Here is a 57,671-nt window from a genome sequence, read left to right as displayed (position 1 = left end):
GAGGGATTGCTTCCCATTGTAACTTAAATTCTTTTTTGCCTGTCGCAACCACTTCTTCATTAACGACTTCTTCGTACGTTAATTCAACTTGCTCTGGCAAATTAGGATACACACCTGTTGCCGAACTAATTTCTAACACTTGATTTTGATAACGAATACTTTTTTCAATTGTGGATGCTTGTTGCGCACCAATATCTAAAACTTTATTTTTCAAGCTATTTCCAAAGAAGTCTTCGGCCGCACTGTTCACTTCCGACAAGCCTTTACCAATCGCTGGAGAGGTTTCTTTTAACTGGAACATTTGTGCTCGCTGACGTAAGCGTTCTTTAGAAGTAAATTCAACCACATTATCTTTTGTTGGTTTCAATGTCGTAAATTCTTGCTCTGCCAACTCTTTCACTTTTTCAGGGTTATCTGTGATTTCTAATTGTGGTTTTTCAAAAATGTTTCCACTTGATACTAATTTTTCAACAGTTGCACCACTTTTTTCTGTAGCAATTTCTTTTGGCCAAATAACATTATTTTTGAAATATTTTTCTGGATTATCGACCATTTTACGTTCAATTGGTTGTGTCCCATTTGTTGGATAATTAGATAAGAATTTTAATTGTCCGGTACCTTCTTTGTATAAAATATTATTGTAAAAATTGGCTACTGTACCACTGTTGTCAGAACTATTTCCTTCACCAAATAATGATGTTGAAATGCCGTCGCCAACATAAATCGTATTATTGTGGATAGTTGGCATTGCCGCTCCATCATTTTTCACCCAATAATGGAAAATACTTTGTTCTTTATAATTGTAGCCACCAGCTCCGCCTGGATTGTCTTTACCTGTTCCTCGGTTACCACCGCCGTCATTAGCTGAGATATTGTACCGAATAACCGAATTTTTTTGATCAGACATAAGCAATAAAAAGCCGCCAGTATTATGATGTGAATAGTTATATTGATAAATAACATTGTTTGACTGCATGTCCACATCATAAGCTTCGGCATCGTTAAATCCATATTTGATTCCGTATACTTCGTTATATTGGAACAGTCCGTCATCTACAGACATTGCCCAAACGCCCGCGTAATTTTGTGTACCATAATCGGCATTGCACATTCGGACAGCAACATTTCCTTCGACGACACCGCCACTTTTGGATTCTGACAAGACAATTCCGTCGCCAGCAATATCTTCTAAATAGTTATTACGAATCGTAATATTAGAAAACGTTTTGTAGAAAGTGTTGCCTCTTGAGGTATCTGAATCAGCTTTTGTTCGAATTCCTTCAAGTCCCACTCGTTGAATCACATTATTTTCAATCAAAATATCATTAAATCCAGTCGTTGTTCGATGATCATTGGCTGCTGTTACTACATTGCCATTCTCATCAAACCAACTTCCTAAAACAATAATTCCACCTACCGCTTTTAATCGTTTGGTTGCAGTATTCCCACTTAGATTCAAATAATATTCTGTTTGAACATCATGAACATAGTTATTCCTTATCGTGACACTATTGAACGTTCGATTTTGTTCATATCCTAGGACTAATATCCCCGCTCTTTGAGCATCTCCTGGTTTCTTATAGCCTTCGAGATTATCTAGCTCTGGTGTATTTGTCACTTCTAAGTTTGAAATATCCCAATATTCTTGGTTCACTAACTGCACAGCCCCTGAGATTGCACGTTTGAAAGTCCCTGTGCTGTAGGTGCCACCACCGTTAATAATCGGACGCCGTGTTGTTTCAAAAATGGTTTCTCCTTTGTCATTCGTATCATAAAAATCAATGACAATCTTTTGTGCCGCTGTCCCATTCCCTTTTGGATGCAACAATTGGTTATTCCAGGTACTTTGCGCATTCAGCAGAAGATGGTCGCCTGGCTGAAACTCCGTCTGATTCACTTTTTCAAAATCACGCCAAGCACTGGCTGGAGACTGCCCATCATTGGCATTATTTCCTCCTTCCCCATCCACATAGTAGGTCGTCCCATTTTGAGCGACACCTACTGAACGAAAAAGTAACGGTTGATCACTCACTGTTTCCCCATAAGCAGGAAGACTAAATAATTGAAGCTGGGAAAAAACAAGTAAAATAGAAAGGAAGATGGTTACACTTTTAAAATACGCTTTTTTTCTCATTTTCTGCTCCTTAACTGTTTTTATTTTGATAATTTTGAAAAAACTTTTCTCTGTCTTTCTCCAACAAGTCTACTTTGGTTGCTTGTTGATACGTAGCTAATTTCTCTTTGTAGCATGTGTTGATATAGGCATTTTTGCCAAATTGTGGTGCTTCTTCAAACTGTAAAAGTTGCCCTCCTTCCTTATTAAAAATATAAAAGTATTGGTTTTCGTGGTATCCTTTCACCACGGTACCAACAGCTTTTTCACTAAGAATCTCCCCAACAGACAACGAATAAATATCCTCTTTTTGGATTTCTGCACTCTTCAATTGATACGATTCAATAACAAGATTAGGTAATTTATTTTGCCACTCCAATAACGTCTCCTCATAAGATAGATTCGGAGAGATTGCTTCGGCTATTTTTTCTAATTCTGCTTGCTTACCTGAAAAAGTTGGAATTTCAATTGCTTCAACAAAGTAATCGGTCTTTTTATATTTATCATCCAATTGCTCAAAGGCCTGCCGCAATTCTTTTTGCGTTGGCTTTTCTTTCTCCATTAATTTCTCTTTTATTTGGTCCTGTAATTGTTGATCTTTTGCATCTAAAAATTGCCAGAGCGTTAAACTGCTCTTTTGGTCTTGCCATTCTTTTTTTTCTTGCCCAAATGTTTGTGAGTGGGCTATTTCTAACTCCGTTGCCAGCTGTTTAATCATTTTATGTTGTACTAAATCCTCCGTTGCAACCTTCAGTAGTTCCTGAGTGGGTGATTTTCCGTTATACGTTTTGCGCCAGAAATTTTTCCCAAACGAAGTTAAATTATTCTGATCAGAGAATTGCTTCGCTACACGATTCATATTTTTATCGCCATAAACAATTAATTCTTCGACTTGGATTGCTTCGTTATTAATCATACTTTGCTGGCTGGTAGTAAAAATAACGAGCACAAAAATAGCACCTATCAAAAAGCTACTTAAAATAATTATTTTTTTCTTCATTCGTTCGCTCCCTCCACTTTAATAAACAAGGCAAGAACAAAATAAGCAACCCCACCTTCATTCATTTTCCTGAAAATCGAGATTACTTATTATGTAAAAATTATTTATTCTTTTTTTGCTTTTCATGCAATTTCCCAGTATTTAAATAAATAATCCCTAGGAAAAGGACAGGGGTTACAACAAACCCAAACTGTGGCTTCAAAAACATCATTGCAAACATTGAGAATAGTAAAAAAACATTTAGACAGCTGACATACCATTTCCGCAGTCCATAGTAAATTGAAATCCGAAACACATCTTTAAAAGAAGCTTGCGGGTTTCGTACTTGAAAATACCAAGCATTCAGCATAATAGCTAACCCAAAAATTAGCAGAAGGACCATCAATGGAATAAACCATTTACCAATCGTTGTTTTGGCAAAAAAGAATATATCTGTCACACTGATGATGCTACTTCCTAAGCCTAGCAAGCTGATAAGAAAGCCTCTTAACCCAAACTGACGAAACTTTTGGAAAAAAGTTTTAAATGGATCCAGCTCCTTTTCTTCTTTAAAAGTATCGATTAAGCCTAAAAGTGCAATCATCCCTGCCCCTATCGGCAACAACGTTACTACAAAAAGTGGGAGGTTTCGTGGATCAATGTCTAAGCTAATCACCGCTATGAAAAAAGGAATGTTCACTAAGAGAAGCCCTAGATTACCGATAAATAAAATGTAAAGCCAGCGAAAAATTTTCATATAAATATTATTATCAAAGGTTTGCTTAGTAAACATTCAAACTTCCTCCTAATTCTTCATTCCAGATGTAGCAATACCTTCAACAAAGTATTTTTGCATTGCTAAAAAGACAATCCCTACTGGTAAAATAGAAACCACTGATGCGGCCATGATTAAGGCATATTCAGCATCAAATAAACCGACGAACATTTTCAAACCTAACTGAATCGTTTTATTCTCAGTAGAAGATAAATAAATGAAAGGTCCCATATAGTCATTCCATGTATTCACAAAAGTAATAATCGTGAGACTGGCTAAAGCTGGTTTGGTTAATGGTAAAATAATTTTCCAATAAATTCCCCACTCACTTAACCCATCAATCCGCGCACTTTCACATAGTGAATCTGGAATACTACTGTAATATTGTTTCAGTAAAAAGACTCCAAATGCATTAAATGCTTGTAATAAAACAAGTGACCATAACGTGTCAGTCAAACCTAATTGACGCATCATAATAAATTGTGGAATCATATACGATTGCCAAGGAATAGCAATTGTTGCGATGTACGTAATAAAAAGTGTATCTCTTCCTCTAAAATTCATTTTTGAAAAGCCATATGCTGCAAAACTTGAAGTAAATAGTTGAATAATCGTAATCACAATACTTAAAAATAACGTATTTTTAAAGAAAGTTAACAATGGAATGCGTTCCCAAATAACGGAATAGTTTTCTGGATGCCAACTTTTAGGAATCCATTGAATTGGAATGGTGAAAACTTCATTGTTTGTTTTAAATGATGCTGAAACCATCCAAATGAAAGGCACCAAAGTAATTAACGCAAGTAAAGTTAAGAGAATGATTACAAGGATCCCACCAGGTGTGACTTTTTCTGCTTTTTTCGTTTTTGCTTTTCGAGTATTTTCTTTTTTTGAAAAAGTTGCTTCCATCTTTTCTCCTCCTAAACTTTCTCTTGATGTTGATTCCATTTAAATTGAGCCACAGTAATCGCTAGAACGATGATGAATAAGACCATCGCAATGGCTGATGCATAACCAAAATTAAATTTGACAAAGGCTTCATTGTAAATTTCATAAACTAACACATTCGTTGCACGTCCTGGTCCACCACCAGTCATAACTTGAACTAAGTCAAAAACTTTGAAACAGTTAATTACAAGCATGATAGTCACGAAAAAGGTCGTTGGTCGTAATGAAGGTAAGGTAACATTTAAAAATTGATTCCATTTACCCGCGCCATCCATTGACGCTGCTTCATATAATTCTCTTGGCACACTTTGTAAACCAGCTAAATACAAAATCATATAATACCCCATAAAGCGCCACACACTAACGATGATAATTGCTGGTAAAGCCCAAGTAGAACTAGATGTCCAGCCAGGAGGATTTTCAATAAATAATTTCAAAAATTGATTAATTGGTCCCATCGTTGGATGAAATAGCATATTCCAAACGACCGCAATCGCAACTAATGACGTTACATAAGGAAAGAAAAAAGCCGTTCTAAAAAATTTCATCCCTCTAATTTTACGATTCAACAAAATCGCTAGTCCTAATGAGCAAATCAATGTTAACGGAACAACACCAATCGTATAGATAAATGTTTGTTTTAACGAAATCCAAAACGTATCATCATGAATCATTTTGGTGAAATTTTTCATTCCGACAAATTCAGGAGTTGAAAAAGAATCCCAACTCATAAAAGCTAAAATCAGTGAACAGATAACCGGGATTAAAGTGAAGAGGAAAAAGCCAATAAAGTTTGGTGCGATAAAAGATAACGCAGTCCACGTATTTTTTCGTCTCAATTTATTTGCTGTTTTTGTTTTTGAAGTAATTTCCATAATTGTATTCTGTTAAGTGAACTTAACAGGCCCTCCTTCCAAACTCAAGCTACATTCTTTATTTAAAAAAATAAGCTGAAATTCATTGTAGGTTACTCATTTCAGCTTATTTTTTTCATCAATCTTTTGTGTTTTTGCAGGAAATAATAGTTAGTCTATCTCTGCTTTGACACGTTTTTCCATGTTAGCAATACCATCTTTTGGTTTTTCGTCGCCGACCATAATTAAATCATGTTCTTCTTGTAATACTTTATCAATTGCGGCACCGTTTTTATCAGATGGGAATTCTAAATTAATTGTATCTGGGTTAAAGGCTTTTTGTGAGACTTCATCTGAAGGCATTCCTTTTCTTGCAAAGTAGATTTTATCAATTTCATCTGTTTTATAAGAAGGAACCACCCCTACTTCTGCTAAAAGTTTTGCACCTTCTTTACCTGAAGCAAAGTCTAAGAATTTTTGAGCAGCTTTTTGTTTTTTACTGTTTTTATTAATTGCAAAACTTGTCGGTGAGCCAAAGGTAGTTGCTTTACCTTTTTCTTGTTGTGGTATTTCGGCAATCCCCCATTCGACATTTGTTTTGCCATCATCAATGTTGGTTAATAAAGTCCCCATGTACCAGCTACCCATGTACATCATCGCCGCTTTTGAATTTTCAAATTGTGATTGATACGTTACTTTTGTTGATTTTGCTGTTCCAAAATCCATTTGTGATTGATCTTTTTGCATTCTCAATGCGCGATCATAATAAGTTTCCATATAATTGTATTTCGGTTCAATCAAATTGGCATTATTTTGAGCAGCAGCAATCGCTTGAACGGTTGAGCGCCAAGTATGTTGATAGGCACCATATACTTGTTCTTCTGGTTTAGATAATTTTTTCGCTAACGCTTCATATTCGTCCCAAGTTAAGTTATCGGGATAGGCAATTCCGGCTTCATCAAACATTTTTTTATTGTAATACAATACCCAGAAATCTGTACGGTAAGGCTGAGCATAGGTTTTACCATCGATTTCATACATCTCGTAACTTGCTTTGGCAGGTGCGATATCTAAATCTTTAACGTGATCGGTTAAATCCACCAATTGATTGCGTAGCGCGTAATTAGAATATGAAAGTAAGTTTTTCATAGTTAAAATATCTGTCGTATCTCCTGATGAAAGCATCGTTGTTACTTTTGTGTCATAATCATCTGAAGCAATGTCCACCGGTTCAATAGTGATATCAGGATTTTCCGCTTCAAAAGCTCTGAATAATTTCTCAAATTCTGGGGTCGTGTCATAATTCCAAGTAGTTACTGTTAATTTTGTTTTGCCATCTTCACTCTTTTCAGTTGCTTTCTTTTCACTTGAACCACCACATGCTGTTAAAGTTACTGCCGTCACCGCTAACAACGCTGCCGCTGTTAAGCCTTTTTTCCAAAATTTCATTTGTACTACCTCCGCTATTTATTATTTTTTAGGAGTTTTCCTCCATGAATTACCAAAAAGAATACCAGCTTTTCGCCAAACGAGTTAACGCTTCCAAATAAAAGTAGTCGCCCCAAATCATGCATTCATCGACTCCTGTATTTGTTTTTTTATCATAGACACCATGAAGCAATAGGCCGTTCGACTCTGGTCGTAAAACCGTTGTATACTTTTCCGCTAATGCTTGTAATAGTTCTAGCGCAACCTTTTCATAATAGCCATGTTTTTCATCATTTAATGGAAGCTGACGAGATAATTCTAGTAAGCCACATGCAGCAATTGCAGCAGATGAGCTATCACGTTCTTCTTCACTCCCTTCATTGAAAATTAAATCCCAGTAACAGATTTTGTCTTCTGGTAATTCTTGAATAAAGTAATCAGCAACATTTTTGGCTGTTTCCAGAAAACTACTATCTCCTGTATATAAATAACTTAACGTAAAGCCGTAAATTCCCCAGGCTTGGCCGCGAGCCCAACAAGAATCATCTGAATATCCTTGCTGTGTCTTTCCGTACAAGGCTTCGCCTGTTTCCGTATCAAAATAATACGTATGGAACGTGGTGTGATTTTCTCGCACAATATATTTTTGTGTTTGTTTCGCATGATTGTAGGCAGCTTCATAATACTCTTGCTTGCCAGTCATTTTTGCTGCAAAGTATAATAATGGTAAGTTCATTAAACAATCAATAATCATTCTACCTCGTTGCTCTGGATCGTCTAAATTCCCCCAAGCTTGAATAATCTTGGCTTTTGGTGAATAACGTTTCATTAATAAGTCCGCAGCTTGCAAGGCCATTTCTTTTGAGGCCTCATGACCATTGACTTGATAATCGGCAATGGCTGTTAAAATATACAAAAAGCCTATATCATGTGTTTCCAGCTCAATTTGTTCATCCAAGCGATGTTGAAAAGAAGCCATCTGTGTGGTAATCACTTCATCGAACTCTGTTGAATTTGTTAATTCCTTTGCTAAAAATAACATTCCTGGCCAAAAGCTGGCCGTCCAATCAATATTTTCTTCAGGATAATAAATTTGATTTAAACTTGCCGCGGGTGGAACTAATTCTTTAAATGTCTCTAAATTTCCTCGAACTTTGTTTAAAGCAAAACTGATTTGCTTCGGTAACCACTCAATCTGTCCATTTTCTGTCATTGTGTATTTTTCCCCCTAATTCCCCAAAATTACAACTTTTTCTTCAACTAAAAGCTGATTTTCTTTTAACCTAACTTTAACTGGCTCAATTTGCTCATTCGGTAGTACGCCTGTCACCAATGAAATTAAAAGATGTTTCCCTTTCGACAAGTTTGCTTTCAAATATGGCAACTCCGTTAACGGATAAAGTAAATTTGTATTCGGTTCTGTCCGAATAATCGCAGCTTCAGAAAAACCGTTGATATTTTCTACTTTTGACACACCTTTTGCATTTTTTACCTCAGCCATTTGATCAGAAACACAAGTGACCTTTTCATCGAAGAGCGGGATTGAGAAGCCACCTTCATAAGCCACTAATGCACGTTGTGTCTCAATTTCGTGGATCCGTAAATGTTGGCCTTCTAATGGTACAATTGTCGTTTTGATTGCTACATCGGACCAAGGATGCCATTGATGAATGATACGATCATCAAGAATTTCGTACTGATCATCTAATCCTTTCGTGCGGAAATAATGGTCGTCTTCAGCTAAAGCCAAGCAATTATCATAAGCACCTTCGTAATACCAATAATCACTCTTTATAGTACTGAAACCAAAATGGGAAGAATAAACAAATTTACTATATTTATCATGCGCATGAGCTTGATAATTAATAAATTGTCCCGCTGGAAACATTAAACCATGTGTCCCTGCATCATTTACTTGATAGTAGTTCCGACTTTCTGGTGAAGGTAAGTGTTTTTCTGGAAAACTAATAGGCTGTGTTTCTGCTTGCCAATAAGGATGATCTTTTGGAACCGCTAACAAAATAAATGTTTTAAAAGCCCAATAAGGCGAACCAGGACCATTATAGCCTTCGGCAAAGACCATATTTTGATAATCATAACCTACCGACAATAATCCATCTGTTGTAAAAATATCTTTGTTCATCCATTGATGAAGATGTCGGCTGATTAGACCTTTAATCTCACCCCACGGCAATGCTTCAACATCTGCAAAAACTAAGGCACTAAAAAATGACACTTGAGCAAAACGATACGTTAAGCTACGTCCAAAGGGAATCGCTTCTCCTGGCTGAGTAAACCAATACTTAAACTCTTGCGCGAACAAAGTTGCTCGTTCCTTCATAATAGCCACTCTTGCGGTATCTTCCGGGGCAAAACGACAATACAATAAACTATAATAATGAATAGCGAAAGAAACATAATAATCAACTTGTGTCTCGACTCCGTCATAATACCAACCATTACCGACATAAAAACGATCAATTACAGCCAAATCAACAGCGATCTGTTCTTTTGAATACGGCATTTCACAATGTTTCATCGCTAAATTCAGCAACACTCTAAAGAAATGCCAATTATTTGGCGGAATAATGTTTTCATTGGCTTGTATCAGCCAACTGTGTAAATTGTTTTGCTGTTCTTTTGTTAATTGGTCCCACGTTTTTTCTTTGTTTAACAAAAGAAATGTACTTAATGCTGCCATCTCAACAATCAATTGATCATAATCTTTTGTTTTTCCCCAATAAGATGAACTCTCAGGATCGGTTCCTTCGATAATTCCAGTTAGAAAGTCATTCAAATACTCACTTTCATTTTGTGTTACATAAGGACCTAGTCCCCATAATGGTCGTAAAAATGCCTCCGCATCACGTGTCCCTTTAGAATAAACCGTTCCGTGTGTCCCTAAATCCAGATGACCTTGATACTCTCGATCAAAAAACAATTCCAGTGGCGCTAATAAATCTTCAAATCCTTCTGCAACTTCTTCGTATGTTTCAAAAGGATTCTGTCTAATTCGTGGCTGAATCATGATTCTCCTCACTTTCAATTAATGTCCCTTTCAAAAAGCCGTAATATTCTCCGTAAACTGTCACTTCGTCACCAATCTTCAATTTTTTCTTTTGCTCATTAAAAACTTGATATTTACTAGAACCACTTTTCAAAATAAAACGATCACCTTTTTTTATTAAACTGGAACGACTGTCACTCTCAACAATCTCCCCTTTCAAAGAAATATATTCATTTAAACGAACGTCACCATTTTGTAATTCTGTTTCTGAATAAGACTGTGCCGTTTCCTTTAGATTTTGAAGAGATTCTTCATCAAATTCTTTTTCACCGGATTTACAACCTGTTAAAGCAAGTAAAATTAGTAAAAAAAGTGAAAATCTTTTCACTAAACCACCTTCTCCATTTAATTAAAGCGCTTTCTTTGACTTTATAGTATATTTTTTTAGTCAAAAAATCAATAGTTTTTGCTAAAAAAAAGTAAAAAAAAGCTTTTTCTTGCTTTTTTTTACTAAAAAGAAATATACTATATGCTATAATAGTACTTGAGAAGGAGGCATTTAGAATGGCAACTATCACAGATATCGCAAAAGTCGCGAATGTTTCAATTTCAACTGTATCGCGAGTTCTGAACTATGATCCAAACTTATCCGTTACAGAGGAAACCAAGCGAAAAATTTTTGAAGCAGCAGAAACCCTGAATTATACGAAATATAAAACTAAAAATAAAAACAAACAGCAGGAGCAACTGACACCTAACCTTTCCGTACAAACAGCTCCGCAAGAGCCTTCGATTGCCGTCGTTCAGTGGCGTTCAGATGACGAAGAACTAACGGATATTTACTATATGTCGATTCGTTTAGGCGCTGAAAAGCGGGCCGAAGAGTTAGGTTACAATATTCTAAAAGTTTCTCAATTGGAACAACATAACCTTCAAGGGATTGATGGCATTTTGGCAATTGGCAAATTCACCCAAAAGACGTTACAAGAGTTGCAGCAACTGCATCCAAACCTTTGTGTAATTGGCAGTAATTTCCCACTGGAAGAATTTGATTCTGTAAATACTGATTTTTATCAAGCAACCGAGATTGCCTTAACCCATCTTTTGGAATTGGGCCACGAAAAAATTGCCTTTATTGGTGCCGAAGAAAGCGAAAATATGTATGGTTTCCGTCGCTATAAAACACCGACAACCAACGCTTATCTTGACATTATGCAGCATTATCACTTGTTTAACGAAGATTATTTTATCTTAAAAGAAAATGGCATGTTGGATGTCAAAACGGGGGAACAATTGACAGAAGAAGCGTTAGAAAAATGGGGAAATGATTTACCTACTGCGATTCTTGCTTATAATGACGCCTTTGCAATCGGTGTGATACATACGTTAGCCGCACACGGTATAAAGGTTCCTGAAGAAATTAGTGTCATGGGGATCAATGATATCTCTATTTCTCAATATGTCTCACCGCCGCTATCCTCTGTCCATGCCTTTACTGAAGAAATGGGCGAGACAGGCATTAATTTATTGCACAAACGAATTCAAATGCCTAGCATTCCTCGTAGAGTCCTGTTAAACACAGAATTGGTTGTCCGCCAATCGACAACTAGCCCACGCCAGAAATAAAAAATAAGGACCGCTCCTATAAAGGAACCGTCCTTATTTTTTATTTGTTTTGACCAAATAATTCAATTTGTGTTAATGCTGGAAATGGTGATGGTTCATCTGCTTGAATTAACTCTGTTAGTATCACCCACTCCGCTGCCCGTTTCGCAAAGGTAAAGCTCTGGCGTTGCTCAGTCTTAACAGTTTTAAAAACTTCATGTGTACCGTCGGAAAATTTTAAAGTCACTTGTTGCCAATAATTATCATGAGGAAAGTCCGCTCGTAATGTTAAGATCACTTTATCCAACAAGACTTCACGCCCAAATTCAATTTTTAATGCGGCATCTAATTGCTGATTAATCCCCCATGATTGATAAGGATACGGCCCATGATAAAGATTAGCAAAGGTACCGTCAATCGCATTGCAAGCAAAAAAAGTGGCATCATTTCGCGTTTCCACGTTGGCAGATGCATGAGGATACGCACCAGTAAAATGTTGTAAATCATGTGGATTTAACGCCCAATTACGATAACTCTTAATTTCTTCTTTAGTGGCAATACGCACACTTATATAAGGTTTCTTGGTTTCAAAACGATACGCTGCTCGCGCTTCGATAACGTTTTCATTTTTTATGATTGGAAACGTCCATTTTTGTTCTGGAACATAAATTAAACTGCTATCAAGCGTAGCATCTAACTTCACCATTAAATAAGTATTGGGCGTATCTAAACAAACTTGAATCACATCGCCGTCTTGTAATTGACAATCCCGAGCAGCTAAACAAACAAAATCTTTTCCTGTAATAGTTAACTCTTTCAAAGAATCTGAATCATCTATCTTAGCTTTTCTAATTTCTTGTTCTTGATTTAAAATCGATAATGAAATACACGTCATATGCTTCCCTCCTAATTTTACCTTTATTATATATTATTTTAGTAAATTAATCTATTTTTTTACTAAAATAATAACTTTAGCTTTATTTCTATAAAAGTATTTGGTACTCACTATAAGACGTAAGATTTTGATTCTGCTCTTTTTGAACACAATAAATATTCACCTGTAAACCTGGCAGATTTTCAGTAACCTCAGAAAGACTCATTACTTGCACCTCCCTTAACGAGAACTTTTAAAATGCAGACTATCTTACATTCTTTTTTTGCTATCCTTACTCGATTTTCTGCTCCTTGCTTTCGTATATACTTAGCTACTTTCTCTTAGCCCTACAAGACTCACATAATAACCTCTTTTATCCAAAATGATCGATTAACATGATCCTATTTTAATTCGCATGATATTTATGAATGATTATTGTCATTGCACGGGCTTAAACGATGGTGACTTATTTTATCTCACATATTTTTTAATATCTTACTTCAACTGACCAAAGTCATAAAAGAATCCAGAGGATCTTTTCCTCTGGATTCAATGTTATTCTATATTTTTTACTAATAGTATCTGATAAAAAGAACAAATTAATTAAGATTTATTTTTGTAATTGTACTTTTCTACAACTATTTATGATAATTTTTTTTTAATTTTCGAAAACGTAAAACAGAAGTGATAAGAGCAACTCCTAAAAATACTATACCTATCCAAATACTTACCAATACAGATTTATCGTTTTCACCAGTTTCAGGTAAATTATGTTTTGCCGTTGAAGTTGTTTCTTTATCTCTAGTTTTATCTTTATTATCTGGTTTTATTTTGGGATTAATTTTGTCTTTCGTATACACATATGTGACTACTTGAGTTTTAACCGTAAATTGACCAATAGGATTACCTTGAACTTCTTTAAATTTATAACCAGAGATTTCTTTTTTCTCTGTTAAGTAGGAACCTCCAATTTTCCCTATTTTCACTACATCATGCGCTATTGCTTGTCCCCTTGTATCCACGTACTTTACTATGATATTGCCGCTGGGAATGGGGTCATGCGTATATACGTAAGTTACGGTTTGAGGTTGACCTGAGAAGTGACCGGATACATTACCTTGTACCTCTTTAAAGGTATAGTCCGAGATTGTTTTCTTCTCTGTTGAGTAGGGATTTCCAATATTTCCTGTTTTCACTACATCATGCGCTATTGTTTTTCCCTTTGTATCCACGTACTTCGCTGTGACATTGCCACCAGGAATTGAATTGTGCGTATATACGTAAGTCACGGTTTGCATTTTTTCTGTAAAATGACCGGATGCATCGCCTTGAACTTCTTTAAACGTATAACCTGAAATGATTTTCTTTTCTGTTGAGTAAGATTCTCCAACATTCCCCTTTTTTACTACATCATAAGAGATTTGTTTGCCCTCTGTGTCCACATACTTGACAGTAATGTTCCCTCCAGGAACTGGAATTTTTTTATAAAGATACGTAATATCAGAGGTATTATCCGTTAAAGTTCCAGAACTTGGCGCAGAATCTTTAGATAATCCTGAAAAGGTGTAACCCTTGATATCTTTTTTCTTAGATGTATAGCTCTCGTCTACAGAATCTTCACCATTTGTATCTTTACCTTTATTTTTTTCTTCAGAGGCAAGTATATTTCCATTAGATGTGGAATCATTAATAGTTTCTTCATAGTGAACTGTTATTTGTGGTATACCATAGATTTGGGCAGTCATTTCAACATTATTACTCAGATTCGCCCCTGAAACCGTTCCTTTTGCATAAGAATAGCTGTGTAGTTTAGCTGTTTCACCTATTTTTGCTTTTCCAATTTTCGCTACCTGAACGGGTATAAAACCTGAAATTGTTGTTTGTGTTTTAAGCTTATCTGCCTTAATTGCAACTGTTCGAATACTTGACCAATCGCTGACTTGCTTTTCGTCTACCCAGTCACTTGTCGTTAAATCAACCGAAGTATTAGATTCATTCTTAGGGAGAGAGTATATTTTTGTTGAATAAACAACGTGTGCACCAGCTCCTAAAAGATTTAAAACAGGACCTGTTAATACCATATCAAATGTATCACCATTCGTTTTTTGAGGGAGAACAGCAAGAGTCTGCGCATTAGTATACTCTTTATTAGAACCGTTAGTAATAGAGAGCATTATTTTACCCGAGTTATCATCATCATTTTTATCGACTCTCAGACCTCTATCAAATCCTGCTTTCCCTGTTGATTCTTTATAATAGTTAGAATCACCTGTTCTATTTCCTGATAATCCTACGGTAGATATAATTGATGATGGAGCCGTAATTGTCCATTTCATACCAGTAGAGCCATCATAAACTTTCCCACCATAAATCGGGTGTAGTTCATCCTTGTTGTTATCCGTTAATTGAGTTACCCAGTGTACTGTCGTTCCTGACATTGGTGCTGCAACATCACTTACTTTCCATGGGAGAGCATCTGGATAAAAGAATGCAGATGACGTACCCATATCCGCAGGGATTATTACACTATCCTTAGAAAAATCTAATTGTGTAAGGTGCTCTCCAGTCGTCGGATCAATCCCTAAATCTGTAATAACAGGATAATATTTATGCTCCTTGTACGTCCAGCCCCATTCCGTAATTTTACTTTGATCTATATCAATCATTCCCTTATCAATGCTACTGATCACTAAGGTTGGCAATTTTACTTTTGCGGTAACTCCAGTCGTTGCGCTTCCAGGAATGATTATTTTCCCATCTACACCGCCATCCATTGTAGTTTCTTTATTGAGTTCCGCCCACTTAGCACCTGTCGTAAAGGTTTGCCCTTGTGTATAGGTTCCGGAAATATCATAATTCACAGTCCCTTTTAAACTAAATTGGGAGGTCGAACTTACACTATCATCAAAGTATTTGAGGTGCCCCGTAACTGACATATCTTTATCTGTGGTTACACTGTGCACATCTAAAATAATAGGTACACTTTCTCCATTATTATAAGTTTTGTCCTCAATCACGGCATTAAGTAGTCTTACTTCAACATTATTCCCTGCCAAAATATTAGCTTGTCCTGCAACACTTACAATGTGTGCACCAGCATCTAATGCTGCAGTTACTTTTGCATCATTAGATGCTAATGTAGAAACAGTATAAGTGGACCCATTATCTAAGACGACTGTAAATGGACCGATAGCATTAAGATTTCCAGAAGTTGTCACAGAACCGTTAGGACCGGTTGCAAAAGAAATATCTGTCAAATTACCACACCATTTAGTAGGAAGAGTGAATTTGTAATCTTTTAACCTGTTCGTTTGGTTTACTGTATCATCTAGAAAATTTACGGATAGATTTGGGGTAGCTAAATTTTTATTGATCGTCGTATCCGATTCTTTTCCTGTAACAAATCCTGTTACCCCAGTACTATTACTGATTGTTTTAGAATAGAAACCTTCATGCTCTGGATCAATTGTAGATTTGTCATATCCTTCTAAGACACCCCCAAACATTGGAGTCATCGTTCCAGGGTTAGCTGCACCAATAACAACATCATCCAAATTACCTAGTAGTATTGGTTCATTACCAACTGAGCCGTCATAATATTGAGGTATCAAGGTCAAGTCTGGAGTAAAATGATAAGTTCCTGAAGCTGTTCCTGTCTTAAAGTAACCATAAAGGTACATAAATGCTTCATTATATGAAAAATACCCTCCCCCTGTAACATTAGATACAATAATATCCCCTCCTGCACCATTAGGCTGAGAAAGTCCATCAGGAATATTGGGAATTGCACTACCGTCGTCTGGGACATTTTCATTTGTATCTCGATAATCCGCTAAATGTCCTCCCACCAATACGAAGCCAGAAGGCACGTGAATGATACCCTTTACTTTGACATGTTGGGCTTGAGTAATTCCCGCACTCGAAGCTGTAAAATCTGGATCAGTTTTTACCCCCAAAACAAAATTATAAATAGAGTTTCCATCTGCCGTATAGACATTATTTGCGACCGCGGTATTATGAGTCCTTGCAGTAGCAATAGACGTTATAGGATTAGTAACTACTATAGAACTATTTAAAGTCTGTCCACCACCTTCTACTGTAATAGGTAATGTTGTACTGCCAGGAGAAAATTGATGATTGTCTCCCTGATCTGACATATAATATGAAATATTGAAAGATTGTACACCTGGCGTTGAAAAAGTATAGGTGAGGTTCGTCCCTCCATTAACCGAAGTTTTGGTTACTGTAGCCCCACTAGGTATATCGTAAGTTTCTATAGTTAAACCACTAGGGACAGTAATTTTAATTTCATCCCCAGTAATAACTGAAGCTGAAACTGAAAATTGCCTCGTACTTGAAGCATTATTTGGCCACCCTACACCATCAGAGGTCAATGTGTAAGCAATCGTATTCTCTACACTTTGAGTACTCGTATCCATATCTAAAGTTAGCCCAGACATTTTTACTGGTTGAATATCCTTCATACTGTTGATACTTTCAGAAGTTTGTTTTGTTGACGTCAAACCTTGGTCCTGTGCTATATCTTCTTTAGAATTTGCTTGAGTGGTATACTGGTCTGTTATATGTTGAGTTCCACTAGTTGTTGAATTTTCTGTTCTATCTGCTGGCGAGTTAGCAATCGCATCTGCAGTTACAACTAAATTAGGTGAACCAAAGAGTACCGTAATTGTCACTATGCTCGATACAAAACATTTTTTACTCGTCTTATACAATCTAAACCTGATATTATTTTTCATATTTATTCCTCTCTTTTTATTTCATTTATTTTTTCTTTGTTATACTCTAATAAAGAATCTCTCTCTTAGAGAATAATAACCGTTCTAATTAACTAGTCTATATCATTAAAACTCTCGAGAAAATTATTTTCATGTCAAAATATTCTCGTTTTATGTTCAAATTAAATTGTCTTATGTAAGGGGGAGGTGTCTTTTTATAAACGAAAAAAGATGTTGGTAAAAATACCAACATCAGACAATATAGAGTTGCTTTAATCCATTATATCGAAAGGATTTTTTACCGTTAAAGCTATCTCTCCCATACGTAGTACACATTCTTTTGTCAAAATCTTTTTTTAGATTCCAACTAACTAAAGTCAATAATCACCAGCGTTCACTTCAACTGATGTCCCACTCTCTAAAACTTACTTTTCGATACTTGCGAGTATCTTCTCTGTGTTCATATAACGAAAATCTTCTTGATCGATAAAAACAACCTGCCCCTGACAACCTTCTAAATATTTTTCCACTTTTTCTTTGACACGAGCGACTTGTGGGGTCAACATTAACACATCATACTCTTTATAACCAAGTTTTTCCTCAATCCGACAAACAGGTGCATAATCTAAATCATAAGATAACTCTTTTTCCCTAATTGCTTCAAGTAATTTTGAAACTAACAGCGATGCACTAATTCCCGTCTCACAAATAATCAATATGTTTTTGCTCATAAACTTCTCCTCATTCATGAAATATTTTTATCTAGCAAATCCGATTGGTGAAAATGCTACATAGGTTAGGATAACCACGACAACTAATATACTTGCGACAAGTTTTGTATGTTTCCAAGGTTCAATATTTACTTTCGTATCAAAAGAATTTAAAACAAATTCGCCATCTGGTTTTATTTTAGAAACTACTATTAAAATAAGAATGTCTAAGAAGAAGAGCAGGCTTAAGACATATAAAAAATGGATATCTTTCAAAAATACTTTTGATAGCGCATACAAAACAATATGGATAGCAATTGTCATTTTTGCTCCAAAAGCAGTTGCTTTTTTGGAATAAAATGCAAAAAGTATAATCACTAACAATGGCATATTGTATAATCCATTAAACTCTTGAACAAATTGATACAATCCAGCTGGTGCAAAAGAAATAAACGGTGCAACGATAATTGAAATAATCCCTACAATAACTGTAACTGTTTTTCCCGCACGAGCAATTTGTTTGTCATCTGCTTTCTTATTGATAATTGGTTTGTAAAAATCTAGCGAAAATAGAGTAGAGGTTGCATTTAAAGCCCCCGCAAAGGAAGATAAAATTGCCCCAAAAATAACTGCAGCAAAAATGCCGAAAAGCATTTTTGGTAAAACTTCAGTTACTAAATATGGATATGCGTTATCAGGATTGGACATCAACGCATCCCCAAAAAGATTTCTTGCAACAATTCCTGGAAATACTAAGAATAATGCGCCAAACACTTTGAAAATCCCCACTAAAAAAGCCCCTTTTTGTGCTTCTGCTAAATTTTTTCCTGAAAGTGCTTTTTGAACAATCATCTGATTGGTACACCAGAAATACAAATTATTAAACAACATCCCTGTAAATAATGTTGGCCATGGTACAACAGCAGAATCAATTGCACCTACAGAGTTCAGTAACCATGGTGTGTTTTCAACAACCTGTTCAATCCCACCAATAAAACTGCCATCACCCAGTTTCATTAAACCTAGTATTGGAACCAACAAACCACAAACCAATAAACCAACGCCATAAATCGAATCGCTATTGGCACTTAAAGATAGGCCGCCAATCAGCAGATAAAGAATCCCAACAATACCAATCACCATCGCCACAAGAATGATTGCGACAATAGGTTCGACACCCAACAGCTCATCAATATGAAAAATCTTATTGAATACTAGTGACCCAGAATAAAGAACTACTGGTAAAAAAGAAATCATATAGGTAACAATAAACAAGATTGAAATAATTCGTTTTGTAACTGTATCATAACGAATTTCAATGAAATCTGAAACCGTATTAATACCGTATTTAAAATATTTTGGTAAAAAAATGACTGCCAATGCGACAATTGCAATTGCAGCAGTTACTTCCCAAGCCATTACTTCCATTCCTGCATGATAGCTTTGACCGTTTTGTCCAACAATTTGCTCTGTGGATAGGTTGGTCATAATAATTGTCCCAGCAATCGGTAAGGCTGTTAAGCTTCGGCCACCCATGAAGAAACCTTCTGATCCAGAAGTATCTACACTTCTGGATCGAGAATAGGCAAAAATCCATACGCAGATGACAATTACTAGGAAACTGATTATTGAAAATAGATTCATTGTCTAGCTCCTTCTCGATTAGATTAAAGATCGGTGACCTTTCGGATATAGTTTCGCGCTTTGACGGCATATTCAAACGGATTGGCTTTGGCAGGATCTTGTTCCGCTTCAACTACAATCCAACCTTTATAGCCACTCTCTTCGATTGCTGACCAAATTGGTTTGAAATCAATCATACCATCCCCAGGGACTGTAAAGACGCCTTTTTTCACGGCCTTTAAGAAGCTATCTTCTTCTGTTCTGACTTCCTCTGCCATTTGTTGGCGAATATCTTTGAAGTGAATGTGTTTAATCCGGTCTTGATAGCGCTGATAGATTGCGATTGGATCTTCTCCTGAGAAGACAAGATGTCCAGTGTCAAACAATAATTTAACTTTTGTCGGATCCGTCATTTTCATTAATCGATCGATTTCTTCAGTCGTTTGGACTCCTGTCCCCATATGGTGATGGTAAACAATCTCCATACCTTTTTCATGTGCCAAGTCTCCTAGTTTTTCTAATCCTTCAGCTAGTTTTTGCCACTCTTCATCAGAAAAAATTGGTTTCTCATTAAAAACAGGAGCCGTCATAATTCCTTGTATGCTGTGTCCTTGTTCAGCCACAACAATAACCTTAGCATCCATTGCATGTAAGAAATCTCGATGTTTTTTGAAGTCTTCCGCGGTTTCTTCGAAAGGTTTTGTTGTTAAAAATGTACTAAACCAGGCACTCGCTACTTTTAGTCCACGAATATCTAAATATTGTTTTAAAACCTGTGGATCTTTTGGATACTTGTTGCCAATCTCCGTACCTTTGAATCCAGCTAGCGCCATCTCACTAACGCATTGTTCAAACGTATTTTCGCTTCCTAGCTCTGGCATATCATCATTTGTCCATGCAATCGGCGCAATAGCTAGTTGAATTTGTTTCGCCATTATGTCACTCTCCTACTTCATTTATAGTTGTACCAAACGATTCGTATCAAATGATTCTTGACAAGCTAATGCAATTTTTGTTGATTGTAGACCATCTTCTGCATTAACTGCTGGTTGACGTTTTTCTTGAATACAGGAAATAAATTCTTGTGCTTCTCGAATGAACGCTTCTCTAAATCTTTCTGGAAAGTTTTGAGAGCAAGGTCGCACAATCCCTTGATTATTCATAACAGTCACTAAATTTTTTTCAGGTACTTGCGCTACTCGTAATATCCCTTTGGTGCCCATGATTTCTGTTTCGACATGGTAACCATGTGTAGCATTTCTTCCAGCAACTAGTAAAGCCATTGTTTTATCTTTAAGACTCATCATAGCTGCTCCGGTTTCCAATTCACCGACTTGATCTAATTCTGGATATGCAGCATTTTTACCAATTGCCCAAACTTGTTCTACCTCTTGACCAGTAAACCAACGAACCAAATCAATATCGTGAATCGCCATATCTAGAAATAAACCGCCACTATCATTGTTCATTGCAAACTTAACGAAGCTTTCCAGTCCATCACTCGGATCAATTCCATAACAACGGATTAACGTGACTTCCCCAATTTCCCCATCTTCTACCATTTTTTTCGCATACTGATAAGATTCATCGTAACGGCGCATGAAACCTAACATAAATACTTGCTCGGGATATTTTTCAATAACCTCTTGTGTTTTTTTTATGTCCTCAATTTCAATTCCCAATGGTTTTTCAGTAAATACGTGTTTCCCATTTTCCATAGCTAAACGGACTTGTTCACAGTGGAATCCTGAAGGTGAAACAATAAAAACGGCATCAATTACAGCGCTTTGAACCATTTCTTCATAACTAGAAAACGTATACTTAACACCTAACTCCTTCTGTGCAAATGCTAATTCTGATTCAACTAAACTACAGGCGGCCGTAAGCTCACAGCCACTAACAGCAGAAGATAAATTTTTTGCATGTACCTTGCCTAATCTACCTAATCCTACGATTCCTACTCTAATATTTTCCACAAAACCCCTCCTTTTTTTAAGAATTATTTGGTATATAACGCTGGTTGTTCATCTATTTCAATCATTACTTTTTCCCCTGACTCACGAGACTCATGACAAGCCATCATTGTGATTGCTGCCACGTAGCCATCCCAAGCAGTTGGACCAACAAGTTTATCGTTTTTAATTGAATCAACCCATAACTTAAATTCGTAATCATACGCATCTAAAAAACGCGTTTGCCAGTCGGGCGAAATTGGTGTGTAATTTTTCTCCGCAGCTTTAATTTTGGTATAGGCTGGATCCGTCATTCCGACTTCTGCCGTTTCAAAAACTACGTCACACTTAATGTCGTAGCCAAAACGACAATTAACAAAAATTTCTAAATCAATTGTTACACCTGATTTCGTCTGGAAAATCAGTAATTGAGGATCATGTAAATCTGCATGTGTATGGCTGGTTTTCTTTGGTAAAATCATTTGCACTGAGGCATAATCTTCGGCTAATAGCCAACGAAGAACATCAATTTCATGGATTGCAGTATTACTGATTGCCATTGGCGTCTTATAATTTTCATCAGCGCTTGGATTTCTATGCGCACAATGGAGCATCAGAGCTTCACCATACTGTTTTGATTCAATTGCTTCTTTCAACTCAATGTAGCCACGATCGTATCGACGCATGAAGCCCACCTGTACCAATTTTTTACCATAAGCGACTTCTGCATCTACAATTCGGCGACATCCTGCGGCATCCATTGCTAATGGTTTTTCGCAGAATACGTATTTTCCATGCTTGATTGCTTCCAAGACATATTTTTCGTGTGTTGGGTCCCAGGAAGTAACAACAACAACTTCCACTTCTTCAGAAGCAATTAATTCTTCGCCTGTTTTGAAAAATTGAGCCCCAATCTCCTCAGCAATTTTGCTTGCCGCTTCAACATTAATATCTGATACTGCTGTTACAAAAGCGCCTTGTGTCTTGTGATTAATTCTGTTAATATGTTCGATTCCAATCGCCCCTGTACCAATTACGCCTACTTTTACTTTCAATTATTTGTCCTCCGATTTCTTTATTTTATGCGTATTATGTATACGCTTACAATTTTATTTAGTCAATCATTATTTTCAGAAAGTCATGTCTTATATTTGTACTAATAAAAGATACTTTCACCGCTTTAATCATAGAATCCTCGAAGCTCCTTTGACAGAGCTTCGAAGTAAAACTAGTTTATTTCGCTAGGAGCGTATCGAGCGGTCACAACTTTTCGATGTGTATAAAATTCTACACTGTCTTTTCCGTTGGCGTGTAAGTCACCATAGAAAGAGTGTTTCCAGCCGGAAAAAGCAAACCAAGCCATTGGTGCTGGTACACCTAAATTGATGCCTAACATTCCTGCATCAACATTCTCTCTAAAGTAACGGATAGCTGAAGCATTACTCGTATAGAGGCATGAACCGTTAGCAAATTCTGATTGATTGGTCAGTGTAACTGCTGCTTCTAGATTTTTCACTCGAACAATTGAGGCAACGGGTGCAAAAATTTCATCTTGCCAAATCTTCATGTCCATCGTGACACGATCAAAGATCGTAGGTCCCACGAAGTAGCCTTTTTCAGGAATATTTTCACGGCCATCTAACAATAAGTCCGCTCCTTCATCAATACCTTTTTGAATGTAATCAAATGTTCGTTGCTGCGCCTCTTTTCGAATCACGGGGCCTAAAAAGACTCCTTCTTCCAGACCATTTCCAATTTTTATCGTCTGTGCTGCAGCCTTAAATTTTTCAACGAATTGATCTGCAATAGTTTCTTCTACAACGATCACCGAAGCAGCCATACAGCGTTCACCGGCTGATCCAAAAGAGCCACCGATAATGTCTTTTACTGCACGATCAAGGTTGGCATCTTTTAAAACGATAACATGATTTTTTGCGCCAGTTAGTGCTTGGACTCGTTTCAGATTTTTTGTTCCTTCTTTATAGACATATTCACCAACATTTTTTGAGCCCACAAAGCTAATTCCTTTTACTAATGGATCACGCAATAAAGTATTAACAACATCGTGTGCCCCATAGACAACATTAAAGACGCCACTTGGAAATCCTGCTTCTTCTATTAATTCAACAATTTTTTCCATCAATAATGGCGTTTTTTCGGAAGGCTTCAGCACCACCGTATTCCCTGCTGCTAACGCCATTGGGAAAATCCAAAACGGTACCATCATCGGAAAATTGAAAGGAGTAATTCCCCCAACAACACCGATGGGATAACGGTAATTGGTAATTTCAATATCTGTAGCCGCTGTGGATAGAGAATCACCCATTATTAAATTCGTAATGCTCGCTGCGTGCTCGACATTTTCAATCCCTCGCTGAACCTCACCTAATGATTCTGACAAAGATTTTCCATTTTCAAGCGTAATTAATCGTGCTAGCTCTTCTTTATTCGTCATCAATAAATGATGCAATTTGAAAAGATAGCGGCCACGAACTGGAACACTTACTTTTTTCCATGTTTGAAAAGCCTCATCCGCTACTCTGATTGCTTCTGCAGTTTCTGCTTCACTAGATAATGGAACATTTACTAATGCTTCTTCTGTTGCCGGATTGACCACTTCTTCAAATTCAGTGGCTGCACTTGTTACCCAGCGGCCACCTATATAATTCTTTAAAAATCGAGTCATTTATTTTCCTCCTAAAAAAGTCTACTTATTTTTTTGTTTCTAATTGTTAGTCAATTCGTTCCGATTTAAAATCCACTCGTGTTTTTTCTCGTTATGAAACTTCCAAATTCGTTCAGGTCCTGCCATCACATTTAAATAATAAGAGGTGTAGCCATCTGGCACGCCGACAGGATGATATCCCTTAGGTACCTCCACAACATTTTGATGCTCTATAGTCATCGTTTCATCTATAGAACCATCCTCTGTATATACTCGTTGGAAAACAAATCCTTGCTCTGGATTCAGCTCATGATAATACGTCTCTTCTAAATAAGATTCGTCAGGTAAATTTTCTTGGTCATGTTTGTGTGGTGGATAGCTAGAAAAGTTACCACCTTCAGTGTAGACTTCAACCACCAACAAACTACTGGCAGTATCGACATTGTCTGGTAAAATGTTATGCACTAGTCGTTTATTCTGATATATCCCTCGTTTTTCAACCGTATTTTCCTCAGCGGTAATCACGTGCACTGGCAACTTTTTTTTAGCTGGCGAATAACAAAGGGCCAAACGAACAGTATCAGAAGTTGCTATTAGTTCAAACGACGTTTTTGCTGGAATATAGATACTATCTGTCGGAATTTTTTCAAAAACAGAGGTTCGTTTACCTAAATTCTCGTACCATTTATCGCCCACCTTAACATTGATTTTGCCAGTTAATACGACGATACAAACTTCCAGTTCATTACCAGCTTCTTGATACATTGCTCCATTATCTAATTCAAGAACTTGAAACTCAATATACTGTAAATCAGTGTTGTTTTTTCGAATATTTTGAACTTGTCGAACACCGGGAGCTAGTTCTTTTATCAACGGTTGATGTTTCAATGTTTTTTTCAATTCATTCGCTCCTAACTTTTTGGTTGTATAACGAATACCTAATATTTTCTAGCAGTTGCAAGTTTTTCTTTTTTAACTTGGTATGCTTCTTGAATCGCTGGTTTTTCTGATACTTCAGCAACACCGACATTCCACCAACTACCATCGTAACCAGCAGTCATTGTTTTAGGAAGAACATTTATTTCAATCAATGTCGATTGCATTTGGTTTTTCGCGTCGACAATCGCCTGTTTTAGTTCTTCAATCGAATGGACTTGATACGCTTTGGCACCATATCCTTCAGCGATTTTAGCATAATTGATATTCATAATTTCGCCTTTTGTATTTCTAAATTCCGTCCCTTGACTTATGCCGCCATTCTCCATTTGCAGATTATTAATGCATCCGAACCCAGAATTATTGAACAGAACAATATTGATTTTTTTGTCATATTGTAATGCAGAGACCAGTTCGCTATGCAACATCAAAAAACTACCGTCACCGACTAATGCGTAAACCTCTTGATTAGGATTAGCAAGCCGTACCCCCATTGCACCAGCAATTTCATAGCCCATACAAGAATAGCCATACTCTAAATGATAAGTATTTTCCTTTACAGGATTCCACAATCGTTGCATATCGCCTGGCAATGACCCTGCCGAACCAATCACAATCGCATCATCTTCGACAAAATCATTCAGATGAACGAAAACCTCTGTTTGTGTCAGAGTTGTATTCAAAGAATCAGCATAATCATTTAAAATATTCTGTGTAAAGTGGTTTTTGATTTCCGGATCAAAACCTTTCCGTTTAAAATGAGTTGTTTTTAATCGTTCCCGCTCTTTCACCCATTCGTTCTTCAGTTCAGTGATTTTTTCACCATAAGCCGTTCGATATCCTTCTATCATTGGCAGAATTCCTTCTAAGGTTGCTCGAGCATCTCCCACAATTTGAAACGCTTCCATTTTGTAAGTCTGTGGTCGACTTACGTTAATATTTATCATTTTTGATTGTTCAAAATTAAAAATACTTTTTGATGCAGTGGTAAAATCCGTATAACGCGTGCCAATTCCAATAATCAAATCCGCTTGCTGAACAGCTTTATTAGCAGCCGAGGTACCTAAAATTCCCAAGCCTCCAAGATTATTTTCAAATTCCCATGAAACAGTTGATTTACCAGCATGTGTTTCAACCAAAGGTATCTGATGAACTTGAGAAATTTTCTGAAGGCTCTCACCTGCTTCTGAATACTTGCAGCCGCCCCCCACAATAATTACTGGGTGTTTACTATCCTTTATCAAGTGACTAGCTGTTTCAAGCTCACGAATTGTCGGCATCCGTCGATCGATATAATGAACTCTTTTTCTAAAAAACTCTACTGGATAATCATAGGCTTCTGACTCAACATCTTGTGGCAAACAAATGGTGGCAGGTCCTGTAGTTGCAGGATTGGTCATAACTTCAAATGCCCGTAGCAATGCTGACATCAGCTGTTCTGGCCGATTAATACGATCCCAATAGCGAGAAACCGCTTGGAAAGCATCGTTGGTAGAAAAGGTTACACTTGATTCATGTTCCAACTGCTGTAATACGGGATCTGGTTGCCGAGTAGCAAACGTATCTGCTGGCAGAAACAATACAGGTATATTATTAGCGAAAGCCGTTCCAGCAGCAGTCAATAAATTAGCAGAACCTGGACCAGCAGACGCTGAAACTGCGAATATTTTCTTACGTAAACTTTGTCTAGCAAAAGCGATAGCAGCATGAGCCATCCCTTGTTCGTTTTTTCCACTGTAACTTTTTAAATGTCCCGGATCTTGTTCCAACGCTTGACCAATCCCTAAAACATTCCCATGACCATATACATGAAAGATTCCTTCCACATAAGGTGTTTCTTTTCCATCAATGCTGATATATTGTTGATTCAAAAATTTTAATAATGCTTGTGCTGTCGTTAAACGAATCGTCTTTTCCATTTTATCCACCTTAAATCCTAGCGATCATTTCGCCGTATATTTCCTTCTCCAGTTTAATGAACTCTTTTACTTCTTGCGTCGTTGGTAAAGAATCTGAGCAATTGTTACTTTTGACCATCATCGAAGCTTCCGCTGAGCCAAACTCCAAGCAATCGATAATTTCCCAACCTTCAAATAAACCATATAAAAATCCAGCTGCATAGCCATCACCGCCACCAAATCCCTTGCGTGCCTCCACTGGAAATGGTTTAATTGAAAACTGTTGTTGATCTGCTGTATAAGCTGTTGAGCCTTTCATCCCGTGTTTAATAACGACTATTTGAGCGCCACAATTATGCCAAAAAACAGCGCTTTCATTATCTGTCATATTTGGTTGAATCAATCTTTCAGTTAAATCAAATTCTTCTCTCGAGCCCATAATAATATCTGATTCTTTCGCAACTATTGAATAATAAATAGCGATTTCATCCACATTTTTCCAATTGTATTCTCGATAGTCGATATCAAAAATAATTTTGACGTTGTTTTTTTTCGCTAACATCACAGCTTTTAACACGGCTTCTCTTGAAGGGCTTTCCGCCAAAGCAGTTCCTGAAATTAATAAGGCTTTTGAACGTTTCAAATAATCTTCATCGATATCTTCGACACTTAGTTGTAAATCCGCAGCTTGGTTCCGATACATTAAAATGCTACTTTCTTTAGGTGATAGCATTTCTGTAAAAGTCAGACCCAACTTTTCGCCATGCTGTGCTTTACTTATCTGAGAAGTATCAATGCCTTGCTCATTAAAGTAATCAATAACATATTCTCCGAACTGGTCATCGGATACTTTCCCAATGAAGCCAGCTTTCATCCCATGTTTGGTGATACCCACGGAAATATTTGCAGGAGAACCTCCCACAAACTTTTCAAACATATGAACATTTTTTAAAGGCTTAAATTCTTCTTTAACTTGCTCATTATAGGCAGGGTTAAAATCGATAGCCACTCTACCTAAAAGAACTAGATCAAATTCTTTTGATTGATCAAAGCTAATATAACTCATAGATCCACCTCTTCTTCGTTCTTCTATTATTTACAAACGAATTATAGCACGCTTTCAAAACGCGTGCAACATTAAATTGGCACATTATTTTTGCGTGCATTTTAAAAGAACGCAAAAAAAGAAGCATGAATTGCTTTACAGCAAGATTCACACTTCTTTTAAAGATTATATTTTGTTTTAATAATGATATCTGTAAATAACATCTCTTCTGTTATAAATTTATTATTCTGTAGTTGATTCGCTAATAGTAGCAAAGACCGATAGCCCTGCGTAAAACCATCTTGATCAATTAGAAAATCAACTTGATTTTTTTTCAGCATCTCGATATTTTTCTCAGTTAAATCATAGATAATCACATACGGTCTGTCTTTCCCTGCCCTTTTTTTCAACACACGAGCAATTCCTGCTTGACCTCCTGAAAACACAACGACACCTTTTAAATTAGTATAGTTCTCTAATGTGTCACTTAAAATCTTTTCGACTTCATCGCTCGAATCAAAACTGCTTTGAACACCTGTTAATTTCAATTGTGGAAATGACTGTTTCAATTCTTCAACAAAACCAGCAACTCGTAAACTATTCACACTATTTCCAAAATATCCAGTAATAGCTAGGACATCTCCCTCTCCTTTTGTCAACATTCCTAATAATCCAGCAGCTGTCTTCCCGCTTTTAAAGTTATCCATTCCGACAAAGCACTGACGTTTACTACCAACAATGTCCGAATTGAATGTAATGACCTTAATGCCTTGTTCCGTAAGCTGATTGATTTTTTCCCTAATCGCCACACTATCAACTGGCATGATGGCAATTCCTTTTACACCAAGTTCTAACAAGCGTTCAAGTGCCTGTAACTGCGCCGCTTCATCGACCCCGTCTATTTCCTCTAAAAAGCAATCGATATTTCTTTTTTTTAGATCACCTATAACTGCTTGTAAACCTGATCGAATTGGAATCATAAAAGATGATTTTGCCAATTGTGTCACAACACCTAATTTGATTGCTTCTTCTTTGGCCATCTTTTTTTTCTTCGGAACATAGTTCATTTCTTTCGCTATTGTTTTAATTTTTTCAGCAACCTCAGGATTGATTCGGCCGCGATTATTCAATGCTCGATCCACAGTTCCCCTAGATACTCCTGCTTTTTCAGCAATTTCTTTTATTGTTCCAGCCATTTGTTCTCTCCTTATTTACTTGATTTGCAAAATTATTTTGATTATTTATAAGCTTTCGTATGTATATTCTATCACAATATAAAAAAGCACGCAATTTTGCGTGTTTTATTTTAAAATATAGTTTACTTTAATTTATATTTTAAAAAAAAAGCACCTCAGCTCAGACTGAGGTACTTTTTTAATAAGTTATTTTTTCTGATCATCTTCATCCATTTTCAGAACCGCCATAAAGGCTTCTTGAGGAACTTCCACGGATCCAATTTGTTTCATCCGTTTCTTCCCTTCTTTTTGTTTCTCTAACAATTTACGTTTACGAGAAACATCACCACCATAGCATTTAGCCAGTACGTTTTTGCGTAAGGCTTTAATATCTGAACGCGCCACAATTTTTTGACCAATCGCCGCTTGAACTGGGACTTCAAACTGTTGACGTGGAATTAGTTTTTTCAGTTTCTCAACAATCGCTTTCCCACGCTCAAATGCGAAATCTCGGTGAACAATAAAGCTTAACGCATCCACTTTTTCAGCATTTAATAGAATATCCATTTTCACTAGGCGGCTGGTACGATAGCCAGCCATTTCGTAATCTAAGGATGCATAGCCTTTTGTACTTGATTTCAATTTATCGAAAAAGTCAAACACGATTTCAGATAACGGAATTTCATAAACTACGTTTACACGATAATCGTCTAAGTAATCCATTGTAATGAATTCGCCACGTTTACGTTGTGATAATTCCATTACTGCTCCTACATAATCGTTTGGCACCATGATTTGCGCTTTAACATAAGGTTCTTCCACAGATTCAATCGTTACTGGTTCTGGAAATTCAGCTGGGTTATCAACAACAACGGTTGTTCCGTCTGTTTTATTAACATGATAAATTACAGACGGTGCTGTTGTAATTAACTCTAAATTAAATTCTCGTTCCAAACGTTCCTGAACAACATCCATGTGCAGCAAACCTAAGAAACCACAACGGAAACCAAACCCTAAAGCTTGCGATGTTTCCGGTTCAAATTGTAACGCCGCATCATTTAATTGTAATTTTTCTAATGCTTCCCGTAAATCATTGTAGCGCGACGTATCAATTGGATATAAGCCACAATAAACCATTGGATTCATTTTGCGGTAGCCTGGTAGTGCTTCTGCTGCTGGATTGTCGGCCAAAGTCACTGTATCCCCGACCCGTGTATCTTGAACCGTTTTAATGCTAGCGGTGATATAACCCACATCACCAACCATTAAATAATCACGAGCAATTGGTTTCGGTGAAAAAACGCCGACTTCTGTTACATCAAACGTTTTGCCGTTACTCATCATTTGGATTTTATCCCCAGGACGAACGACACCGTCAATTACACGGATGTTTAAAACGACCCCCCGATAACTATCGTAAATAGAGTCAAAAATCAAAGCCTTTAAAGGAGCCTCAATATCGCCTGATGGAGCTGGTACATACTCCACCACTTGTTCTAAAATATCTTCAATCCCAATCCCTGCTTTGGCACTTGCTAAAACAGCTTCCGATGCATCAATTCCAATTACGTCTTCAATCTCTGTCCGAACACGCTCTGGATCAGCGGCGGGTAAATCAATTTTATTAATAACAGGTAAAATTTCTAAGTCATTATCCAATGCCAAATAGACATTTGCTAGCGTTTGCGCTTCAATTCCTTGCGCCGCATCAACAACTAGAACAGCCCCTTCACAAGCTGCCAAGCTACGAGAAACTTCATAGGTGAAATCGACGTGCCCTGGTGTGTCAATCAAATGGAAAGTATAGGTTTCACCATCTTTAGCTGTATAGTTTAATTCAATTGCGTTTAATTTGATAGTAATGCCGCGTTCTCTCTCTAAATCCATTGAATCAAGTAATTGATCTTGCATTTCTCGACTGCTAACTGTATTTGTTTTTTCCAAAATCCGGTCGGCTAAAGTTGACTTTCCATGGTCAATGTGGGCAATGATCGAGAAATTACGAATTTTCTCTTGTCTTGCTTTCATTTCTTTATTGTTCATTTTTTGCCTCATTTCTTTTAAGAAAAGCTAGCTCCCTGCTAGCTTCATCAATCAATTGTTATATTTTAGTTGCCTTTTTTATCAAATTATCATGTTTAAAGGTCTAGGATAATCAGCACTTTTCATTATACCAATTTTTGAAGAAGATTTAAAGCACTTCCCTTTTATTCTTTTGGTTTCGAAAGGCTAACAGAGTTTCGAAAAATTTGGTATACTAAAAACAGTAAATTTATTGGAGATGGAAAAATGGATGAACAAGAATTTCGAAAGCAACTGACCTTAAAGCCTGTTGAGGAAGAACACATTGATCAATTTAATGAACTTCTTTCCTATGTTTTTCAAGTGACTGAAGCAGATATTGAAGAAAGTGGTTTTGAAAACAAACGCGCATTTATCAAATCAAAACAACCGATTTTAGAACTTTCAAAAGTATTTGGCTGGTTTCACGAAAATCAATTAATTTCACAAATTGCTATCTATCCATGCGAAGTCAATATCCATGGTGCTTTATATAAAATGGGCGGCGTTACTGGTGTCGGTACCTATCCTGAATATGCCAACCACGGTTTAATGAAAGACTTGATTCAAACGGCATTAGAAGAAATGCGCCAAGATAAACAGTGGATTTCTTATCTTTTCCCTTACAACATTCCTTATTACCGACGTAAAGGTTGGGAAATTATGTCCGACAAGTTATCTTTTAAAATTCGGGATACGCAATTACCAAAAACCGTTCCCGTTCCAGGAATGATTGAACGGTTAGCTGTCGATCACCCAGATGTCTTTGATGTCTATGCGCGATTTGCTCGTCAAAATCACGGTGCGCTCATTCGTAGTGCCTTTAACTGGGAAGAATATTGGCGTTTCGAAAACGAGGAAGAACGGACTGCTGCTGTCTATTATGGTGCCAATCAAGAACCTTTAGGAGTACTTTTCTATTGGGTGGCCGATGAGGTATTTCATATTAAGGAAATGTTTTACTTGAACCAAGAAGCCCGAAATGGCTTGTGGAATTTTATTACTGCGCATTTTTCGATGGTTTATTGGGTCAAGGGCGATATCTATAAAAACGAACCATTAGCCTTTCTTTTAGAAGACAGCCAAATTAAAGAAAGCATTGAACCCTATTATATGGCGCGAATTGTTGATGTCAAAGCCTTTTTAGAAAACTTTCCTTTTGAAAGTACAGCTAAGCCCTTCCATTTTGTCGTTAAAGATCCTGTTGCTGAGTGGAATAATGGTATTTTCGGCTTAATTTGGGATGAAAATGATCAAGTGACCATTACGGATGAACCTCTAGGCACCGCCGTTCACTTAGATATTCAAACACTAACTTGTTTAGTCATGAATTACCGACGCCCTTCGTACTTACATCGAATTGAGCGCATTGATACAGATAAAGAAACTTTAAATTCTTTGGAACGGATTTTTCCTGACCAAGAAGCTTATTTCAGTGATTATTTCTAAAACCTTGGATTGGAGACAGACAAATGACAAAAATTTATTTTGCAGGACCTTTATTTTCGCAAGCTGACTTACGTTATAATGCCTATTTAGTCGAACAAATTCGACAATTGGATAAAACAATCGATCTTTATTTACCACAAGAAAATGCGGCGATTAACGACAAATCTGCTTATGCCGATAGCAAAATGATTGCCTTAGCAGATACAGAAAATGTCCTTGCTAGCGATTTATTGGTTGCTTTATTAGACGGTCCAACCATTGATGCGGGCGTAGCTTCCGAAATTGGTGTTGCTTATGCCAAAGGAATCCCGGTGGTTGCCCTTTACACAGACAGCCGCCAACAAGGTGCTGATAATCACCAAAAGCTTGATGCTTTGAACGAAGTCGCTGAAAATCAATTCCATTATTTAAACCTTTATACAGTTGGTTTGATTAAATTGAATGGTCGGGTTGTTTCTTCAGAAGAGGATTTGTTGGAAGAAATTAAGCAACGATTGTCATAATAAAAAAGAACGAGCGAATTCGCTCGTTCTTTTTTTATACTTCTTCTATTGGTTCATTTTCAAAAACTAATTGATTGTCTAATAGACTAATCGTGACTTTTGTTTTTGGCATTACTCGACCAGAAACAATTTCTTTTGCTAATGGTGTTTCGACTTCACGAGTAATGAAACGTTTTAACGGACGAGCTCCATAAGCTGGCTCATACCCATTTTCAGCAATCCATGTTTTAGCTTCATCAGTGATTTCCAACACAATTTCTTGTTGCTCTAAACGATGAGCAAGTTGTGCGGTCATTTTACCAATGATTCCTTTCACATTATCCAAGCTCAATGGTGTAAATAAAATAGTATCATCAATTCTGTTTAAGAACTCTGGTTTAAAGTGTCCTTTTAGAATATTCATGACTTGATTTTCAACTTCTTCTGGAATTGTTCCTTCAGGTGTCACACCTTCCAATAAAAGCTGAGAGCCGATGTTACTTGTCATAATTAAAACTGTATTTTTAAAATCAACGACCCGACCTTTAGAATCTGTCAAACGACCATCATCTAAAACTTGTAATAAGATATTAAAGACATCTGGGTGCGCTTTTTCAATTTCGTCTAATAAGACAATTGTATAAGGGTTTCGACGAACAGCTTCTGTTAACTGGCCACCTTCTTCATAACCAATATAGCCTGGAGGGGCACCAACCAAACGAGACACGGCATGTTTTTCCATGTATTCACTCATGTCAATCCGTACCATATGATCTTCAGAATCAAACAAATCTTCAGCTAAAGCTTTAGCAAGTTCTGTTTTACCAACACCAGTTGGTCCTAGGAAAAGGAACGAACCAAGTGGGCGATTTGGATCTTGTAAGCCTGCTCTTGAACGAATTACCGCATCACTAACAGCATCGACGGCTTCATCTTGACCAATCACACGTTTGTGTAATGTTTCATTCAGTTTCATTAATTTTTCTCGTTCGCCTTCAACTAATTTTGTCACAGGAATGCCAGTTAAACGACCGACCACTTGCGCAATTTCGTTTTCAGTAACCGATTCTTGTACCATTTTGACGTTATCTTTAGCGTTCTTTTCTTCCAATTCTTTCAATTCATGTTCTAATTGTGGAATTGTTCCATGACGCAAAACAGCAGCTCGTTCTAAATCATAATTATTTTCAGCATCTTCTAATTCGTGTTTTGCTTTATCAATCTCTGCACGTTTGTTGGAAACCGCATTAACTTCTTCTTTTTCCGTTTCCCATTGCATTTTCATTGAGTTGGCTTCTTCACGCAAATCTGCTAATTCTTCTTGCAAGTTGGCTAACCGTTTTTTACTTGCATCATCTGATTCTTTTTTCAAGGCCGCTTCTTCAATTTCTAGTTGCATTAACCGACGTGTTACTTGATCGAGCTCTGTTGGCATCGAATTCATTTCCACTCGAATCGTTGCGCTTGCTTCATCGACTAAGTCAATCGCTTTATCTGGTAAGAAACGATCAGTAATATAGCGATCGGATAAAGTAGCGGCAGCAACTAAAGCATTGTCATGAATATTCACGCCGTGGTGAATTTCAAATCGTTCTTTTAAGCCACGCAAAATAGAAATTGTATCTTCTACTGTTGGTTCTTTGACTAATACTTTTTGGAAACGACGTTCTAAGGCTTTATCTTTTTCCATATATTGGCGATATTCATCAAGCGTTGTGGCACCGATTAAATGCAATTCACCACGTGCTAGCATCGGTTTTAATAAATTCCCAGCGTCCATACTGCCTTCAGTTTTACCAGCTCCGACGATATTATGAATTTCATCAATGAATAAAATGATTTTGCCATCACTTTTTTTCACTTCTTTTAAAACAGCTTTTAACCGTTCTTCAAATTCGCCACGGAATTTTGCTCCCGCAATTAAGGCACCCATATCTAAAGAAAAAATGGTTTTATCTTTTAAGTTTTCGGGAACATCTTTACGAACGATTCGTTGTGCTAATCCTTCAACAATCGCTGTTTTACCAACACCTGGTTCACCAATTAAGACTGGATTATTTTTAGTTTTTCTTGATAAAATCCGAATAACGTCACGAATTTCTTCGTCACGACCAATGATTGGATCTTGTTTTCCTGCTTTTACTTGTTGTACTAAGTCAACACCGTATTTTTCTAGTGCTTTATATTGTTCTTCCTGGTTTTGAGAAGTCACACGATCTCCTCCTCTCATCTCTTCAATATTTTTTCTTAACTCTTTTTCCGTAATGCCTTGTTGCATTAAATATTTTGTTAAACGATAATTTTTCAATTTCATTAAAGCTAAAAGTACAATTTCGGTTGATAAAAATTCATCTTGGAATTCTTCTCGAAGTGAATCAGCTTCTTGCAATAAATGGAACAAATTTTGACTTAAATTTTGACCATATTGCACATTACCGCCCGCCACACTTGGATATTCATCTAACGCGTTATCTACTTCTCGTTCAAATGCGTCAACATCTAAACCAGCATCTGTGTAAAAATTACGTCCAAAATGGTTTGGTTGAAGAAAAATTTTCCATAAATGTGCGATATCAATTTCTTGATGTTGCCGTGTCACCGCAACTTTTTGAGCTTCAGCAATCGCCTCTTGAAGCGTGGTTGTCATTTTTTCAATATTCATAAACGATCCCTCCCGTTTATTATTTTGTCTTTTTTATTTTAACATTCTTTACAATTATTATTATCCGACTTTTGATGGATTTCTTCAAAAGTTAAGGTATTTGTAAACCTTATAAATTTATTATACCCCATTGGTCAGTAAAGGTCAATAAATAAATTGACCTTTTTTGACCTTTTTGATAAAAAAAACCTAAAACAACTAAATATCACTGTTTTAGGGCTTTTTCGCAATCACAACTAGTTTGACCAACTCTTTATTGCTTTGATTTATTAAAAATAAAGTTTTAACGTAAGATACTTTTTATCGGCATAGCTAACCAAAATAGCCAAACTGGTTATCGCTAAAAATAATTCGTACTCATAACCACTAAAACCACTTGCCAAACCAAAAGAAAAAATAGCTCCGACTAAAACTGCTATGAATCCTACTGATACCAAAGGAATTAAAAAGCCAATAATCATAAATAATCCACCAATTAATTCAATTGCTGCTACACCATAAACAAAAAGACTTGGCAAACCAATACTAGCAAAAAACGCTAAAGTATCTTCCAATGACGTTACTTTCATCACTCCATGAATTAGCATCGTCACCCCTAGCCAAATTCTAATCACTTGAATGCCTCGCTGTTGTTTATCCATACTTCTCCTCCTTTGTTTGCATTAAATAGTTAATGTAACTATTTAAGTTACATTATAAAGGATAAATCGAAAAAAGTATAGAAAAAAACAAACGTATTTAACAATACGTTTGTTTTTTAATCCTTCAGTTTATAACATTATAAGAGAAAAGCGAGAAGAATCATCCTCCTTCTCGCTTTCTTGTTACCCTAAACCAACACGTTCAAAAATCGTGTCAACATTTTTTAAATGATAATGGTAATCAAAGGCATCATCTAGCTCTTCTTTTGATAAGACAGATGTAATTTTTTCATCCGCATCTAGCAACGGACGGAACGCCGTTTGATGATCCCATGCGTAAGCTGTTTTTGGTTGGACCAGATCATACGCTTCTTCACGTGTCATGCCATGGTCAATCAATTTTAACAAGACACGTTGGCTATAAATTAGTCCATAGGTCGCATCCATGTTACGCTTCATATTTTCTGGGAAGACCGTTAAGTTTTTGACAATATTACCAAAACGATTCAACATGTAATTTAGTAAAATCGTCGTATCGGGAATAATAATCCGTTCAGCAGACGAGTGAGAAATATCTCGTTCATGCCATAAACTCACATTTTCAAAGGCAGTAATGACATGACCACGAATCACACGTGCCAAACCAGTCATATTTTCAGAACCAATTGGATTCCGTTTATGCGGCATTGCCGAAGATCCTTTTTGTCCTTTTGCAAAAAATTCTTCTACTTCACGTGTTTCTGATTTTTGTAGACCACGAATTTCTGTTGCAAATTTTTCAATACTTGTCGCAATTAATGCCATGGCAGAAACATACTCTGCATGTAAATCACGTGGTAAAACTTGTGTCGAAATCTCTTGAGCACGGATCCCCAAATGTTCGCAAACATATTCTTCAACAAATGGTGAAATATTGGCAAAGGTACCTACGGCTCCACTGATTTTACCTGCTTCGACACCTTTGGCTGCATGTTCAAAACGTTCAATGTTGCGTTTCATTTCAGAATACCACAACGCTAATTTCAAACCAAATGTAGTCGGTTCTGCATGAACGCCATGCGTTCTTCCCATCATGACCGTATGTTTATACTCTTTGGCTTTGGCTCCGACAATCTCCGTAAATGTTTGTAAATCTTTCCGTAAAATATCATTCGCCTGTTTCAATAGATAACCATAGGCAGTATCCACAACATCTGTGCTGGTTAACCCATAGTGTACCCATTTTCGCTCTTCACCAAGCGTTTCTGAAACGGCACGAGTAAAAGCGACAACATCATGACGTGTTTCTGCTTCAATTTCTAAAATACGTGCAACATCAAATGATGCATTTTCTCGGATTTTTTGTACATCTTCTTTAGGAATCTCGCCAAGTTCTGCCCAAGCTTCATCCGCCAAAATTTCAACTTCTAGCCATGCCTTGTAGCGGTTCTCATCTGTCCAAATTGCGCCCATTTCGGGTCTTGTATAACGATCAATCATTGTGCCTTATCCCCTCTTTACTCCTCAATTTTTGAAAAATAATTACGACCAAATCTTTGTTTCTTTAATTTCTTCCAGTGTTTCATCGATTTCTTTGGTTAATATAGTAATATGCCCCATCGCTCGTTGCGCTTTTGCTTCACTGTGGCCATAATAGTGGAAATGCCAATCTGGATGTTCATTAATAATGTCCATCGTTTCATAGGCCTCATTTCCAAGCACATTGACCGTGACTGCTTCAGACAACAGTTGAATCGTTGGCATTGACCAATTACATAAGCCACGAATATGCGTATCATATTGGCTAAAAGAACAAGCATCTATTGAAAAATTCCCAGCATCTTCTGGACGAGGTAAAATTTTATTTACATAAATCCCGCCTGTTTCTGTATAAAACATTTCAATTGAAAGGGTGCCGACTAAACCAACTGCTTTAGCAATCACCTTAGCAATTCGTTGCAACTCACCACTGACTTCGTCATCAATTCGGGCTGGTGCAATCGTTTCATGTAGCTTACGCTCTTTTTTAATTGTTTCCACAACTGGAAATGTCGCAAATTCGCCACGACCATTACCAGAAATCAGAACAGATAATTCTTTTTCGTAAGGAATCCAAGCTTCCAAAACACAGGTTCCTTCTCTTAGAAGATTCATGGATGGCGCTAAGTCTGAAGTACTATGTAGTACATAACGACCTTCCCCTCGCGTATTCTTCAAGATACACGGATAACCAATGCCATCAATTGCTTCTTGAATATCAGTCGGACTAACAATCGTTGCATAAGGTGCAATCACAATATTATTATCTTCCAAGAAACTTTTTTCCATTAAGCGATCTTGCGTAATCGCTAAAATGTCTGTTCCTTGCGGTATATTCGCCAAATGTTGAATCGCTGTTAACGCATCAACATCTGCATGTTCAAATTCATACGTAATCACTTGGGCACGTTTTGCCAATTTCTCTAACGCTTCAGGATCATTATATGCTCCTAATAATTGCCAATCGGCAACTTGTGCAGCAGGACAATCAATTTGTGGATCTAGCACACCCACTCGAAACCCCATTTCTCTTGCACTAAGGGCCATCATTTTTGCTAAATGTCCGCCACCAATGATACCAATCACTTGACCAGGTAATAGTGGTTTATCCAAGTTCATCACAACTTTCCATCACAGTTTTATCCTTAAAATCCTTCTGCGGTTTCTCGTCGCAGTCTAGCCTTTAAGAGTGCTCTTTTTACATGATACAAGGAAAAAGGCTCAACTTCAAGTGCCAGCAGTGTTTCCATTAGGTTTTCTCATCAGAATTTATTAACATACTTTAGGATAAAACAGCGGTAACTTACTACTCGTCTCTTTGTAACCAAGCTTTTTTCTCTTTTTCTCTTCAGATTGATGAAAACATTAAATTTTTCTAAACGATGATTAGGTCAAAAAAGTATGAAAGAAAAGCCACCTGACCTTATCTATCATACTTTTTTGAAACTATTCGTTACTTTCTGAGGTTTCTTTTAAACCATTGAATAAAAGATTTAAAATAATTGCGGTAATGCTGCTCATGACAATTCCATTACCAGTAAACATGCTAACAGTTTCTGGTACTTTATTAAAGAGCGTCGGCATAATATTAAAGCCTAAACCAAAGCCAATCGAGATGGCAATAATTAATAAATTTTTGTCATTTGAGTAGTCAACTTTTGACAACATGCGCATTCCTTGGACAGCCACCATTCCAAACATAACCAGCATTCCGCCGCCTAAAACTGGCTCTGGGATAATTTGGGCCATCGCACCAATTTTTGGTAATAAGCCTAAAATAATTAAGAAAAAAGCAGAAAAATAAATTGGTCGACGTGTTTTGATCCCAGATAATTGAACTAACCCGACATTTTGAGAGAAACCTGTATAAGGAAACGTATTAAAAATCCCCCCTAAAATGACGGCTAAACCTTCTGCATGATACCCACGACGTAAATCATCTTCGCCAATTTTCTTCCCTGTAATATCTCCTAAGGCAAAATAAACACCTGTTGATTCAACCATACTAACAATTGAAATAATAATCATCAACACAATAGAAGAAAGATCAAACGTTGGTTTGCCAAAATAAAATGGCTGTGGAAAATGAAACCACGTAGCTTGACCAACAGGAGATAAGTCCACTAATCCCAGAAACGCAGCTAAAATTGTGCCGCCGACTAGGCCGATTAACACGGCAATTGACTTGATAAAGCCACGTCCCCAAACTTGCACAACAATGATTAAGGCAATTGTTACAAATGCGAGGAGCAAGTTTTTAGGATCACCAAAACTTTTGTCCGTTGCTAAGCCGCCACCCATTTTTTCAACAGCAACAGGAATTAAGGTCAAACCAATAACTGTAATGACTGTGCCGGTGACTAAAGGCGGAAATAGACGTTTAATTTTTGAGAAAAATCCTGCAATAAGAACGACAAAAATGCCCGAAGCAATAATTGAACCGTAAATTGCACCAACCCCTTTGTTCGTACCAATCATGATTAAAGGTGCAACTGCTTGAATGGCACAACCTAAAACGACTGGCAAGCCAATCCCAAAAAACTTATTCACCGTTAATTGTAAAAGTGTCGCAACGCCGCACATAAAAATATCGATTGAAATCAAATACGTCATTTGTTGCGAATCAAAATTCAAGCCGGTTCCGATTAATAAAGGTACGGCAACTGCTCCAGCATACATCGCTAATAAATGTTGCAATCCTAAAACGGCGGCTTTCCCATTTGGTGTTTCCGTCTGTTGTGGTGTATTCAATTGTTTTGTTTCCAAGATTATGCATCCTCCTCTAAAAACGTCACCGTTCCTTCACTTAATGAAGCAATACGTGCTAAAGAGACTACATTTAAGCCCATGTCTTCTAATAACTGACGACCATCTTGGAATGATTTTTCAATTACGATACCAATTCCTTCAACCTTTGCACCAGCCTGTTGGCATAATTCTACCAATCCTTTGGCAGCTTGTCCGTTAGCTAAAAAGTCATCAATAATCAACACTTTATCAGCATCAGATAAAAATTTTCTTGAAATGGAAATTTGACTTGTCACTTGTTTTGTAAATGAATAAACTGAAGCCGTTAAAAGCTCTTCATCCATGGTTAAACTTTTTGCCTTACGAGCGAAGATCATTGGCACGCCTAATTTTTGCGCTGCGTATAAGGCAGGAGCGATTCCTGATGCTTCAATTGTAATTACTTTGGTAATGCCTGCTTCTGCGAAAACCTCAGCAAAACGATTACCCATAGCCTCCATTAATTCTGGATCCACTTGGTGCGTAATAAAACTATCTACTTTTAAAACACCTTCACCTAATACACGGCCATCATTTTTAATACGTTCGACTAATTCCTTCACAATATGAACTCCTTTACTTATTTTTCGATAGATGCTTTGTTCTCATCCTGAGGAAAGGACGGTTCGTTAAAAACGAACGAAATAAAACAAAGTGCTATTTATATTCGTGTTCTAACAAAAGAAAAAAGCCCATTTTGCCAAAGCAAAAAAGGGCTATCCGCTCTTCTTCACTTATAGACCAGCATTTACGGTGCTGGGTAGAGACGGTCAACCGTATTTTGACCTTATACAAGCTTCTATGTTTCTCTAGGATAGTACAAAAATCTCTAACTTTCAATGGTTTAACAACTTTTTTTCATTAGAATTTTCAAATAATTGGTTCATTCTTCCATTGTTCCGTAAAAGCGAACATTAAATAGCCAAAAACGCTTTGGCAGGATAGACTGCCAAAGCGTTTTTTATTCTTCATCGGTTGCTTTTTCTTGTTCACGATATTTTTTCATTTTTTTGCTGAATAATTCACCGTTACTAGGGGGCGTATATGTAATAGCATTCGCTCCGGCGATAATGGTTTCATGAATACTCGATTCAGTTGGTCCTCCTGTTGCAATAATCGGTAATTCTGGATACTTGCCACGGAAATAGCGTACGGTGGCTGCAGTGTCTTTTCCTGCACTGATATTAATCATATCCACGCCAGCCGCAAGTTTTTCATCAATTGGCGTATGAATAGAAGTTACTGTACTGATAATAGGAATATCGATTGCTTCATCCACCATTTTAATTGTTTCAATTGGTGTAGGACCATTCAAAACGACACCCATTGAGCCTTGTGCTTCTGCAAATAAACTCATATAAGCAGAACGCATGCCTTGCGTTAAACCGCCGCCGACTCCTGAAAAGACAGGAATATCCGCTGCTTCAATAATGCCTTTTGTAATCGCTGGATGCGGTGTAAAAGGATATACAGCAATCACTGCCTGTGCATCCGTATTGCGGATAATCGCAATATCTGTCGTAAAAATAATTGATTTTATTTTACGGCCAAAAATTTTAATGCCACTGGCTTGCCGAATAATCTCTGGCATTTTTACAATATCTTGTTTCAGCGGCGTCATAATTTCTGGAATCCACTTTTCGCTCATTGTCATCGTTCCTCCATGCTTAACGGTCGTATTTATTTAAATTGTATTCTTCTATTACATGAATGATCTTATCAGCGTATGTAGGATCCGTTGCGTATCCAGCATCTTGAAGCGCTTGTGCAGCCTCTTTATAATTTTTGGCTAACAAGACTTTTTCATATAAATTTGGATCCCAATCGACCCCATCAACAAATAACTTGGTATGATCTCGCATGGATTCTTCCCAATTGTCATAAACTCGAAAATCACCCTGAATCGTAATCCAGACCTCATTGACATACTCTTTTGTTTCTAAATTGACTTTTGGTTGATTGCCATATGCTTTAATCCCAAAAAGATTGTTATATTTCGATGCTAATTGACTTTGTCCAAAATTTGATTCTAAAACTGCTTGCCCCATAATAATACTTGGTAATACCCCGTAAGATTCTTGTAATTCACGTGCATACGGTGTGATTTCAGCAACAAATTCTTCTTTTGAGATGTTTTCATTTTGGCGATTGACTGACTCGCTTTGTCCCTTATCTGAATCAGAAAGGACAGATAACGAAAAGACAAAGGCCAAACCGACGACAACTACGCCTAAGAATAACTTTGGCAAATTCAGCTGCTTTTTTCTTTTTTTCTGATAGTTGCTCACTTCATTAATTCCCCACTTCATCTTTTATTTTCCGATAAAATGTTTCACTATCTTTCACTTTCGTGATTGATTTCATTTGTTACTATAACCGAATAATTGTATCATTTTCACAGAAAATTATCAACTTTCATCACTGCTTACGCTCGTGATTTCAGTACTTGATTCAGTGGTAGCAGTTGAAGAAACTGTACTACTTTCAGAAATTTTAGTGGATGATTTCACTGTTGTTTCAGTTGATGTGTGAACAGATTCTTCAACTGGCTTTTTGCCAAAAAAGACAAAAATTACCGCACCAAACATAATAATCACAGATAAAATCCCAGCAATTGTGTATTTCAAAAGACCATCCTTCCTATTCGTTATTCACCTACGTAAGTATCCATCAGATTTTCATTGACCCAATCTAATAATTCAACTTTTGAACCTTCCAATTGTCGTTGAATCGTAGCTGGTAACCGGAATGTAATAATATCATCAAAACCCCATTCACCATAGGCCAGCGTCACTTTCAAATCAATATAACCAGCAGCAATTTCTTGTTCCTGTTTATTGTTAGGAATCAATTCTACAACGCCCAAATCAGATTGTAACCATTTTTTGGCAATTGTTGTTTTTAACCGTTTATATTCCGAAACAGCTAGGTTGCGTTTTTCCGGAAATAAGATGGTTTGGCGGAGTATTTTTTGAGTCAGCATCCACTCATAATCCGTAAACAAATTCTTAATTTTTTGCATGACTTCATTGTCCAAACCAAATTGGCCTTCTTTCCAAGCTTGCCAATCGGCTGCTTGAATTTGATAAGCGGAGTAAAAATTTTCTTCTGTTTGGTACTGTTCAATAATTGCGTCAACAATAATATCTACATAAACTTGATGCATAATCATTCGCCTCCATTTTCTATTTTACTGAAATTCTCTAAAAAAAGCATCTTTTTATCTCTGGATTTTATCATATTTACAAAATTGTCCTTGTTTTCTAATTTCTCTTGTTTACAGTATAATAAATAATGAAGAAGATTTGAAGAAATTGCATAGATTAGGAGGACTTCTTTTGACAAAAAAATTATATCAATGGGGCATCGTAGGATTAGGTGGGATTGCCCACGAATTTGCTTCAACGTTTAAACAAGAAACTAGCCAACTTGCAGCTGTTGCTTCACGGACATTGACTAAAGCAGAACAATTTGCCGCTGATTATTCAATCCCTAAAGCCTATGGTTCTTATGAAGAATTGCTAGCAGATGAAACGATCGATGTTGTCTATATAGCAGTGCCAAATAAACAACATGCTGAACACATTTTAAAAGCGCTCCAGGCCGGAAAACATGTGTTGTGTGAAAAAGCTATTACGATGAACGCGGCAGAATTAAAACAAGCCTTGGCAGTTGCAGAAAAAAATGACCTTATTTTAGCAGAGGCCATGACTATTTTTAACATGCCACTATACGACGAATTACGTCGCTTGATGGATGCTGGCAAATTTGGTCAGTTAAAAATGATTCAAGCACCATTTGGAAGTTACAAAGAACCCGATCCTAAAAATCGCTTTTTTAATCCTGACTTAGCAGGCGGCGCATTGTTAGATATTGGTACTTATGCGGTTTCGTTTGCTCGTTGGTTTCTCAGCTCACAACCTGACGTTTTAGCTTCTAGCATGGTTCCCTTCTCTACTGGCGTTGATGAACAATCGGTGACATTGCTTCGGAATAAAGAAAATGAGTTGGCTACTATTTCATTAACATTCCAAGCAAAAATGCCAAAGCAAGGAATTGTTGCTTTTGAAGATGCCTATATTACCATTACAGATTATCCACGCGCAGATGAAGCGATTGTTCACTACAACGACGGTACGGTTGAGACCATCGTTTCTGGGTATTCAGCTGAAGCCATGAATTACGAAATCTACAATATGGTTGAAGCAATCAAAGGTACACAACCCAACCGCTCCTTATTTTTCACGACAGAAGTCATTGATATTTTGGACCAGATGCAAAAATTATGGCAGGCGTAAGGGAATCAAAAAGAGCGTGGGACAAAAATCACTTTGGATTTTTGCTCCACGCTCAAAAACTGATACACGGCGAGAACAGAAGCAACCCCTTCGGCTTATTTCTCGGAGTTAAACACTTCTGTCCCGACCTCTTTTTGTTTTACTGCTTAATTATTTTTACTAGTTTGAGATATATCCCTAACAGTATCATAAATACTGCACTAACTCTTAACTCTGTATTATACTCATAAAGCCAAGTAGCTTGTGAAAAGACAAGAAATACTAAAAAAATAATTGGTATACAAAATAATCTATTCTCTTTTTCTGTCAAAAAAATGATTGACAGTGATAATAAAAATAACGGAATAAACATAAATTGTAAAAATATGTTCGATAAGACAACTATGTAATTCTTAAATAAGACTGGATTGATCCAGATAATTGCAACAATAGTCAATACAAAATATCTAATGATACTTTCCGTCCTGATGGCATATAACAGTCCTAGGAAAGCCAACAGGCTACCAATTATATCTTCATAGGCAAATAGATGTGTACTGATCATCGCTTCTGTTCACCTCCTTTAATAATAAAAGCTTAATTCAGTTTTTCTCTTTCTTTCCTACTTCTTCTCAGTTAAGTTTTGTAACAATAAATAACAAAAATAGACCACTACGATCAACTGAATCATTAACCAACTAGGCGTTACTTCACTTAACACTGTTTCTCCATAACTACTCCCTAACAATGCAAAAGTCAAAACCAAAAGTGCCTCTGGAATAAATGAGCGTGTTTTTTTGTAGAAACTTTCGATTAAAAGAACCACACCTGTCATTATAAAAAATAACGGTACAACCAAAATGTCATATATCAGATAAAAAAATCCACTATCATTTATAGAATAGCTAATTAGTTTAAATATGAATAAATTTTTCCATGTTACAGCTAAAATAATCCATAAAACGTATTTCATTGTATAGCGATCAGAGACAAATAAAATTACCGAAAGCAGAAAAATAAATAAAAAACCAAAGAAAACCATCTTTTTTACTCCCTTAACATTACTAATTGGTGAATATCAATTTAAGCTTTATCGCATCAAATAAAACTGGAAGTTCAAGCTAAACGCTTAAACTTCCAGTTTCCATTTTTCTCTATGGATAAATACGGTTTAACATACGTGGGAACGGAATCGCTTCACGAATATGTTCATTACCAGTAATGAACGTAACAGCACGTTCTAAACCTAATCCGAAGCCAGAATGTGGCACAGAACCGTATTTACGTAAATCTAAATACCAGCTGTATTCTTCTTCAGATAAGCCAAACTCAGCTACTTTTTCTTTCAAATAATCATAATCAGTTGCACGCTCTGAACCACCGATAATTTCACCATAACCTTCTGGTGCAATTAAATCGGCACAAATTACAACATCTTCACGTGTTGGATGTGGTTTCATATAGAAGGCTTTAATTGCTTTTGGATAATTTAAAATGAATGTTGGAACGCCATAGTAATTTGAAATAAAGGTTTCATGTGGGCTACCAAAGTCTTCGCCCCATTCAATGTGATCATAATCATTGTTTGCTTCTTCTTTTTGTAATAACTCAATCGCATCATCGTAAGTAATACGTTTGAATGGTTCCGAAACATATTTCTCTAGTAACGCTGTATCACGTTCTAAAACATCCAATGGATATTGTTGATTTTTCAATACCGATTTAATTAAATGTTTTACATAGGCTTCTTGAATATCTAGTGATTCTTCATGAGTTGTGTATGCCATTTCTGGTTCAATCATCCAGAATTCCGTTAAGTGACGACGAGTTTTGGATTTTTCCGCACGGAAAGTTGGTCCAAAAGTAAAGACTTTTCCAAATGCCATCGCACCAGCTTCTGCATATAATTGACCTGTTTGTGATAAGAATGCTGGTTGTCCGAAGTAATCTGTTTCAAATAATTCTGTTGTGCCTTCTGGTGCTGAGCCTGTTAAAATTGGGCTATCAATTTTAATGAATCCTTGTTCGTTAAAGAACTCGTAAGTAGCACGAATAATTTCGTTACGAACTAACATGATTGCATGTTGTTTGCTTGAACGTAACCATAAATGACGATGATCCATTAAGAAATCTGTGCCGTGTTCTTTCGGCGTAATTGGGTAATCTTCTGAAGCGCCAACGACTTCTAAATCAGTGATATCCATTTCATAGCCGAATTTAGAACGGCTATCTTCTTTGATAACACCAGTAACCATGACTGCTGTTTCTTGTGATAAATGTTTAATTTCTTGGAATTTTTCTGTACCAGCTTCTTCACCAAAGGCTCCAATGAAGTTTGGTTTGAACACGACACCTTGGAAAAAGGCTGTCCCGTCACGTAATTGTAAAAAGGCAATTTTTCCGCTTGAGCGTTTGTTAGCAATCCAAGCGCCAATTTTTACTGTTTCTCCAACATGTTTGTTTGAATCAATAATTTGAATTTGTTCCACGTTTGTCTCTCCGTTCATTTCTTAGTTTATTCTTTTAGGCGTTGTGCTGAATTCGTTTCTTTTCTATAAAGTCGTTCATTCGCTCAATCGCTTTTTCTAACGTCATTAAATCTGTCGCATAGCTCATCCGCACATGTTCTGGTGCACCAAAGCCCTCTCCCGTTACCAGAGCAACATGCGCTTCTTGTAATAAATCTTCCACCCAGTTAGTCACGTTATCATACCCACAAATTTCTAACGTTTTTTTGACATTCGGGAATAGATAAAAGGCGCCTTCAGGTTTTATTAGCGAAACGCCTGGCAAAGCTGCTACTTTTGGATAGATATGATTCAGGCGTTTTTCAAAGGCCTGACGCATGTCTTCAACTGTCGACTGTTCACCTGTTAAAGCCTCAATTGCCGCATATTGGCTAACCGCGACTGGATTACTGGTGGATTGTGAAGCGAGTTGTGTCATTGCTTGAATAATTTTTTCATCACCGACTGCAAAACCAATGCGCCAGCCTGTCATTGCATATGTTTTGGAAACACCATTAATAATGATTGTCTGTTGACGAATTGCTTCTGAGATGGTTGCAATTGGTGTGAACCGATGTCCATTGTACACCAAACGGCCATAAATATCATCTGCAATAATGAGGATATTATGAGCAACTGCCCATTCACCAATTTGGCGTAATTCTTCTTCCGTATAAATAACACCAGTTGGGTTAGATGGTGAATTTAAAATGATTGCTTTCGTTTTGTCTGTTCGTACAGCTTCTAATTGTGCGACTGATACTTTAAATGATTGCTCTTGCGTGCTTGATACAAATACTGGCTTGCCTTCTGCTAACTTGACTTGTTCACCATAACTTACCCAATAAGGGACAGGGATAATCACTTCGTCCCCAACGTTCAAAATGGCTTGAAATAATAGATATAGCGCATATTTGGCACCATCTGTCACAATAACTTGCTTGGGTTGATAACAAAGTTTATATTCTCGTTCCACATAAGAAACAATCGCTTGCTTTAATTCAGGAATACCGCCAGAAGGAGTGTAATAACTTGCTCTTCCATCCTCAATTGAAGCAATTGCTGCTTTTTGAATATTTTTCGGGGTTACAAAATCTGGTTCCCCAACCGTTAAGCTTAAAACATCTACACCTTTTGCTTTTAATGCTTTCGCTTTGGCGGCAGCTGCTAATGTAACAGAAGGAGTCAATTGCTGTGCTCGATTTGATACGTTCATACGCCTTTCACTCCCACTTTCATCAAAACCTATCTAAATTAAATATCTTTGACAACGTTGATCTCTTCACCTTTATCAAAGCTCATCAAATAATACGTCAGTACTCCTTGATCATTTTCGGTGACCACTTCCCATGCAGGGCGCTTATCATAAAGCCCTAACGTAGCTTTCATCACCGATTCATCGGGATGGGCTTTAGCAACAATGTCTGTTATTTGTTGTTCAGTTTGACCATCTTTTTGATTTAAGACCGTGACTTTTTCTCCCGATTTAGGGACAATCACGACAATCTCTGTGCCTTTATCATTTTTGCCGGTTAAAGTAAAATACGTATTTTTGCGTGTAAACCAGTAAAATTTATCAACTGTTTCTAAATTAGCAGAAGTTTTGGCAATTGCGGTTGCTTCTTTTTTGGCTTGAGCCATTGGTTGATTGGTTCGTACAAAAAAGATAATTATTGTTACAAGAATTGCTAAAAGGATTGCCAATAGGGTTAAAAGGACAGTAATCCGTTTCTTCTCTTTCTTTTCTTCTAATTCCTCCAAAAATCCTTCCATCCTCTCTAAACTTACTGGGTCTTATTATAGCAGAAAAATAGCGGCCTTTCACAAATATGACCTAAAAATAATCAATTATTTGTTTAAAAATTCCTTTAATTCTTCTAAAATTTCAGGCATGGGCGCTTCTTTTACTGAGAGTCCCTTGGGAAACGCTTTGATTAATCGTTTGCCATATTTTGCAGTGACTAAACGACGATCCAGAATCAGCAATGCCCCTCTGTCTTCTTCAGAACGGATTAAACGGCCCAGTGCTTGTCGTAAACGTAAGGCTGCTTTTGGTACCGCTTCTTGAGCAAATGGTTGTATCCCTTCTGCTTCTAAATACGCATATTTTGCTTGCACAAGTGGTCGTTTCGGGTTTTCAAAAGGCAAACGCGTGACTATCAATAACTGTAAAGCTGTTCCTGGTAAGTCCACACCTTCCCAAAAGCTATCGGCTCCTAGCAAGACATTCGGTTTTCCATTAGAGAACCGTTTAAGAATTTTTTCACGACTGCCGCTAATCCCTTGGGCGAGGACCTCTTGTCCTTTTTCCAATAATCTTGGCTGGACTTGATGATACACGGTGGACAATAATTCATGCGAAGTAAAAAGAACCAACATCGAACGTTCCTCTTGCGCCATCAATTTTTCAATGGTATCTGAAATGTATTGACCCATTTCATAGGAAGAGGCATTTTGAATGGCTACTGCTTCTTCCGGTACATAGACTCGCGCATTTTCTGCATAGTTATATGGCGTTGGCAGGGTTTTGAACGTCACCTCTGTTAAACCTAACCGTTGCGGTAAATACTTTTTATTGTTGCCAAACTTCAATGTGCCGCTTGTATAAATAATTCGTTCATACCGCGGATACCACTTTGTTTCAGGAAGCAAACTAGCTTCTAAGTCATGAATTTCAATCAAGCCATGGTCATCATTTTGTGGTAAATATTCTTTTACCCAACGTGGACGCCAATCATCAAGATAAATGGTAAAACAGTGATGAATACGTTCAATTTCATCAAAAAATTGAAACAAGCGAACAAAAACGATGCGATCAGCCAAACTAAAGGTTTCCAACTGACTCATAATTGTTTGCTGTAACTTACTTTGAATAGTCAACAGCTCCTGCAGTAAAAGCTGGAGCGTTTGACTATGTTTTTCTCCCGCAGCAGATAAATAATCAATACGTTCTTTGGTTAAAAGCAACTCCTGATGGTCTATTCGCTTCTGCGTTTTACTAAATAAACGATGCAATTCAAAAAGAAAATCTTGCCATTCATCCACAAAATCCAGTAAACCTTGCTGATAAATTTTTACAAGCCGCTGCTCTTCAGAAAACTGTTGAAAAATTTGCTGTAAAGCAACAAAAAGTTGCTCTTTTTCAATAAAATGCGTGACTTGTTTTTTTAGTATCACACTGTTTACTCGTTCGCTCGCCATCCGACTAGCGATGTCTGGTAAATGATGTGCTTCATCAATAATTAGCCACGGACTTTCAGGTAATAACGGTTGTTTTCTTAGCGACTCTTGCGCCAAAAATGCATGATTAACAATCAACACGTTACTTTGAGCGACTTTTTTATACAGATGTCTTAAAAAGTCAACTTCATAAAGTTCATCTTTTTTTGAAAGAAAATCCAATCCGCGATGTGTAACTTCTTTCCAGAATAAATGATTTAAATTCGTCAATTGTAGTTCATCTAAATCGCCCGTTTCTGTTTCTAGCAACCAGACGAGAACGCCCATTTGATAAAGAGCGTATTGTTTTTGCGGAGTTGGCTGATTCAACGTTGCCTTAAAGCGTTGTAAATCAAGATAGTGTCGATGGCTTTTAATAACAATGCCTCGTAATTTCCCTTGGCAGATTTGATTGGCTAATGGTAAATCTTTTTCCACTAATTGATTTTGTAAAACAATCGAAACTGTTGAAATGATGACTGGTTTTTCTGGCGTTGCTAAATAGCTCATCGGCAACAGATAGCCTAATGTTTTTCCCGTTCCAGTCGCCGCTTCAATAAATAAATCTTTTGTCGTTCCTTCTGTAAAATGATGATAGACTAAATTCATCATCCGACTCTGTTCCGCACGATAAGCGAAACGTTCGCCAAACAGTTTTTCTTTGGCTTTTTTAGTTTTGGGATACGTGCTAGTCTGATAGAACGTTTCTTCAAAAAGAGGAACTTCTTTTTTGCGTAAAGCAATGCCACTGACCACTTGATAAGCTGGATTTAATGGTGTGACTTGTTTTTTCATTTGTTCATACGTTTGTTGAATAAAAGTACTGGTTTCCCGCGCTGTCTGTTGACTTAATTCCGCAATTTTTTCCATAGTGACTAATGGTAAAGATTTCATTTTTTCTTGAATTAATAACAAAAGTTCGGCTGTAACCTGCGCATCACTATCTGCTTGATGGGGATTCTCATGAGACAAACCTAAGCTTTCCGACAAATCACTTAAACGGAAACTTTTTTCTGTCGGTAAAAAAATCTGTGCCAATTCCACTGTATCAATGGCTGGAATGGTAAGTGGCGGCGTGCCACACCGTACCAGTTCACGAGCTAAAAAATTATAATCAAAGTGGACGTTATGCGCCACAAAAATAGTATCTTCCAGATAATGATAAATTGTATGTGCTACATCTTCAAAATAAGGCGCTTTTTGAACTTGCGTATTACTAATCCCCGTTAAACTTTGAATTTGTTTTGGTACTACTTGATTGGGATTCACATCTGTCGCAAAGTTCGCAATAATCTTTCCATCTTGAACGAGAACGCATCCAAACTGAATGATCCGATCACTTGTAGGATCTGTTCCAGTCGTTTCAAGGTCAACTACTGCATACACTTGTTTGTCTTTCAATGACTTCACGCCTTTCATTCATCTTTGAAAATTATACTACAATTTATAGGATTTTCACTAGTATTTCAAAAATTCTCTTGAAATCTTTTCCAGAAATAATAAGAAAGAGCCTGAAACAAAAATCCAAAGTGATTTTTGTTTCAGGCTTAAAAGCTGATAAATTGAACGGTTTTGTCTTACCTTCTCCTAAATAAACGATTAATAACAGTCAAGGATTTTCTGCATATACTGGTTTAATTGCCCATAGCCTTCCAATTCTCTAATTACTGGTAGCGGACAACGAACCTTTTTATTAAATAGTGTCCGCTTTTCAACATATTCTGTAACTTCGTCTAAAAATTTATCTAATCCTTTTTCTAGTTTCATACAACTTAACTGATTGCAAATTCGCACATCTCTTGCCTTTTTCTTTTGAACTTGTTTAAATGATTGTGAGAATGCTTTTGCTTCAAACATTTGTGCTTCTAACTGTCTTTTTTCAATCGTTATTTTCGGTACTGCTTGATTTCCATCAGTATCCTCTAACTGGCGACTCATAAAGCGACGATAAATTTCCTCTTCTAATTCGTCCAATTGTCGTTGAAAGTCCGCAGGAATTGTCCGACTTGATGAATTTTCTTTCTCACTTTCCATAGAGACAGCTTCTTTTTCTGACTTCTGCTCCTCCTCTTTTTCGGCAGACTTATTCACTGAATTTAACGAGCTTTTTTCTGTTTCTTGTGGAAAAGTAAATAAAGGTTTTGCCGCGGTACTCTGCTGGTTTTCTTGAGGTTCTTCTGGCAGCGCTTCTTTAAATGGCGCTAGTTCAGATAACACTGGTTCTTTCGCTGGTTCTTCAAGCGCTGGTTTGTTAACAGGAAGCTCTGCTTCACTTGTTGCTACAGTTGTTTCAACTTCTTGCTTTTCCAAATTATTAGGCGAGATATTGACGTCTGGTTGTTCCAGATTAGCATCCTCTGATACTTTCAGCGATGCCTGTTCTGCGGTTATCACAGGAGAAGCTCTTTTCAAATGGATCGTTTTTATTTGTCTAGAAATGACGGGATTTCTCGTTTGATTAACGGCTTCATTCAAGGAGGCTAAATTTTCTTTTAAAAGTGTCAACATTTCACGTAAGACAGCAATTTCACCAGCTAATTCCGTTATTTGATTTTCTTGCGGCACTACTTGCACATTGGTTTCATTCATACGGACTGTTTTTTTATTTTTAGTTGTCGGTATTTCATACATCCATTGTTTCAGTGCGAATCGTAAGTCACGAGTGGTCGGCTCAAAGCTTCCAAAATAAACAGTGTAGTACATTAACTCCGTTTCAACATAGACATAAATCTTTTTAACAATTAACTCTTCAAACTGTTCTGATTCATCCCAACTTTCACATAAAGCCTCAAAAAATTGTTCCCCTTCTGCTAAATTTTGGTACTCTTTCGCTAAATAAAGCTTGCGAATTAAGTAAAAATTATACGGTGTTTCAACATTATCCGCATAAATTTCTCGTCCTAAAAAATCTGGATTCGTTTCTTTACAAAGAAAGACCGTTTTCTCTTCTGGTTGTGTTTCAAGTGTTTTAGTCATGAGGTTCACTTCCTTTTTCTCCGTTAATAACCATTTTTTAATGATAGATACCTTTAGTATACAGGAGAAATTCTTCTGATTTTCTCATATTTTTAAGAGACAATAGAAATTTTAGAGAAAAATCGACAGAAAAAAACGTGAGACAAACAGTCCTGCTGACCATTTATCTCACGCAAAATACTTATACTGACTATTTTATTCTTGAAACATGTAACCAATTATTCTGCTGAATCAATTGGCAAAATCGTGTCTTTTTTCTCGCGACGTGCAATTGCTGGTAAAATCATTCCTAATAGAATTAAGACGATTGGTGTCACAATGTTAGAAGCTAATTGGAACAACCAGCCTTGGGGATCTGAGGCATACTCAAATTTAGGCACCATTCCTAAGATACAAGCAAAGGCTGTAAATAGGAAACACCAGAGACCAAACACAAAACCAATTTTAGGATTTTTAACAAATTTATATTCTGAATTAAATTGTTTGTACGCTTTGTTTAGAAGCATATAGGCAAAGAAGACCCACAAGTAACGCATTGGCATAACTACAGAATTTAAGTTAGTTAGCCATTTAACCACTTCGTTCATGTCCTTCAACCCAAACATCGGTAAAGCAATAATAATACTTACTAAAATACCTGTTAATAAGTAACCATTAATTAACGTACCTTTTTTCGTACGTTTACGTAACCAACTTGGAACAAATTCTGGATCTGCTTCAGCTAAAAGAATTTTCAGTGGAGCATCAATTGAAAAGGCTAACGCAGCCACTTGACCCACTGTATTCGTCAAAGCATAAACAATCATTAAGAGATTACCGACACCATAATATGCGCCTAATTTTTGGAAGGCACTGTAGGCACCATTTGCCATTAAATCTTTAGGAATATTGTCACTTGAGAATAACATTCCCATTGCAAATGAACCTAAAACAGCCGATAAACCAACCATTGCCGCTAGGAAAATCATTCCTTTAGGGAACTCTTTGGCTGGATTTTTAGTTGCATTTACGTAAGGAGAAATTTTTTCAGCGCCACCTACCGCAAAAACTAACATTGATACGGTTGTAAAATAACTAAAATCAAATTTAGGAATGTAGGTGCTGACTTGTGACATGTTTGGCGTCGCAAATTCAACCGTTGAATTAATAAATGGTGCGCCTACCGCTAATAAAATGAATAAAATAGACATCACAAACATGGCGGTTCCAGCTAAACCACCAATAACTTTTAAGGTGGTTAACCCTTTTGTTGATAATAACAAGAAAACCAAGAAAATTATTAATGAAATAAATGATACCGTTACGATTGGCATCGTATTGACTAGGTTTCCATTCCCTTGAACTGCCCAACCTAAGGCAATTAAAATTGCTTGTGGTTTTTGTGCCAAGTAAGGAATGTGCACTACCCAATAAGTCCATGCTGCATAATAGGCTAGACGTTTAGTACTGGTGTTTTGCACCCACGAACTAACCCCACCATTGCTGTCTTTAAATGTTGAACCTAATTGTCCTACGATTAACGCATAGGGAATAAAATATAAAACTAAAATCAAAAGCCATGAAGTGACCACTGAAATCCCTTGTTGTGCATAATTATTCACAACATTTCCAAGACCCCAGACCATGTTAAAGGCAATTAACCCGACGGTGAACCATCGTAATTGCTTTTTGTCCATATAACCAATTCCTTTCTTATTAAAAAAAATAAAGCTCTTCATTTATCATAAGCATTTTACTTTTTATGCACAAGCTCAACATAATTAAATAAAGATGGCTTTTTAATAAGTAATTAAAACGCTTCTAGCAATGATTTTCTAATTTATTTGATGACTAAAACAGGCCGGTGAATAAGTTGCTTCACCGGCCTTTTTCTAAGAGATTTTTCTTTTATAACATATCAAATAATGATAATTGGTTTTCATCTGGCAAGTCTTTTAAGACACCATTTTCATTCATGTATTCAATCAACGTTTTAGAAACTTTGCCTCGTGTTGCCAAATCTTCTTTCGACAAGAACGGTTGCTCTTCTCGCGCAGCGACAATGGCTTTCGCTACGTTGAGTCCTAAACTTGGCACTGCTCGGAAAGGTGCAATCAAGGTATCCCCTTCAATCACAAAATTTTCAGCATCCGATTTGTACAAATCGATCATGCCAAATTTATAGCCCCGTTCCAGCATTTCATTACATAATTCTAAAACCGTTAATAAGTTTTTCTCTTTAGTGGAGGCGTCCATCCCTTTGTCCGTAATTTCTTTCATTCGTGCTTTCACAGCTTCTTTCCCTTGTGACATTGCCACTAAGTCGAAGTCATCCGCCCGAACGGAGAAAAACGCACAGTAATATAAGATTGGGAAATAAACTTTAAAGTAAGCGACCCGCAACGCCATTAATACGTATGCTGCCGCATGGGCTTTCGGGAACATATATTTAATTTTAGAACAAGAATCAATATACCAGTCAGGGACGTTGTTTTCTTTCATCGCATTTAAATACGTATCCCGTAGTTCATCAGGAATCTTATTCCATTGTCCTTTACGTACCGTTTCCATAATCTTAAAGGCCATCCCACTGTCCAAACCAGCATGAATTAAATATACCATGATATCATCCCGACAACCAATTACTTCAGCAAGATTGGCTTCGCCACGGCGAATCAACTCTTCTGCATTCCCTAACCACACATCGGTTCCGTGAGACAGTCCAGAAATTTGAAGTAATTCTGCAAAAGTTGATGGATGGGTCTGTTCTAACATACCTCGAACGAAACGTGTCCCAAATTCAGGAATTCCTAACGTTCCTGTTTTAGAATAAATTTGCTCTGCATCCACACCTAGAACATCAGGTCCTTCAAAAATACGCATCACTTCTGGATCGTCTGTTGGGATTGTTTTTGGCTCAATCCCAGATAAATCTTGTAACATCCGAATCACGGTTGGATCATCATGTCCCAGAATATCAAGTTTTAAAATATTATCGTGAATAGAATGGAAATCAAAGTGCGTCGTTTTCCATTCTGCCTCTTGATCATCTGCAGGGTATTGGATTGGCGTAAAATCATAAACATCCATGTAATCAGGAATTACAATAATACCGCCGGGATGCTGCCCAGTCGTCCGTTTAACCCCTGTTGAACCTTTAGCTAAGCGATCAATTTCAGCGCCGCGCAAATGTAAATTATGATCTCTTTCATATCCTTTAACAAAGCCATACGCTGTTTTGTCGGCTACTGTACCAATGGTTCCTGCCCGGTAGACATATTCTTCACCAAAAAGAACTTTCGTGTAGTTATGGGCTTCGGCTTGATAATCGCCAGAAAAGTTCAAATCGATATCGGGAACTTTGTCGCCATGGAACCCTAAGAACGTTTCAAAAGGAATGTCGTGACCATCTTTAAACAATCGAGCACCACATTTTGGACAGGCTTTTTCAGGCATATCAAACCCTGAACCATAGGAACCATCTTCATAGAACTCAGAATATTGACACTCAGGACAATAATAATGTGGCGCTAAAGGATTTACTTCAGTAATCCCTGTCATTGTCGCAACAAAACTCGAACCGACAGAGCCCCGTGAACCGACTAAATAGCCGTCTTCATTACTTTTATGCACCAGTTTTTGAGAAATTAAATAAATGACCGAGAAACCATTCCCGTTAATCGAATTCAGTTCCTTTTCTAACCGTTTTTCGACAATTTCTGGTAAAGGATCGCCATACAATTCGCGCGCACGATTGTAGCTTAAATCAGTGATCTCTTGTTCAGACCCA

General features: G+C 37.0%; 44 protein-coding genes and 1 riboswitch (2 of these 45 cut by a window edge). Of the genes, 4 read left to right on the top strand and 40 right to left on the bottom strand.

Annotated features, from left to right (window positions below):
* From HMPREF2810_RS14510 to HMPREF2810_RS14470, 9 genes are all read right to left on the bottom strand, one after another.
* A protein-coding gene (locus tag HMPREF2810_RS14510; protein ID WP_002384279.1) for an Ig-like domain-containing protein crosses the window boundary here: on the bottom strand, positions 1 to 2,134 show its 5' portion. Its footprint begins 1,646 nt before the window's first position; 2,134 of the gene's 3,780 nt are visible here — the first part of the coding sequence; the start codon lies at positions 2,132 to 2,134; its stop codon lies off the left edge, out of view.
* Positions 2,135 to 2,144: 10 nt separating this feature from the next.
* Positions 2,145 to 3,113, bottom strand: coding sequence for a hypothetical protein (locus tag HMPREF2810_RS14505; protein WP_002384278.1), 969 nt, complete (start codon positions 3,111 to 3,113; stop codon positions 2,145 to 2,147).
* A 100-nt stretch (positions 3,114 to 3,213) separates the two neighbouring features.
* The gene (locus HMPREF2810_RS14500) at positions 3,214 to 3,885 is read right to left on the bottom strand and encodes a YesL family protein (protein ID WP_002384277.1); all 672 of its coding nucleotides are present in this window, start codon (positions 3,883 to 3,885) and stop codon (positions 3,214 to 3,216) included.
* 12 nt (positions 3,886 to 3,897) lie between these two features.
* The gene (locus HMPREF2810_RS14495) at positions 3,898 to 4,815 is read right to left on the bottom strand and encodes a carbohydrate ABC transporter permease (RefSeq protein WP_002383582.1); all 918 of its coding nucleotides are present in this window, start codon (positions 4,813 to 4,815) and stop codon (positions 3,898 to 3,900) included.
* On the bottom strand, positions 4,788 to 5,690 hold the full coding sequence (locus HMPREF2810_RS14490; protein ID WP_002356840.1) for a carbohydrate ABC transporter permease: 903 nt from the start codon (positions 5,688 to 5,690) through the stop codon (positions 4,788 to 4,790). The genes HMPREF2810_RS14495 and HMPREF2810_RS14490 overlap by 28 nt, the downstream gene beginning before the upstream one ends.
* Before the next feature lie 150 nt (positions 5,691 to 5,840).
* Positions 5,841 to 7,118, bottom strand: coding sequence for an ABC transporter substrate-binding protein (locus tag HMPREF2810_RS14485; RefSeq protein ID WP_002384276.1), 1,278 nt, complete (start codon positions 7,116 to 7,118; stop codon positions 5,841 to 5,843).
* Between the two features lie 49 nt (positions 7,119 to 7,167).
* Complete coding sequence (locus HMPREF2810_RS14480; RefSeq protein ID WP_002356837.1) at positions 7,168 to 8,310, bottom strand: glycoside hydrolase family 88 protein; 1,143 nt, start codon at positions 8,308 to 8,310, stop codon at positions 7,168 to 7,170.
* A gap of 15 nt (positions 8,311 to 8,325) precedes the next feature.
* Positions 8,326 to 10,125 carry a DUF2264 domain-containing protein gene (locus HMPREF2810_RS14475; RefSeq protein WP_002359866.1) on the bottom strand — a complete coding sequence of 600 codons (1,800 nt, stop codon included), beginning with the start codon at positions 10,123 to 10,125 and terminating at the stop codon, positions 8,326 to 8,328.
* Positions 10,106 to 10,492, bottom strand: a complete 387-nt coding sequence (locus tag HMPREF2810_RS14470) for a single stranded DNA-binding domain-containing protein (protein ID WP_002356835.1) — start codon at positions 10,490 to 10,492, stop codon at positions 10,106 to 10,108. Before HMPREF2810_RS14470 ends, HMPREF2810_RS14475 begins: the two co-directional genes overlap by 20 nt.
* Before the next feature lie 176 nt (positions 10,493 to 10,668).
* Here HMPREF2810_RS14470 and HMPREF2810_RS14465 point away from each other — a divergent pair, with 176 nt between their 5' ends.
* The gene (locus tag HMPREF2810_RS14465) at positions 10,669 to 11,730 is read left to right on the top strand and encodes a LacI family DNA-binding transcriptional regulator (RefSeq protein ID WP_002356832.1); all 1,062 of its coding nucleotides are present in this window, start codon (positions 10,669 to 10,671) and stop codon (positions 11,728 to 11,730) included.
* Positions 11,731 to 11,770: 40 nt separating this feature from the next.
* On the opposite strand, the gene HMPREF2810_RS14460 is transcribed toward HMPREF2810_RS14465, so the two are convergent.
* From HMPREF2810_RS14460 to lepA, 13 genes are all read right to left on the bottom strand, one after another.
* A complete protein-coding gene (locus tag HMPREF2810_RS14460) occupies positions 11,771 to 12,604 on the bottom strand; it encodes a hypothetical protein (protein ID WP_002384274.1) in 834 nt (277 codons plus the stop codon).
* Positions 12,605 to 13,221: 617 nt separating this feature from the next.
* Positions 13,222 to 17,340: a MucBP domain-containing protein gene (locus HMPREF2810_RS16150; RefSeq protein WP_002384273.1), complete on the bottom strand. Its 4,119-nt coding sequence runs from the start codon at positions 17,338 to 17,340 to the stop codon at positions 13,222 to 13,224.
* Between the two features lie 404 nt (positions 17,341 to 17,744).
* Positions 17,745 to 18,068: a PTS sugar transporter subunit IIB gene (locus HMPREF2810_RS14450; RefSeq protein ID WP_002356829.1), complete on the bottom strand. Its 324-nt coding sequence runs from the start codon at positions 18,066 to 18,068 to the stop codon at positions 17,745 to 17,747.
* Positions 18,069 to 18,077: 9 nt separating this feature from the next.
* A complete protein-coding gene (locus tag HMPREF2810_RS14445; RefSeq protein ID WP_002388280.1) occupies positions 18,078 to 19,673 on the bottom strand; it encodes a solute:sodium symporter family transporter in 1,596 nt (531 codons plus the stop codon).
* A 23-nt stretch (positions 19,674 to 19,696) separates the two neighbouring features.
* Positions 19,697 to 20,587 (bottom strand): myo-inosose-2 dehydratase, encoded by an 891-nt coding sequence (gene iolE / locus HMPREF2810_RS14440; RefSeq protein ID WP_002384271.1) that lies wholly within the window; start codon positions 20,585 to 20,587, stop codon positions 19,697 to 19,699.
* 21 nt (positions 20,588 to 20,608) lie between these two features.
* A complete protein-coding gene (gene iolG / locus HMPREF2810_RS14435; RefSeq protein ID WP_002384270.1) occupies positions 20,609 to 21,628 on the bottom strand; it encodes an inositol 2-dehydrogenase in 1,020 nt (339 codons plus the stop codon).
* Between the two features lie 23 nt (positions 21,629 to 21,651).
* A complete protein-coding gene (locus HMPREF2810_RS14430) occupies positions 21,652 to 22,659 on the bottom strand; it encodes a Gfo/Idh/MocA family protein (protein WP_002364407.1) in 1,008 nt (335 codons plus the stop codon).
* Positions 22,660 to 22,832: 173 nt separating this feature from the next.
* Positions 22,833 to 24,290, bottom strand: a complete 1,458-nt coding sequence (locus HMPREF2810_RS14425; RefSeq protein WP_002366984.1) for a CoA-acylating methylmalonate-semialdehyde dehydrogenase — start codon at positions 24,288 to 24,290, stop codon at positions 22,833 to 22,835.
* 39 nt (positions 24,291 to 24,329) lie between these two features.
* Positions 24,330 to 25,169 (bottom strand): 5-deoxy-glucuronate isomerase, encoded by an 840-nt coding sequence (gene iolB / locus HMPREF2810_RS14420; RefSeq protein ID WP_002384268.1) that lies wholly within the window; start codon positions 25,167 to 25,169, stop codon positions 24,330 to 24,332.
* Positions 25,170 to 25,207: 38 nt separating this feature from the next.
* Positions 25,208 to 27,124, bottom strand: coding sequence for a 3D-(3,5/4)-trihydroxycyclohexane-1,2-dione acylhydrolase (decyclizing) (iolD, locus tag HMPREF2810_RS14415; RefSeq protein ID WP_002384267.1), 1,917 nt, complete (start codon positions 27,122 to 27,124; stop codon positions 25,208 to 25,210).
* A gap of 10 nt (positions 27,125 to 27,134) precedes the next feature.
* Positions 27,135 to 28,169, bottom strand: coding sequence for a 5-dehydro-2-deoxygluconokinase (iolC, locus tag HMPREF2810_RS14410; RefSeq protein WP_002362153.1), 1,035 nt, complete (start codon positions 28,167 to 28,169; stop codon positions 27,135 to 27,137).
* Positions 28,170 to 28,327: 158 nt separating this feature from the next.
* Positions 28,328 to 29,344, bottom strand: a complete 1,017-nt coding sequence (locus HMPREF2810_RS14405; RefSeq protein ID WP_002384266.1) for a LacI family DNA-binding transcriptional regulator — start codon at positions 29,342 to 29,344, stop codon at positions 28,328 to 28,330.
* 186 nt (positions 29,345 to 29,530) lie between these two features.
* Positions 29,531 to 31,366: a translation elongation factor 4 gene (gene lepA / locus HMPREF2810_RS14400; RefSeq protein WP_002362155.1), complete on the bottom strand. Its 1,836-nt coding sequence runs from the start codon at positions 31,364 to 31,366 to the stop codon at positions 29,531 to 29,533.
* 246 nt (positions 31,367 to 31,612) lie between these two features.
* Between lepA and eis the strand changes: the two genes are divergently transcribed.
* Positions 31,613 to 32,833, top strand: coding sequence for a GNAT family N-acetyltransferase (eis, locus tag HMPREF2810_RS14395; protein ID WP_002356813.1), 1,221 nt, complete (start codon positions 31,613 to 31,615; stop codon positions 32,831 to 32,833).
* Positions 32,834 to 32,856: 23 nt separating this feature from the next.
* Entirely contained in the window at positions 32,857 to 33,336 is a 480-nt protein-coding gene (locus tag HMPREF2810_RS14390; protein ID WP_002362157.1) for a nucleoside 2-deoxyribosyltransferase, read from the top strand.
* A gap of 34 nt (positions 33,337 to 33,370) precedes the next feature.
* Here HMPREF2810_RS14390 and clpB read toward each other — a convergent pair whose 3' ends face one another.
* The 10 genes from clpB to HMPREF2810_RS14335 form a co-directional block, all read right to left on the bottom strand.
* Positions 33,371 to 35,977, bottom strand: a complete 2,607-nt coding sequence (clpB, locus tag HMPREF2810_RS14385) for an ATP-dependent chaperone ClpB (RefSeq protein ID WP_002362158.1) — start codon at positions 35,975 to 35,977, stop codon at positions 33,371 to 33,373.
* 269 nt (positions 35,978 to 36,246) lie between these two features.
* Positions 36,247 to 36,618, bottom strand: a complete 372-nt coding sequence (locus tag HMPREF2810_RS14380; protein WP_002359784.1) for a DoxX family protein — start codon at positions 36,616 to 36,618, stop codon at positions 36,247 to 36,249.
* A gap of 183 nt (positions 36,619 to 36,801) precedes the next feature.
* Positions 36,802 to 38,097: an adenylosuccinate lyase gene (gene purB, locus HMPREF2810_RS14375; RefSeq protein ID WP_002356808.1), complete on the bottom strand. Its 1,296-nt coding sequence runs from the start codon at positions 38,095 to 38,097 to the stop codon at positions 36,802 to 36,804.
* Between the two features lie 42 nt (positions 38,098 to 38,139).
* Positions 38,140 to 39,255: a 5-(carboxyamino)imidazole ribonucleotide synthase gene (purK, locus tag HMPREF2810_RS14370; RefSeq protein ID WP_002384262.1), complete on the bottom strand. Its 1,116-nt coding sequence runs from the start codon at positions 39,253 to 39,255 to the stop codon at positions 38,140 to 38,142.
* Between the two features lie 327 nt (positions 39,256 to 39,582).
* Positions 39,583 to 40,902, bottom strand: coding sequence for a nucleobase:cation symporter-2 family protein (locus HMPREF2810_RS14360; RefSeq protein WP_002382793.1), 1,320 nt, complete (start codon positions 40,900 to 40,902; stop codon positions 39,583 to 39,585).
* Positions 40,903 to 40,904: 2 nt separating this feature from the next.
* The gene (locus tag HMPREF2810_RS14355; protein ID WP_002356804.1) at positions 40,905 to 41,486 is read right to left on the bottom strand and encodes a xanthine phosphoribosyltransferase; all 582 of its coding nucleotides are present in this window, start codon (positions 41,484 to 41,486) and stop codon (positions 40,905 to 40,907) included.
* Positions 41,487 to 41,640: 154 nt separating this feature from the next.
* Positions 41,641 to 41,738, bottom strand: a riboswitch (purine riboswitch).
* Positions 41,739 to 41,884: 146 nt separating this feature from the next.
* A complete protein-coding gene (locus HMPREF2810_RS14350; RefSeq protein ID WP_002356802.1) occupies positions 41,885 to 42,571 on the bottom strand; it encodes a beta/alpha barrel domain-containing protein in 687 nt (228 codons plus the stop codon).
* Positions 42,572 to 42,590: 19 nt separating this feature from the next.
* Complete coding sequence (locus HMPREF2810_RS14345) at positions 42,591 to 43,232, bottom strand: glycoside hydrolase family 73 protein (RefSeq protein WP_002366997.1); 642 nt, start codon at positions 43,230 to 43,232, stop codon at positions 42,591 to 42,593.
* 99 nt (positions 43,233 to 43,331) lie between these two features.
* Entirely contained in the window at positions 43,332 to 43,511 is a 180-nt protein-coding gene (locus tag HMPREF2810_RS14340) for a hypothetical protein (protein WP_002384259.1), read from the bottom strand.
* A 59-nt stretch (positions 43,512 to 43,570) separates the two neighbouring features.
* A complete protein-coding gene (locus HMPREF2810_RS14335; protein ID WP_002382789.1) occupies positions 43,571 to 44,095 on the bottom strand; it encodes a hypothetical protein in 525 nt (174 codons plus the stop codon).
* A gap of 166 nt (positions 44,096 to 44,261) precedes the next feature.
* Here HMPREF2810_RS14335 and HMPREF2810_RS14330 point away from each other — a divergent pair, with 166 nt between their 5' ends.
* Complete coding sequence (locus HMPREF2810_RS14330) at positions 44,262 to 45,221, top strand: Gfo/Idh/MocA family protein (protein ID WP_002384258.1); 960 nt, start codon at positions 44,262 to 44,264, stop codon at positions 45,219 to 45,221.
* 601 nt (positions 45,222 to 45,822) lie between these two features.
* Here HMPREF2810_RS14330 and HMPREF2810_RS14320 read toward each other — a convergent pair.
* The 8 genes from HMPREF2810_RS14320 to HMPREF2810_RS14285 all read right to left on the bottom strand — a co-directional run.
* A complete protein-coding gene (locus HMPREF2810_RS14320) occupies positions 45,823 to 46,242 on the bottom strand; it encodes a hypothetical protein (protein ID WP_002367000.1) in 420 nt (139 codons plus the stop codon).
* A gap of 112 nt (positions 46,243 to 46,354) precedes the next feature.
* Positions 46,355 to 47,707, bottom strand: coding sequence for an asparagine--tRNA ligase (gene asnS / locus HMPREF2810_RS14315; protein WP_002384257.1), 1,353 nt, complete (start codon positions 47,705 to 47,707; stop codon positions 46,355 to 46,357).
* Between the two features lie 16 nt (positions 47,708 to 47,723).
* A complete protein-coding gene (locus HMPREF2810_RS14310) occupies positions 47,724 to 48,923 on the bottom strand; it encodes a pyridoxal phosphate-dependent aminotransferase (RefSeq protein ID WP_070635624.1) in 1,200 nt (399 codons plus the stop codon).
* 38 nt (positions 48,924 to 48,961) lie between these two features.
* Entirely contained in the window at positions 48,962 to 49,480 is a 519-nt protein-coding gene (locus HMPREF2810_RS14305) for a cell wall elongation regulator TseB-like domain-containing protein (RefSeq protein ID WP_002382785.1), read from the bottom strand.
* A gap of 75 nt (positions 49,481 to 49,555) precedes the next feature.
* Positions 49,556 to 52,345, bottom strand: coding sequence for an ATP-dependent DNA helicase DinG (locus tag HMPREF2810_RS14300; protein ID WP_021732988.1), 2,790 nt, complete (start codon positions 52,343 to 52,345; stop codon positions 49,556 to 49,558).
* A 180-nt stretch (positions 52,346 to 52,525) separates the two neighbouring features.
* Positions 52,526 to 53,902, bottom strand: a complete 1,377-nt coding sequence (locus HMPREF2810_RS14295) for a hypothetical protein (RefSeq protein WP_002384253.1) — start codon at positions 53,900 to 53,902, stop codon at positions 52,526 to 52,528.
* 218 nt (positions 53,903 to 54,120) lie between these two features.
* Complete coding sequence (locus HMPREF2810_RS14290; protein ID WP_002356790.1) at positions 54,121 to 55,578, bottom strand: amino acid permease; 1,458 nt, start codon at positions 55,576 to 55,578, stop codon at positions 54,121 to 54,123.
* A 211-nt stretch (positions 55,579 to 55,789) separates the two neighbouring features.
* On the bottom strand, positions 55,790 to 57,671 hold the 3' portion of the coding sequence (locus HMPREF2810_RS14285; protein WP_002384252.1) for a PolC-type DNA polymerase III. The gene runs 2,474 nt beyond the window's last position; 1,882 of the gene's 4,356 nt are visible here — the last part of the coding sequence; its start codon lies off the right edge, out of view — the gene reads right to left on this strand; it ends in the stop codon at positions 55,790 to 55,792.

Origin of the sequence: Enterococcus sp. HMSC078F03, assembly GCF_001811595.1 — a bacterium.
Classification (GTDB): Bacteria; Bacillota; Bacilli; order Lactobacillales; family Enterococcaceae; genus Enterococcus; species Enterococcus faecalis.
Note: the sequence above shows the minus strand (reverse complement) of the source record. Positions and strands in the feature narration are given on the sequence as shown.

What these genes read in the sequence shown, in the direction of transcription:
- HMPREF2810_RS14505 (WP_002384278.1), bottom strand. Translation starts at nt 3,113, where the DNA reads ATGAAGAAAAAAATAATTATTTTAAGTAGCTTTTTGATAGGTGCTATT.
- HMPREF2810_RS14500 (WP_002384277.1), bottom strand. Translation starts at nt 3,885, where the DNA reads ATGTTTACTAAGCAAACCTTTGATAATAATATTTATATGAAAATTTTT.
- HMPREF2810_RS14495 (WP_002383582.1), bottom strand. Translation starts at nt 4,815, where the DNA reads ATGGAATCAACATCAAGAGAAAGTTTAGGAGGAGAAAAGATGGAAGCA.
- HMPREF2810_RS14490 (WP_002356840.1), bottom strand. Translation starts at nt 5,690, where the DNA reads ATGGAAATTACTTCAAAAACAAAAACAGCAAATAAATTGAGACGAAAA.
- HMPREF2810_RS14485 (WP_002384276.1), bottom strand. Translation starts at nt 7,118, where the DNA reads ATGAAATTTTGGAAAAAAGGCTTAACAGCGGCAGCGTTGTTAGCGGTG.
- HMPREF2810_RS14480 (WP_002356837.1), bottom strand. Translation starts at nt 8,310, where the DNA reads ATGACAGAAAATGGACAGATTGAGTGGTTACCGAAGCAAATCAGTTTT.
- HMPREF2810_RS14475 (WP_002359866.1), bottom strand. Translation starts at nt 10,125, where the DNA reads ATGATTCAGCCACGAATTAGACAGAATCCTTTTGAAACATACGAAGAA.
- HMPREF2810_RS14465 (WP_002356832.1), top strand. Translation starts at nt 10,669, where the DNA reads ATGGCAACTATCACAGATATCGCAAAAGTCGCGAATGTTTCAATTTCA.
- HMPREF2810_RS14460 (WP_002384274.1), bottom strand. Translation starts at nt 12,604, where the DNA reads ATGACGTGTATTTCATTATCGATTTTAAATCAAGAACAAGAAATTAGA.
- HMPREF2810_RS16150 (WP_002384273.1), bottom strand. Translation starts at nt 17,340, where the DNA reads ATGAAAAATAATATCAGGTTTAGATTGTATAAGACGAGTAAAAAATGT.
- HMPREF2810_RS14450 (WP_002356829.1), bottom strand. Translation starts at nt 18,068, where the DNA reads ATGAATGAGGAGAAGTTTATGAGCAAAAACATATTGATTATTTGTGAG.
- HMPREF2810_RS14445 (WP_002388280.1), bottom strand. Translation starts at nt 19,673, where the DNA reads ATGAATCTATTTTCAATAATCAGTTTCCTAGTAATTGTCATCTGCGTA.
- iolE (WP_002384271.1), bottom strand. Translation starts at nt 20,587, where the DNA reads ATGGCGAAACAAATTCAACTAGCTATTGCGCCGATTGCATGGACAAAT.
- HMPREF2810_RS14425 (WP_002366984.1), bottom strand. Translation starts at nt 24,290, where the DNA reads ATGACTCGATTTTTAAAGAATTATATAGGTGGCCGCTGGGTAACAAGT.
- iolD (WP_002384267.1), bottom strand. Translation starts at nt 27,124, where the DNA reads ATGGAAAAGACGATTCGTTTAACGACAGCACAAGCATTATTAAAATTT.
- iolC (WP_002362153.1), bottom strand. Translation starts at nt 28,169, where the DNA reads ATGAGTTATATTAGCTTTGATCAATCAAAAGAATTTGATCTAGTTCTT.
- HMPREF2810_RS14405 (WP_002384266.1), bottom strand. Translation starts at nt 29,344, where the DNA reads ATGGCTGGAACAATAAAAGAAATTGCTGAAAAAGCAGGAGTATCTAGG.
- lepA (WP_002362155.1), bottom strand. Translation starts at nt 31,366, where the DNA reads ATGAACAATAAAGAAATGAAAGCAAGACAAGAGAAAATTCGTAATTTC.
- eis (WP_002356813.1), top strand. Translation starts at nt 31,613, where the DNA reads ATGGATGAACAAGAATTTCGAAAGCAACTGACCTTAAAGCCTGTTGAG.
- HMPREF2810_RS14390 (WP_002362157.1), top strand. Translation starts at nt 32,857, where the DNA reads ATGACAAAAATTTATTTTGCAGGACCTTTATTTTCGCAAGCTGACTTA.
- clpB (WP_002362158.1), bottom strand. Translation starts at nt 35,977, where the DNA reads ATGAATATTGAAAAAATGACAACCACGCTTCAAGAGGCGATTGCTGAA.
- HMPREF2810_RS14380 (WP_002359784.1), bottom strand. Translation starts at nt 36,618, where the DNA reads ATGGATAAACAACAGCGAGGCATTCAAGTGATTAGAATTTGGCTAGGG.
- purB (WP_002356808.1), bottom strand. Translation starts at nt 38,097, where the DNA reads ATGATTGATCGTTATACAAGACCCGAAATGGGCGCAATTTGGACAGAT.
- purK (WP_002384262.1), bottom strand. Translation starts at nt 39,255, where the DNA reads ATGAACTTGGATAAACCACTATTACCTGGTCAAGTGATTGGTATCATT.
- HMPREF2810_RS14350 (WP_002356802.1), bottom strand. Translation starts at nt 42,571, where the DNA reads ATGAGCGAAAAGTGGATTCCAGAAATTATGACGCCGCTGAAACAAGAT.
- HMPREF2810_RS14345 (WP_002366997.1), bottom strand. Translation starts at nt 43,232, where the DNA reads ATGAAGTGGGGAATTAATGAAGTGAGCAACTATCAGAAAAAAAGAAAA.
- HMPREF2810_RS14340 (WP_002384259.1), bottom strand. Translation starts at nt 43,511, where the DNA reads ATGTTTGGTGCGGTAATTTTTGTCTTTTTTGGCAAAAAGCCAGTTGAA.
- HMPREF2810_RS14335 (WP_002382789.1), bottom strand. Translation starts at nt 44,095, where the DNA reads ATGATTATGCATCAAGTTTATGTAGATATTATTGTTGACGCAATTATT.
- HMPREF2810_RS14320 (WP_002367000.1), bottom strand. Translation starts at nt 46,242, where the DNA reads ATGGTTTTCTTTGGTTTTTTATTTATTTTTCTGCTTTCGGTAATTTTA.
- asnS (WP_002384257.1), bottom strand. Translation starts at nt 47,707, where the DNA reads ATGAACGGAGAGACAAACGTGGAACAAATTCAAATTATTGATTCAAAC.
- HMPREF2810_RS14310 (WP_070635624.1), bottom strand. Translation starts at nt 48,923, where the DNA reads ATGAACGTATCAAATCGAGCACAGCAATTGACTCCTTCTGTTACATTA.
- HMPREF2810_RS14305 (WP_002382785.1), bottom strand. Translation starts at nt 49,480, where the DNA reads ATGGAAGGATTTTTGGAGGAATTAGAAGAAAAGAAAGAGAAGAAACGG.
- HMPREF2810_RS14300 (WP_021732988.1), bottom strand. Translation starts at nt 52,345, where the DNA reads ATGAAAGGCGTGAAGTCATTGAAAGACAAACAAGTGTATGCAGTAGTT.
- HMPREF2810_RS14295 (WP_002384253.1), bottom strand. Translation starts at nt 53,902, where the DNA reads ATGACTAAAACACTTGAAACACAACCAGAAGAGAAAACGGTCTTTCTT.
- HMPREF2810_RS14290 (WP_002356790.1), bottom strand. Translation starts at nt 55,578, where the DNA reads ATGGACAAAAAGCAATTACGATGGTTCACCGTCGGGTTAATTGCCTTT.